Origin of the sequence: Aliagarivorans taiwanensis DSM 22990 (assembly GCF_000429505.1) — a bacterium.
In the GTDB taxonomy this organism is placed as follows: domain Bacteria; phylum Pseudomonadota; class Gammaproteobacteria; order Enterobacterales; family Celerinatantimonadaceae; genus Aliagarivorans; species Aliagarivorans taiwanensis.
In genome coordinates this window covers 1-43,503 of the sequence record NZ_AUBZ01000037.1, presented here as the reverse complement: position 1 = coordinate 43,503, position 43,503 = coordinate 1, and the positions used below count along the sequence as shown (strand labels likewise).

Below are 43,503 nucleotides of genomic sequence, written 5' to 3'. Positions count from 1 at the left end.
AGTTTAGACACAGCGACTCCGGGTTGGCTGGCAAGTGAAGCAGCTAGCGATATAAGCCTTTGAGTACGTCTGGGGTCATTGAGCTCTGCCTGACTAAACTGCGCTTGTGCCCACTCCATTGGGTTTGAACTGTCCATCGTAACCATCTCATTGAGAAATCTAAATGATCTGATCACAAGGTGAGGATTGAGTTCAAAAAAAATCCCCGAACGATGTTCGGGGATTTGTGTATAAGAGACAGGCCCGTGAGCCGCCTTTTTTGATCGCTATATTTGCCTCAGTTTTGGCTTGCTTGCTGTCGTTTGCTAAGCACATGATCGGCCGACAACGGTCCGGCTCCCCAAATCAAGGTGATCAGAATCATAAGGCCCCACAGCTGGTGGTCGTAAAAACCGCCGGGCCAAAGGGCTGGGTAAGACACCACCGCAATAATGTTAAAGAAGAACAGCACAAAGGCTGCCGGACGCGTCGCCAGACCCAGTAATAGGAACAGCGGAACAATCAGTTCGGTCGCGGTGCCCAAATATGCAGCCAGTTGCCAGGGAAGCAGCGGCACCTGATATTCCAGTTCGAACAAGAACAGGGTGGAGTCCCAGCTGTTGTATTTGAGCCAGCCTGAGCGGAAGAATACCCACGCCACCCATAAGCGGCAAACCGTGAGCAGTAATGGGATCAGTGCCGCCTGCATTGCTGACACTAAGCGTTGATAGTGGGTCACTAAAGTCATTGTTTTTCCTTATTTAGGCTTTAGCAGCGGCGTTAAAGCCGCTGAGTAACTGTTGCTGGAGGGCCATACCAAGCAGTGCTTGGAGCTGCTCAAGACACTCTTCATCGAGCTCGGCCAATGGCCGTTGGCGCTCACAATGTTGCAGGAACCGGTGCTCGCTTGCCGATAAGGGCAATACCCGCACACTAAAATCAGGCTGCTTGATAAGCGCAGCGTACTCCGAGGTGTTCAATTCAATCGCCTCAACCTGTTGTTCGCTCACCATCTGATGGATGGTGACGATAGGGTGGGCGCTGGTAAATAGTGCAAGCTGAGAGCGCAAGTTAAATACCAAGTCTATAAACTGCGCCTCGCTGACCGAGCTGAGGGCAGCCACATCAAACGGTGTGTCGCTAAGTGGCGCTGCACTTACCTGTTCCATCAGCCAGTCAAAGCGGGCGACATCGCATAGGTAGTCGAGTGAGCGTAGCTCTGGTAGCGATGCCGTGAACTCCGCAAAGTGCTCGCCAAAACGGTTAAGGTCACCGCTGTTATGACCAAACTTGGCCAAGTAAGCACGGGCGATGCTATCGAAGCTCTCTTCACCAACTAACTGCAGTACCGTGGGGTAGCTGGCTTGCAACGCTTCACTGAGGCTCGCCACATAGTTGTTGCGGTAGATCTGCATTGCTTGTTGGGCACTAACGCTGGTGGGTGCCAGCTGCTCAAAGACTTGCTCGTCCTGCCTGCGCAGATAGGCGGAGAAATCGCGCTGTAGTTGCTCAAGCATGGCTTAGCTCCCGTGCGTCCTTTGCGCTATCGGCATGAGTGCGCAGCAGCGATAGTTGCTGCTCAAGTACCTCAAACTCTGGGAAGTCGCTGTCCCACTCCAATAACACCATCATCGGCGCTTGACTAAGGCTAAGGTAGTGGCGATACAACTCCCATACCTCATCACGAACCAGTTGGTTGTGGGTATCGATCAATATGCAAGCATCACCGATCTGCTTCTCGGTATGGCCGGCCATATGCAGCTGCTTTACTCGATGGCTGTCGATTTGCTCCAGATAGCGTTTGCCCGCATCAATGACGCCCTCGCTGTTTTGGTTGAATGCGCTGACAAACACGTTATTGATATCAAGCAGCAAGCCGCAGCCGGTTTCGGCGCTGAGCTGATTGAGAAAATCGGCTTCAGCGATTTTACTGTCGGCATACTGCAGATAGGCCGAGGGGTTTTCGATAAGTATCTGGCGTTGCAGGGTGTCTTGAAATTGCTTGATGTTGTCGGCAAAGACCTTAAAGCTCTCCTCGGTATAGGGTACAGGCAGAAGATCGTTAAAGTGTTGGCCGTCAATTTGGCTCCAACTTAGGTGTTCACTGACGAGCGCAGGTTGATAGCGTTCAACGCACTGTTTCACCTTGAGTAAGTGTTGCTTATCCAAGCCTTGCGCTGAGCCTAAAGATAGTCCAACCCCGTGCAGTGTGACCGGATAGTGCTGTGCAGCCTGAGATAGCTGGTGGCTGCTTAGTGAGTGGGGATTAAAGTAGTTTTCGGTGTGGGCTTCAACAAAATCGATAGCAGGGTGCTTTTGTTGGGTAAGCGAGTTGGCAATCTGACTGCGGATCCCTAAACCAAACTGTAGGTGCTGCATAGTTACTCCCGTAAGGTAAACCTAACTGGTGGGGGAATCGGGAGCAGCGGCGAGGGCTGCTCCCGGATAATCTTGCCCGTTAGCTAGATTGGGTGCTGCCGCCAATCAGTTTTTCACACAGGCCCTTAGGAACTACCACGAAGGCATCTTTCTGGCCGTCTTCTTTCGCGGTGCCAGCGCAAGAGCTGGTTTTGGTTGCACAGTCGTTTTGACCCGCTTTAGAAACGCCGTAACATTTCTCTTTGCCAGCCGCTTCTGCGACAGGGGTGGTTGCCAAAGTACCCAGAGCCAGTGCACCGGTAACAGCTGTTGCGATCATTAGATGTTTACTTTTCATAGTATTTCCCTTTGTGTTTGCTAGTAGGTCAACACCCGTATGGCGTTGTCAGCTAGATAAACCGCAGAACGAATAAAAAAATTTCACTGAATCTAAAAAATAGCTGAAGATAGTAAAAAGGCGATCAGTTAGTAAGGTAAAAAAAATGCGTAGCTTCAGCTTGTTAGTGCTAGTAGGTCTGGCCATTGCCAACATCGGATGTAGCCAAGTGGAAGAATTACCAGCGCCTGCCGAGAAGCGCAGTGCAATGGTGGTATCGGCGGCGCCGGGGTTTGAGCTGGCCAATGGTGATGCACTGTGTGTGCACCCTTTAATAGGGGAGAGTCTGCGCGATCCCCGGCTCGCCAACCTGGCCGCGCTCGAGCAAGTGGAGCCGGTTATTCTTAATCAATTGCAAGGCATGCAGTTGCAGGTCGTCGATAGCGACACGACGTGCCAGTACTGGATGGTCTATACGGTAGTTACGTCGCAGCAGCTCAGCGATAGCCAGTTGATTGCCTTGTTTGATATCAGCCCCGGGCTCAATGAGCAGGCGGCCAATGTTGATGGGCGCTTGGCAACCTTGATGTTTAGCGTGGTGGCGCCAGATAGTGGCCGGGTGTTGTTTAGCTCCAGCTTGCAGGGGCTAGCAAATACCGCCCAAGATCAGCATGGGCGAGAGTACCTAGATATGGATGATGAGCGCTTGGCCCAAGCTGTGACGGCCCTGCTTCGGCACCTGCCAATGCAGGGGTAAAGTAGGCGTGGAGAAAATGAGGATAAAAAAAACCCGGCTAAGATAACCGGGTATCACAAATAGTGTTTAATTGCAGTGGCATAGATTAGGACCGGCGCTTTTCCAGTTAGTTGCATTTAATTTAAGTTTATTTTTACGGAATGAGCGCCAAAGCTCGATATAGTGATCTGCCTCACGCAACGCGATTGACTTCCACAGGACTTAAACGTAATTTTTAAACAGTTGTTTGAAAATTGTGAGCGTGCTGTGAGACAGGGAACAAAACACAAGATTATGGATTCTGCAGAGCGGCTGTTTGCTGAACGTGGCTTCAGCGACACCTCTTTGCGACTGATTACCTCCCATGCCGAGGTTAACTTGGCATCGGTGAACTACCACTTTGGCTCTAAGAAAGAACTGATTCAAGCGGTGCTGATGCGCTACTTGGAAGCCTTCATGCCCCAGCTTGATCGCGCCATGCAAGCCCACCTTGATAGCGAGCAAGCGCCCAGTCTGGACGATATCTTCAACGCCTTTGTCGAACCCTTACTCTCGATGAATGAGCAGCGAAAACACGGCACGTCGCTGTTTCTGCTGTTACTCGGTCGTGGCTATACCGACAGCCAAGGCCACCTGCGTAAGTTTATCACCCATCATTTCGGTGAAGTGCTGGATCGCTTTCAGGCCGCGGTAAGGCGTGCGTACCCACAGCTGACGGAAGCCGAGATGTTTTGGCGACTGCACTTTACCTTGGGTACGGTGGTATTCACCATGGCCTCGAGCGCTGCTCTTCGCGACATCGCAAATGCCGATTTTAATGAACAAGTCAACGTTGAGACGCTGATCAGAAAGGTGATCCCTTATCTGGCGGCCGGCGTTGGTGCACCAATACAACAACAATAAAAAACACGACGGAATGAGGAACCAACCATGACCCTACTATTAATGTTGCTGACGGCTTTGGTCGTTGTGCTATGTATCGCGGAAACGCGTAAACGATTCTTCACCCGACATGTGTTTAAGGTGTTCAAGAAGATCCTGCCACCGCTCTCGCAGACCGAGCAAGAAGCGATGGAGGCAGGCTCAGTATGGTGGGACGGCGAACTGTTCGGCGGCAAGCCAAACTGGAATACCCTGCATGATTACCCGCAAGCGCGCCTCAGCGAAGAGGAGCAAGCGTTTCTCGACAACCAGGTCGCCACCTTGATGGGCATGCTCGACGACTTCGACATCGTGCAAAACCAGCGCGACCTGCCAAAACCGGGTTTGGGATTACCTCAAGCAAGAAGGTTTCTTCGCGCTGATCATCCCGAAAAGCTATGGCGGGCGAGAGTTTTCGGCCTTTGCTAACTCCACCATCGTGAGCACGATTGCGACCCGCAGCTTGTCAGCGGCGGTGACCGTGATGGTGCCCAACTCGCTCGGTCCGGGGGAGCTGCTGATGCACTACGGTACCGAGGAGCAAAAACAACAGTGGTTGCCGGGCCTGGCCGATGGCACTCATGTACCTTGTTTCGCGCTCACCGGGCCAGAAGCTGGCTCCGATGCAGGTGCGATTCCTGATAAAGGCATTATCTGCAAGGGAGAATTCAACGGTGAAGAGGTGGTCGGTATTCGCCTCAACTGGAACAAGCGTTATATCACCTTAGCGCCTGTGGCAACCGTGCTTGGTCTGGCCTTCAAGCTCTACGACCCAGAAGGTTTGCTGGGTGATGAGCAAGACTTGGGCATTACCTGTGCGTTGATCCCCACCGATCATCCGGGGGTTCGTACCGGCGATCGTCACTTCCCACTTGGCTTGGCCTTTATGAATGGACCTACCTTCGGTGAAGACGTGTTCATTCCGCTGGATTGGATCATCGGCGGTAAAGAGTACGCCGGTAAGGGTTGGCGTATGCTGGTGGAGTGCTTGTCTGCCGGCCGTGGTATTTCTCTGCCTGCCTTGGGCACTGCAGTGGGCCATTTGTGCTCGCGCAGCACCAGTGCTTATGCCTACGTGCGTAAGCAGTTTGGCCTGTCGATTGGTCGCTTTGAAGGGGTTGAAGAGGCGCTGTCTCGCATTGGCGGTTTGACCTACCAGCTTGAAGCCGCACGCAGAATGACCGCGGGTGCGTTGGATCTAAAACAGAGCCCGGCGATTGTTACCGCCATCGCGAAATACCATATGACCGAGATGGCGCGCACCGTTCTCAATGATGCGATGGACATCCACGCTGGCCGCGCGATTCAGCTCGGCGAGATGAACTATCTGGGTCACGCCTATGCGGCTATCCCGGTTGCCATCACTGTAGAAGGCGCGAATATCCTTACCCGTAACCTGATGATCTTCGGTCAGGGCGCGACACGCTGCCATCCTTATGTACTCAAAGAGCTGCAAGCAGCGGCCAATCCGGACGAGCAAGCAGGCTTGGATCAGTTCGACAAGCTGCTGGTGAAGCATATCGGCTTTGGCGCGAGCAACTTCTTTGGTGCGCTAGGGCAGGGGCTTACAGCTGCGCGTTGGGCCAAAGCGCCAGTCTCTGGCCCCACTGCCAAGTACTATCAGCAGCTTGGTCGAATGAGCAAAGCCCTAGCCTTGTGTGCGGATGTGTCGATGCTGGTGATGGGCGGCGACTTGAAGCGTAAGGAACGTATTTCGGCGCGCCTTGGCGATGTGCTTAGTCACCTTTATTTGGCAACCGCCACTTTGAAGCACTACGAAGATCAGGGGCGTATGGCCGAAGAGTTGCCCTTCGTTCAGTGGGCGGTTGAGAACAACCTGTATCAGATTGGTCAGGCTTTGGAGGGCTACTTCCAGAACTTCCCAAGCGGCGCGGTTGCGGCCGTTCTTAAGCGAGTAGTGTTCCCGTGGGGTAACCCTTACAAGCTGGTGGATGATGGTGTTTCTCACCGCATTTGCGAGACCATGATGACACCGGGCGCGATGCGCGAGCGCTTGAGCCACTTATGTGTGCTTACCGGCGGCAAAGAGGATCCGGTTTCGCTGATTGAAGATGCCTTCCAGGCCATGTACAAGGTGCAACCACTGGAGCGCAAGATTGCCAAGGGGCAAAAAGCGGGGCTACTGCCACGTAAGGTGGCCTTGGAAGAGATCGCTGAGCAGGCGCTGGCCCATGAGTTGCTGACAGAGGACGAAGTCGCCCAACTGCTAGCGGCCGATAAACTTCGCTATAAAGCCATTCAGGTGGACCACTTCGAGCCGGGTATGCTAGATGCTGATCAGGCGATTGCGTCGGTGCAGTCCGATGTAGCGTAACTCCGATGCAGCCCACGTGGCTGCAATAGATAAAAGCCCGGTTTACATACCGGGCTTTTTTATGCGCGCTCGTCATTGCTATTAATGAGTTAGTTCGTAGTTTCTTCAGTCCGGTTTGTACATACTGTGTGCGCTAGCTAAATTAGATACAGGCATATGATGTTGGTTAGAAACTGGAGGGTGAGTGCGTGTTGTTGTGTTAGTGATTGCAACATTGGTGTTTAGTACGCCAATTTTCGCGCAGGAGCACTATAAGATATACAGCGTCGAAGCGCCCCCGTTGAGCATGCAACATCCCGAAACGGATTATGGGCGAGGCATCGTGCTTGATGCAGTACTTGAAGCGTTTCGTCGCCTTGATATAAGCGCTCGCGTCGAGTTCATCCCTTGGAAGCGAGCCCAGCGTGAAGTAAGTATGGGCCGCGATGCATTCATTCTTCCCCTCGCCCGAATACCGGAGCGTGAGCAGCGTTTTACTTGGGTTGCACCCGTGATGGACTTGGAGAGAAGTTTTGCCTCGTTACGCAGTCGGGTGGATAGCTATAAGCAAGCGCGCGCAGAGCTAAGGAGCATCGGCGTAGGTTTTGGCACCGCCCAATACCATTTGCTATTGGCGAATGGCTTCTCAGAGCAGCAGTTAGTCGAGATCCTACCCGGTAAAGGGCCGTCGATGCTGGCGCTGGGGCGAATCGATGCCTGGTTTAATGGTACCGACGAGACCTTATGGTATTGGAAGCGAGACCAGCAAATAGAGCCACTATTGGTGGGGGATGCAGTTGCCAGCAATCAACTCTATCTGGCCGCATCACTGGATGTAGACGAAGCGTTGTTGGAGAGCTTGAATCGGAAGATTGTAGAGCTACAACGAGAAGGTTACATCGAAATGCTTAAAACGCGTTACCTGGGCGGGGAAGTCGCCAGCCCCGAATAATCAAAGGCCGGCTAGATGAACACGCTGGAGGTGTTACTTTTCGATACGAGAGTCTTTTAAGCTCTGTTTTACTTTACGCAGGTTTTCACGGAACTTCTCGCCGCGACGCAGGGTAAAGCCAGTTGCCAACACGTCAATTAGTGACATCTGAGCAATGCGCGAGGCCATTGGCATGTAAACATCAGTGTCTTCTGGCACGTCCATCGACAGGACCAGGCTACACTCGGCAGCCAGTGGCGATTCTTTTTTGGTGATACCAATTACGGTTGAGTCATTTTGGCGCGCCAAATTGGCGATATCGACCATCGCCTTGGTGCGGCCTGTGTGGGAAATCAACACGATAACGTCGTCTTCGGTGGACACGATGCAGCTCATGCGCATCATTACCACGTCATTGAAGCTGCTGACGGGAACGTTGAAACGGAAGAATTTGTTAAGCGCATCTTGGGCGACGGATGCGCTCGCTCCGAGGCCAAAGAAGGAGATCTTCTTTGCTTGGGTGAGGATATCTACCGCACGATTGACCGCATGTGGATCGAGGCTGTTTTTAGCCGCTTCCAGACAGGCCATGGAGGATTCAAAGATCTTTGAGGTATAGGCCTCTGGGCCATCATCCTCATCAACATGGCGATTCACATAAGGCGTGCCATTTGCGAGGCTTTGTGCCAAATGTAGTTTAAAGTCGGGGAAACCTTTCGTATCCAGACGACGGCAGAAGCGGTTAACCGTTGGCTCGCTCACATCCGCCAATTTGGCTAATGCAGCGATGCTAGAGTGGATAGCGGTTTGAGGGGACGCGATGATTACTTCTGCAACCTTACGCTCCGACTTACTAAAGGTGTCGAGGTTTTTCGTGATTTTTTCTAATGTATTCATAATTTTCGTAATTTTAGCGCGGTCATCCTTAAACACGCGTCAAATGTAATTATTTTTCAAGGTGGCGGCTGACGCGCTGAAAAACCCGCTCCTCTAGTCGATTGCCCTCTAATCATAGACTAGTGACTTTCTCGATTGTATGAGCCAGCTCTAATTATTGAAACAGAGTATCAGGAATTGGTAGTTTTCTAACGAAACTTACAAACAAAAGCGATAGAATTTACTTACAACGATAATGGACTTCCTGCCTGCGAGAGGCAGAGAAACCAGCTTAATTGCATCTAAATATAGAAGGAAAATCTCATGTCTGAGTACGGCTTGGTCGCCGATGTTGGTGGTACAAATATTCGTCTTGCGTTGGTCAATCTGTCTGATGGCAACATCGATAACATTCAGAAGTTCTTATGCGCCGGCTATCCAACCATCACTGACGTTATTCGAACCTATCTTTCTTCTCAAGAAACCCAAGTTACCCAAGCGTGTATCGCTATTGCATGCCCAACGGACAAAGATTGGATTGAGATGACCAATCACAGCTGGGCGTTCTCACAAAAGCAGGTAAAAGCGGATCTAGAGCTAGATAACCTTCACTTAATCAACGACTTTACTGGCATTGCCATGTCTATCCCAACACTGGGCGAAGACCAAAAGGTTCAAGTAAAGGGTGGTGAAGTTAACCCAGATGCGCCTATCGCGGTTTACGGACCAGGTACTGGTTTGGGCGTGGCGCACTTGGTGAAACACCAAGGCGAGTTTATCTGTTTGCCGGGTGAGGGCGGTCACGTTGAGTTCGCACCGAGCGACGACAAAGAGATGCACATTCTGAAGTTCCTGCAAAACCGCTTGGGCCATGTTTCTGCTGAGCGTCTGATGTCAGGTCCGGGCTTGGTGAACATCTACCAAGGTTTGGCGGATTTTTACCAGAAAACCCCTGAGAACTTTGTACCTGCTGATATCACCGAGCGCGGTTTAGACGGAAGTTGCGAGCTGTGTCGCGAGACGATGGAAGTGTTCTGTCGCGTACTGGGTAGCTTTGGTGGCAACCTTGCGCTGAACCTGTCTACGTTTGGCGGTATCTATATCGCTGGTGGCATTATCGGTCGCTTTATGGACTTCTTTAAAGCTAGCGACTTTATCAAACGCTTCGAAGACAAAGGTCGCTTTAAGGCCTTTGTGAACAAGGTGCCAGTGTTTGTTATCACTGAGTCACAGCCAGGTCTGCAGGGCGCAGCCGCCTACTTGCGTCAAGCCAACGGCTATCGAATCTAAGCGCTTATCGCGCGAGCCAAGGCCCCATTTGGGGCCTTTTTGCTAAATAATCATCTACTTGGTGAAAAGCTCGGCAGTCGGTTGAGTTTTATAGAAAAAGTGGTTGACCGAGTAAGTGAGAATCCGTAATCTAGCGCCTCGTTGATGAGGCATGAACGTGCTTTTGAAACAAATTGGTGACGTGTCCGAGTGGCTGAAGGAGCACGCCTGGAAAGTGTGTATACGGCAACGTATCGAGAGTTCGAATCTCTCCGTCACCGCCATGTTTAGCAACTTGAGTCTGCAATGAGCAGAGTTGAGTTAGCGCCGGTGAGGTGGCCGAGTGGCTGAAGGCGCTCCCCTGCTAAGGGAGTATAGGGTTTGTAGCCCTATCGAGGGTTCGAATCCCTCCTTCACCGCCATATTAGAAAACCCGTTGCTTGCAACGGGTTTTTTTATGTCTATTGCATGTCACAGTTTTCAGACGATAAGTAAGTAGGTTATACCAATCTACATAAGTAACTGATCATTCTTGCTGGTTAAAATCATTGATGACAGCGTCAGCGCTTTTGTAATTAGTCCACTAGTTACGGCAAGCGCCTCCTCGTCCTCAATGATTTTCCCTGCGCAATATCTGACCATTAACTTATCTAGATTGGTATTAAGCGTTGTCAGTCTGATAAAACGCAGGCAAAAAAATAACCGCCGAAGCGGTTACTTTTTGCAATTGGAATGTGTGAGCGTTGATCTAGCGGATCTTGAACAGGCGAACGGGGTCGCGTAGACCTAATAGTTTGGCGGCGTTCTCGAAACCTTGCTGAAGACGATCAATGCTTAAGTTGGAAGTGAACTCAACACAGAGAAGATCTTTCTCTTGCTCGATATTCCAAAGGGTTCCTTCATCTGATGTTGCGTGTTGCACTAGCGGTAAGGCGTGATTAATTGGCGCATTCGCCTTGGCTTTATATCTCATTATTCACCTTTGCGGGTCCTTGCTGACTCCTAACTAGCAAGCCCTAACAATTTTAGTTGTTGAACGACGCACTGGTACGTATCAACATCCTAAGCTTCTAACCAAAATCCTTTTCAGCGACATCCCTCTATAATAAGCATTCAGCGCCATAAGGCCATCATTAAATTTATAAAAGTTAACTACAATCAATAGTTTACATAATCTATATGGAAGGGTGATGTGGTATTGAGGGTGTCAAGCTTGTGTGATCGCAGCAGCCAATTGTTCTGCAAGGTGCTCCAGCACGACCGGGTTGTCTTCAGAGAGGATGTGAGCGCGTGCTTCGTTGCTAAAAGGGAGCAACTCGAGCCAGCGGCAGATACACCAACCGGGTGAATCTAAGTGCCTGGCTTCTGGGTGATCGGCGTAACAAGGATGTTGTGCCAGCAGGTTTTCGAGCTGACGGGATAGCTGTTCGGAGGCAGTTTGTTGTTGCCACTGCCAGTCGGGGGCGATTTCGCACTCAGCGAAGTTGAGCCCATCATCGTCGCGGTAGACGTTGTTGATGTTTACCCGTTGCTCTGCGCAGATATCAATGCCGAGTAGTCCGTCTTCGAGCTGTTCAAAGTCATTGATATAGCAGCGTACGCCTAACTCGTAATCTTCGGTGGCTGGCGTAAGGATAAAGCCTTGCCCTGAGGAGGTCGCCAAGCTGACCAGCCGCTGATAGCGTGGCTCAAATATCCGAAGCTTAGAGAGTCCCCCGGGCAGTAACAGCATGGACAGTGGGAACAAAGGTAGCTGCATGTACGCGCCTATCTGGTTGGCAGTGAATCACTCTTAATAGTGTATGTGAGTATAGCGCTGTTCGATCACTGTTCGCTGCCTGCAGAGTCGGCTGTCGATTGCTGCTCATTCGAAGGTGTCGCGATATCCTTTTGTGTTTCTTCCGGCACAGGGGCTGGAGGAGTGTCGGGCACTATTTGTTGGCTAGCCTCTTGTTGAGTTGCCGAGAGCTGTGATGATTCTGGCGGTTTACTCACTGTCGCTGACTGGTCATCTTCAACCGCTGTTGCTTGTGTTGGCACAGGCTCAGTGGGCGTGAGTAGCATGACCGGCGGTTCCGGCGCGACGGGATCGGGCTTTGGCTCGATGGCTTGGGCGCTTAGGTAGCGTTGATGTTCACCGCTTAAGGCATCGTGTTGAGAGCGAAGGATGACAGAGCGAATGATGTCCTGGTTTTGCTCCAACTCGCTATAGACTTCCGCCAGCTGCGCTTGTAGTAAGCGGCTGCGTTGGCGAGACTGCCACAACTGTGCGCTAAGGACTTCATGCTGATCGCGCTGAAGATCCGCTTTGTCGAACAGGTGGGTAATGGTGTCTTGGCCTTCAGCCAGTCGCAGCTTTAACTGGGCGATCTTAGTTTCATGGAGCTTATTGGCCTCTTGCTGGGCGTTGTGTTGCAAAACGACGAACAACAGCAGCAGCAGCCCTGCTGCTGCAGCGCTCAGCGCAAGCAACTTAACACCACGGATCTGGCGTTTAAACTTGCTGTTGGATTGGCGTACGTGTTCAAGCAGGCGTTGCACTTTTTGCAGCTTGGCTGCATCAAGGTGGGTGGGGGCCCCTTGGGTGGAAACAAGGGGTGAAAAGGCGATCTCCTGGCCTTTTCCCTGCTGGATCTGCTCGTAGCTATGGTTAATTAACGCCATTAAGGCATCGCTGCCGCCCTTGTCGGGGTGGCACTGTCTACTGAGCTGTTTGTAGCGTTTTTTGAGTGCCTCGGCACTCGCTTGCTCGGTCAGGCCGAACATATCCCAATGGCTTGCCAACGTACCGCTGTGTCCTTACAGATTACTGATAGATATAAAAAAGGGCACGCAATGCGTGCCCTTACTAGTATGCAGAATCTACAGCTTGTCGACCAGCTCTACGGCTTTACCGATGTAGTTTGCAGGCGTCATCGCTTTAAGCTCATCCTTGGCTGACTCAGGCAGCTCAAGGGAGTCGATAAAGTTGCGCATGGCTTCTGCGTCTACACGCTTACCACGGGTTAGCTCTTTGAGCTTCTCGTAAGGCTTCTCGATACCGTAACGGCGCATAACGGTTTGCACTGGCTCTGCCAATACTTCCCAGTTGCCATCCAGATCGGCCAATAGGTTGTCTTCGTTTACTTGAAGCTTGCTGATGCCTTTCAAGGTCGCTTGGTAGGCAATCAGTGAGTAACCCACAGCCACACCCAGGTTACGCAGAACGGTAGAGTCGGTCAGATCGCGCTGCCAGCGAGAAACTGGAAGCTTGGCTGCCAAGTGGCCGAATACTGCGTTAGCAATGCCCAAGTTACCTTCAGAGTTTTCGAAGTCGATTGGGTTAACTTTGTGCGGCATGGTGGAAGAGCCAATCTCGCCAGCAATGGTTTTTTGCTTGAAGTGGCCCAGGCAGATGTAACCCCAGATGTCGCGATCGAAGTCGAGCAAGATGGTGTTAAAGCGAGCAATCGCATCAAACAGCTCTGCGATGTAATCGTGTGGCTCGATTTGAGTGGTGTATGGGTTCCAGGTAACGTTCAGTGAAGTAACGAACTCTTCTGAGAACTGGTGCCAGTCAACTTCAGGGTAGGCAGATACGTGAGCGTTGTAGTTACCTACTGCGCCATTGATCTTACCCAGCATTTCAACCGCTTCGATTTGCTTAACTTGACGACGCAGACGTGCAACCACGTTGGCCATCTCTTTACCCATGGTAGAAGGTGACGCAGGCTGACCGTGAGTACGCGAAAGCAGCGGAGTCGTACGATACTCTTGCGCCAGGCCAGCAATGGCATCAACCAGCTTGTTCAGGTAAGGCAGAATCACGTTTTCACGCGCTTCGCTTAGCATCAATGCGTGCGACAGATTGTTGATGTCTTCTGAAGTACAAGCAAAGTGGATGAACTCGCTTACCGCGTCTAGCTCAGTTTGCTCAGCTACTTTCTCTTTCAGGAAGTATTCAACGGCTTTCACATCGTGGTTAGTGGTGCGCTCGATCTCTTTAACGCGGGCTGCGTCAGCTTCGGAGAATTGGGCAACGATGTTGTCTAGGAAGGCGTTAGCGGCGTCAGAAAGGGCTGGAACTTCAGCGATTTGTGGGTGTTTAGCCAGTTTTTGTAACCAACGTACTTCAACGGTTACACGGTACTTAATAAGGCCAAATTCACTAAAGATACTACGAAGTTCAGCGGTTTTATCGCCGTAGCGACCGTCGATAGGTGAAATGGCTGTCAGCGCAGACAGTTCCATGTTGTTCTCCTGATAATGTTTAACTTACACGATTGAGAAAGTCGTTTGCTTGGTTCACATACTTGATCCGGGAAAAGACCAATTGACGACGTTGACCACCAAGCTGTCGCCATAGCACGGCGGCACGAATACCTGCTAGCAGGAGTGCCCGTACTTTATGTTGGACGATGGGTTGCTGCAGAAACGAGACGTTTCCGGCAACTTGAATTCGTGGCCCCAGCGGGCTGATTACGTCGCTGTAGATAGTGGCGATACTGGCCAGCACTTGCTCATCGAGCAGATCGAAATGCTGCAGTTGACGTTCAAGGCGACCAATGCGCTCGCCAAGAATCGACATGATATCGGGGCGTTTAGCCAGCTTGCGCTCTAGCGCTAAGATGCTGACCACATAGCGCGTTAGCTCTGGGCTGCGGGGGTGTTTGCCGCCGCCGAGTTGCGCGTTAATTGAAGACAGGCCCAGTTTGAGGCTATCGACAGAACCAAAGATATCGATGGTCTGTTCAGCGTCGGTCACGGCGATGCTGTTTAAGCTAGCGCGCATCGACTCTTCATCGCAGCGGCTGGTACGTGCTACATCCTGAACCAGTTTCGCAGCCTGACATAAGGCTGCGAAAGCGATAACCCGCTCTTCTAGCGGTTTTTGCTGGCCGCCTGAGCTCATTCAGTGATCCCGTGTTTCTCTTCGATAATACCGCCACCAAGGCAGACGTCATCGAGATAGAATACCGCCGATTGGCCCGGGGTGACCGCAATCTGAGGCTCGTCGAAGATGACCTTGATGGTGTCGTCATCGATGGGCTGAATGGTGCAGGCAACATCGGTTTGGCGGTAGCGGATCTTCACGCTACAGCGTAGCTCTTCAGTGATCGGCTCGCGGCTTACCCAGTGAAGCTGGGCGGCAATCAGCGATTGCGACTTAAGGCGAGGGTGGTCGTGGCCTTGGCCTACGATGAGTACGTTGCGCTCAACGTCTTTGTCGACCACATACCAGGCTTCACCGTCACCGCTTTTGGTGCCGCCGATACCCAAGCCTTTACGTTGACCTAAGGTGTGGTACATCAAGCCCTGATGTTGGCCCATCACGTTGCCGTCGGTGTCTTCAATGTTGCCAGGTTGCGCTGGCAGGTACTTGCCCAAGAAATCGGTGAACTTGCGCTCGCCAATGAAGCAAATACCGGTAGAGTCTTTTTTGTCGGCGGTCACTAAGCCTTGCTCTTCGGCGATGCGACGCACTTCTGGCTTTTCGATTCCGCCAACCGGGAACAGGGTTTGCGCAACGTGCTTTTCTGCCAAGGTGTAGAGGAAGTAGCTTTGGTCTTTGTTGTTATCCAGACCGCGTAGCATCTCCCAGCGACCGTTGACTTCGCGGCGTTGCACGTAGTGACCGGTAGCGATGTAGTCGGCTTGCAGCTCTTCAGCGGCAAACTCAAGGAAGGCTTTGAACTTGATTTCCTTGTTGCACATGATGTCTGGGTTCGGGGTGCGACCCGCTTTGTACTCTTCTAAGAAGTGCTCAAAGACGTTGTCCCAGTACTCTGCTGCAAAGTTGATGGTATGCAGGTGGATCCCGAGTTTGTCACAGACGGCTTGCGCATCGGCCAAATCTTCCGCCGCAGCACAGTACTCGTCATTGTCGTCTTCTTCCCAGTTTTTCATGAATAGACCTTCAACTTGATAGCCCTGTTGAAGGAGTAGATATGCAGATACTGAAGAGTCTACGCCGCCGGACATACCGACGATGACTTTTTTGGTGCTGTTGGCGTTCATTGGATACCTAGGTTGAAATTTCGCGGCATTCTAACAGAAAGAATTGCGCTTAAACAGCGCCTGAGCAAGGGAAATTCCACCTTACAGCTTGGCTGGATGTAACGCCTGATATTTCCCTGTTTCGATACCGTCTAAGGTGTAGCTGCCGATGCGATAGCGCACTAGTCGCAGGGTGGGAAAACCGATGGCGGCGGTCATCCGTCGTACCTGTCGGTTACGGCCCTCACTAATTACGATCTTCAGCCAAGTGGTAGGAATGTTCGCCCGAAAACGCACCGGTGGATTGCGTGGCCATAGCGTAGGCTCGGGAATGATGTCGACCTTGGCCGGAAGGGTGGGGCCGTCTTTAAGCTCAACGCCCTTGCGAAGCTTATCTAGGTCACTGTCGTTGGGGGCGCCATCGACCTGAACCCAGTACTCTTTGCTGGTCTTTTTCTTGGGGTTCGCCATGCGATGTTGTAGCTGACCGTCGTTAGTTAACAGCAGTAAGCCTTCGCTGTCGCGATCCAGGCGCCCGGCGGCATAGACATTCGGTATGTCGATGAAATCTTTAAGGGTGCGGCGGCCTTCTTGATCGGTAAACTGGCACAACACATCAAAAGGTTTATTAAACAAAATAACTTTGCGCTCAGCGGGAGAAACGCGTGGCTTGCTAGAGCGTTGAGGGCGGCGTCCTCGGGCGGGACGAGGCTTAGGTGATAAGGTGTTTTTCATCGCGCTATGATAGCAAATCTACTTGCCCAGGCCAGCATAGAAGCGATGAAGATGGACGTTTATTCAAGCGCCTAGCTCGACTATTGATGCTTGAGTCTGCAATTGGTCTGCCCAGTCTAAAAGCATGTTAATACTTTATTAAATGGTTTATTATCGTTGCGCATTTGAACAATAACAGGACGTAGGAGAACGCTGTGGAAAGCAAACTTGTTGTTCCCAATGGTGGCGCTAAGATCACCGTCAATGACCAAGGCAAGTTGGTCGTGCCAAACAACCCAATCATCCCTTACATCGAAGGCGATGGCATCGGTGCTGATGTGTCACCAGCCATGCTTGAAGTGGTCGATGCCGCAGTAGAAAAAGCCTATGGCGCTGAGCGTAAGATCCACTGGATGGAGATCTATGCGGGTGAGAAATCGACCCAAGTATATGGCGAAGACACTTGGCTGCCAGAAGAGACGCTGCAAGCCGTAAAAGACTACTGTGTATCCATTAAAGGCCCACTGACTACCCCAGTTGGCGGTGGTATTCGCTCGCTAAACGTTGCGCTGCGTCAAGAGCTTGATCTTTACACCTGCCTGCGCCCAGTTCGCTACTTCAATGGTGTACCAAGCCCACTGAAGCAGCCAGAGCTGACTGACATGGTGATCTTCCGTGAGAATTCTGAAGACATCTACGCCGGTATCGAGTGGCAAGCCGGTACCCCAGAAGCTGATAAAGTGATCGACTTCCTGCAAAGTGAGATGGGCGTGAACAAAATCCGCTTCCCACAAGAGTGTGGTATTGGCGTGAAGCCCGTTTCGAAAGCCGGTACCGAACGCTTGGTACGTGCCGCTATTGAGTATGCGATTGCCAACGACCGTGATTCAGTGACCTTGGTGCACAAAGGCAACATCATGAAGTTCACCGAAGGTTCATTCAAAGACTGGGGCTACGAGCTGGCTCAACAAGAGTTCGGTGCCGAGCTGCTGGACGGCGGCCCATGGTGCAAGCTGACTAACCCCAACACCGGCAAAGAGATCATCATCAAAGACTCGATTGCCGATGCGTTCTTGCAGCAAATCCTGTTGCGCCCAGCTGAGTACGACGTCATCGCCACCTTGAACCTAAACGGTGACTACGTATCAGATGCGCTGGCAGCTCAAGTAGGCGGTATTGGTATCGCACCGGGCGCCAACATAGGCGATGGTGTAGCGCTGTTTGAAGCCACACACGGTACTGCGCCTAAGTACGCTGGCCAAGATAAGGTGAACCCAGGCTCGGTCATCCTGTCAGCTCAAATGATGCTAGTACACATGGGTTGGACTGAAGCGGCTCAGTTGATTGAAAAAGGCATGGAAGGCGCTATCGAAGCGAAGACCGTGACCTATGACTTTGAACGTTTGATGGATGGTGCCACTTTGCGTAGCTGTTCAGAGTTCGCTGGCGACATTATCAGCAACATGTAATTGTTCTGGAATCGCTCAATACTTAGCGTTGAGCGATAAGCCCTTGGGGCAGATACAAAAAAAGCAGGCTCAGGCCTGCTTTTTTACTGTGTGATTTGCCACTATTTCTGTTGATCGTCGAACACGATACTGACGGCGTGACTGCCTTTGGGACCTTGTTGCATCTCGAACTGGACCGGTTGGCCTGCTTTTAGCGTGCGATAACCTTCCATTTGAATTGTCGAGTAGTGGGCGAAAATATCTTCTCCGCCATTATCTGGACAAATAAAACCAAATCCCTTTGCATTGTTAAACCACTTCACTGTTCCGGTTGGCATACGACATATCCCTATCTGTATTTAACTTACACACCGACCAAGTTTCATCCCTGAGGTGTTAGCAGTTAACAATTTAGTAAAATAATTCTCACAGTCAAGTGGTAGAGGGAAATTTGTGAGGCTCGCTCAAACTAATCCTAGCCATGGGGTACTAAAGGCGGTATTTTGGAAGTGTTAAAGTCATTTTCTACTATATTTTTCTATGAGCATGTTGTCCGATTGGCTCGATGTTGAAGAGTTAACCCGCACCGCTAAAGTCAAGGTTGAGCCGCCAAAGTTGTTCAAGGTTGTGCTGAACAACGACGATTACACACCGATGGATTTTGTTGTCGAGGTATTGCAGCAATTTTTTAACATGGAGTTAGACAAAGCTACGCAGGTAATGTTAACCATTCATTACAGCGGTAAGGGTATTTGTGGCATTTTTACCGCTGATATTGCAGAGACCAAGGCCGCGCAAGTGAATAGTTATGCCAGAGAGAACGAGCACCCGTTAATGTGCACGATGGAGCCGGCATAACAGGAAGTAAACAGAGCGTTTTAGGGGGCTATTTATGCTGAACAAAGAGTTGGAAAACACCTTAAACATTGCATTCAAGGAGGCGCGCCAGCAGCAACACGAATTTATGACAGTCGAGCACTTACTCCTCGCTCTACTTGAAAACTCGTCTGCCAAAGAAGCATTACTTGCTTGCGGCGCCAATCTTAAACAGCTCAGCGAAGAGCTGAGTAGTTTCATCCAACAAACCACGCCTGTTATCCCTGAAGGTGAATCCGAACGAGAAACCCAGCCAACGCTTGGCTTCCAGCGCGTATTGCAACGTGCGGTATTCCATGTGCAGTCGTCTGGGAATAGCGAAGTTAGCGGTGCCAATGTTCTGGTGGCTATCTTCTCTGAACAAGAAAGCCAAGCCGTATACTTCCTCAAGAAAGCAGATATTAGCCGCTTGGATGTGGTGAACTTTATCTCCCACGGTATTCGTAAGGATGAGTCGGAGAAAGAAGACTCCCCTGCGCCTGAAGCCGAAGCCTCTCCCGAAGATACTAAGCAGCTAGAGAACTTTGCCACCAATCTCAACCAGTTGGTGCTTAAGGGCAAAATCGACCCGCTTATTGGCCGTGACAAAGAGTTGGGCCGCACCATACAGGTACTTTGCCGCCGCCGCAAGAACAACCCATTGTTAGTCGGCGAAGCCGGGGTGGGTAAGACCGCCATCGCAGAAGGCCTGGCCTATCGCATCGTCCATGATGATGTCCCTGAAGTGATTAAAGATGCGACCATCTACTCACTGGATATTGGCTCGTTGCTTGCCGGTACCAAGTACCGCGGGGACTTTGAAAAACGCTTTAAAGCCTTGCTAAAACAGCTGGAAAGCGCCGAAAACGCCATCCTGTTTATCGATGAGATCCACACCATTATCGGCGCGGGGGCTGCTTCGGGTGGGCAACTTGATGCCGCTAACCTGATCAAGCCACTACTAAGTAACGGCCTGCTGCGCTGCATCGGTTCGACTACCTACCAAGAGTACAACCAGATCTTCGAGAAAGACCGTGCGTTGGCTCGCCGCTTCCAGAAAGTGGACATCGTAGAGCCAACTGTCGATGACACCACCAAGATCTTGCTTGGCCTCAAGAGCCGCTACGAAGCGCACCACGATGTTCGTTATACCAAGCAGGCGATGCGCAGTGCTGCTGAGCTGTCGGCTAAGTACATTAATGAGCGCCACCTGCCTGACAAAGCTATCGACGTGATCGATGAAGCTGGCGCCAGCATGCGCATGTTACCAACCAGCAAGCGCAAGAAAACGATTGGTGTTGCCGATATCGAAGCAATTGTTGCCAAGATCGCGCGCATCCCTGAGGCTAAGGTTTCGTCCTCTGACCGGGAAGTACTTCGTGGCCTTAATGAAACCCTCAAGATGGTGGTGTTCGGACAAGATCCCGCTATCGATGTACTGGTTGATGCGATCCGCCTGAACCGCTCTGGCTTGGGTGTTGAGAACAAGCCGGTCGGCTCGTTCTTGTTTGCAGGCCCAACCGGGGTAGGTAAAACTGAGGTAACCCAGCAGCTAGCCAAAGCAATGGGCGTTGAGCTGATACGTTTGATATGTCTGAGTACATGGAGCGTCATGCGGTCAGCCGCTTGATTGGCGCACCTCCGGGCTATGTGGGTTATGACCAAGGTGGCCTGCTCACCGATGCGGTACTTAAGCATCCTCATTGTGTGGTATTGCTCGATGAGATCGAGAAGGCGCATGAAGACGTGTTTAACCTGCTGTTGCAGGTGATGGACCACGGCACCCTGACCGACAATAATGGCCGTCAAGCTGATTTCCGCAACGTCATCCTGGTGATGACCAGTAATGCGGGCGTGAAGGAAACACAGCGTAGCTCGATTGGCTTTAAAGAGCAGGACCTGAGCTTTGATGCGATGGACGAGATCAACCGGATCTTCGCACCAGAGTTCCGTAACCGTCTGGATAATATCATCTGGGTCAATCACCTTGACCAGACCATTATCGAGCAGGTGGTGGATAAGTTTATCGTTGAGCTACAAGCACAGCTGGACTCGAACGGCGTGTCGATGGAGGTCGAAGACGCGGCAAGACAATGGCTATGCGAGAAGGGTTACGATAGGGCAATGGGGGCTCGTCCAATGGCGCGGGTAATCCGAGAGCAATTACGTAAGCCGCTGGCCAACGAGATCTTGTTTGGCAAGCTCAATGCGGGCGGGCACGTTGATGTGCGTCTAAGTGGTGATGAGTTGGAGTTTGTCTACGAAGACGAAACCGCCGAAGCGTAAACTGAAAAGCGCCAACTAAGGTTGGCGTTTAGCAGACGCAAAAAAGCCAGGTTTAACCTGGCTTTTTTCATGCTGATGATCGATGAGTTGGCGTTAAGCCAAACGGCGTCTATCGAGCGCGGAAGACAATGCGGCCTTTTGACAAGTCATAAGGAGTCAACTGCACGGTTACTTTGTCACCGGTTAGAATGCGGATGTAGTTTTTACGCATTTTGCCAGAGATGTGTGCAGTTACCACGTGGCCGTTTTCAAGCTCTACGCGGAACATAGTGTTAGGCAGAGTCTCTAGGATCGTGCCCTGCATTTCGATATTGTCTTCTTTCGCCATTGAATCCTCTAAGGGTGAGCCACTATAAAAAACGCAGGGAGAATGCCAGATTTAGCGGCTTGTGTAAAGTTTATCCGCAACAATCAACGCCATTTATGGCCATCAAATCGCAGGTGAGGGCGAAACTGGCTTTTATAGTTCATTTTTGCGCACTCATCGACCTGTAATCCGAGATAAAGCCATGCTTGCTCTAGCTGCTTAACTCGCTCGATCTGCTGAAGAATCATAACCTTGCCTAACGATGGGTAAATCGACTCAGGCTCAAAGAAGGTGTACACCGCACTGAGGCCATCAGGGAGTACATCGCATATCGCGACGGCAACTAACTGCTGATCATCGAAGGCGCGCAGTATAGCGGTTTCAACGCCATTGCCTGCAAGCAGTTGTTGGTAGCTAGACAGTGTCGCTGGATACATGCCGCCATCGCGATGGCGCTCGGCGATATAGCGCTCATATAAGTCATACTCTTGGGCTGAGCTAGCGCCATTCCACTTGAAGCGCAGTCCCTTGGTTTTAGCGGATACCCGCTTTTGCGAGCGTGAGGGAATGAACTTGCTACAGTCGACTTTAAGCGACTCACACGCCTGACACTCGGCGCAATGTGGGCGGTAGATATAGTCACCACTGCGACGAAAGCCGTGTTCAATCAGGCTTGGGTAGACTTGGCGGTTCTCTTCGGGGCTTTGTGTAATGGCTACCAACAAGCGCTCAGACTGCCCCTCGAGATAGGGACAGGGCGTCTCACCGGTTAAGCCAAACTGGATATTGCTCATAGGGGTAAGGCTAGCGTTTGCGGTCGCCAGCAGTCCAGCGAAATAGGTCGCTCGCGGTGCGAGTGCAGCAGCGTGCCAAAGTCCTCGCGGCTGATAGGCTGCATACCCAAGCTGATGAGGTGAGGGTTCTCTATCTGTCCATCAATGTAACAACCGCCATGGAGGCTGAAATGCTGGGAGAAGCTGTAGAATGCAAGCTTCGAAGCGTTACTGGTGCGATGGAACATCGATTCGCCACAAAATACCGCGCCTACCGCTATGCCATACAAGCCTCCGACCAAGGTATCCTCGTCCCACACCTCTACAGAGTGAGCATAGCCGAGTTGATGCAGGTGGCCATAGGCTTCGCACATAACCGGCAAAATCCAGGTGTTACCGGCTCGCTCATTGGCGCAGGCCTGGATGACCTTATTGAAGGCATGGTTGATGGTGACCTTAAGTGATGTATTACGGCAGAACTTGCGCATCGAGCGCTGGCTAACCGGATGCGGCAGCGAACAACCGATGCGTGGGTCGGGGCTCCACCACAGCACTGGCTGGTCTTCCTCAAACCAAGGGAAGATCCCTTGTTGATAAGCAGCGACCAACAGCTCAGGCGACAACACGTTGCCCAGTGCTAGCAGACCGTTGGGGTCATCCAGCGCCTCGGCGGGTGAGGGAAAATCTTCGGGGGTGGCTACGTAGGGTAGTTGCATAAGAAAAAGGCCGACTGGGTCGGCCTTACATTGTTAATCGTTTAGGCTATCGAGGTAGCGCTCTGCATCAAGTGCGGCCATGCAACCCGCGCCTGCTGAGGTGATCGCTTGACGATAGATATGGTCGGCCACATCACCCGCTGCAAACACGCCAGGTACCGAGGTTGCGGTAGCATTACCGTTGCTGCCGGAGTTAATTGAGAGATAACCGTCGTTCATCTCCAGCTGACCTTCGAAGATTTGGGTATTTGGCTGGTGACCAATGGCGATAAACACACCCATCACCTCTAATTCACGGGTTTCACCGGTTTTTACGTTTTGAGTACGCAGTCCGGTTACGCCCATCTCGTCGCCGAGCACTTCATCTAGCGTTTGATCAAGGTGCAAAACGATGTTGCCGTTTTCAACCTTATCCATCAAACGCTTGGTGAGGATCTTCTCTGAGCGGAAGCTGTCACGGCGGTGAATCAGATGCACCTCTGAGGCGATATTTGATAGATACAGCGCCTCTTCAACAGCGGTGTTGCCGCCACCAACTACTGCAACTTTCTGGTTGCGATAGAAGAACCCGTCACAGGTCGCACAGGCTGATACGCCTTTACCTTTAAATGCCTCTTCAGATTCCAGGCCGAGGTATTTCGCTGATGCGCCAGTGGCAATGATCAGCGCATCACAGGTGTACTCAGCGCTGTCGCCTTTCAGTTTGTAAGGCTTGGTGTTGAAATCAACTTCGTTGATGTGGTCGAAAACCACTTGGGTTTCGAAGCGCTCAGCGTGGGCGAGCATACGCTCCATCAACGCAGGGCCGGTTAAGCCTTCAGCGTCGCCCGGCCAGTTCTCAACCTCGGTGGTGGTGGTGAGCTGGCCGCCTTGCTGCATACCGGTAATCAATACCGGGCTGAGGTTGGCACGAGCGGCGTAGACCGCAGCGGTGTAACCGGCAGGGCCTGAGCCGAGGATAATCAATGGGTGGTGTACTGACTGACTCATGGTGATGAAATATATCCTTGTTTGCGATGTAAACAATATGCGGTCAAAAGTTGCAAACTCAAGCTAAAAAGTGAAGAAAAGAATCGCAACAGCCAATTTTGCAACAGCTTGGTCACAGCATAATCTTCAGCTTTGTTCCCGACAAATGAAAAAACAATATATGGATATAGCGATTGTTCTAGCTAAAAATTTTGCATTGGGCTTGATAGTACTCGCTTTTTGTGAAATAAATAAACAAGAAAGCGGCGGCGTTTGTCCGGACTCTGTTCTGTAGCCCGATATTTCGGCCCGTTATCGTCACTTGCTCCCTATTTTATGTACAGCTTCGGCAAGTCCAGGGTAGGTAAACTGTGGTTGTAACGCAGTAGGAGGGGAGGGTTATTACACACTCGTTAATATGGAAGCTAAAGGTCGACCAATGAAGGAACTGGATCGAATTGATCGCAATATCTTGAATGAATTGCAAAAAGATGGACGAATTTCTAACGTAGAGCTGTCGAAACGTGTAGGCTTAAGCCCCACGCCTTGCTTGGAGCGAGTACGACGGTTAGAGCGCCAAGGGTATATCTCCGGTTATACCGCAATCCTAAATCCCCAATATCTTGACGCCTCATTGCTGGTTTTTGTCGAAATCACCCTTAATCGCGGTGCCCCGGATGTGTTTGAGCAGTTTAACCACGCTGTTCAGCAACTCGAAGAGATCCAAGAGTGTCATCTTGTATCCGGTGACTTTGATTACCTGTTGAAAACGCGCGTAGCTGATATGTCAGCCTACCGTCGTTTGCTGGGTGAAACGCTGTTGCGCCTACCGGGTGTTAACGACACGCGTACCTATGTAGTAATGGAAGAAGTTAAACAAAGCAATCGCCTGGTAATCAAAGGCTAACGCGTTTTAACTAGTTGAAAATTCTGTTACATTGAAACGAGCGGCTTAAGCCGCTTGTTTTGTTTTTATTATGCAGTTTTTCACAGTTTGACCTGTAAAGCTGTTATCTCAGGAACGTGTACGTCATGGGTGACCCGTTTTATCAGGCTGATCATCGGCTATCCGGCCTAGGCCGCCTCGCAGAAGCAGGGGCGATATGCTTGGGTGCGTTAGGCATCTACCTGATGATCGCTCTGGTGAGCTTTAATCCTGCTGATCCAAGCTGGTCTCAGACCGCCTGGCAGGGGGATATTCACAATGCGGCAGGCACCTTTGGCGCCTATACCGCAGATATCTTATTGTTTGCTTTCGGCTTCATCGGCTATTCTGCCCCCTTTATCTGTGCGCTGTTGGCGTGGGCGTTGTTCTGGCGACCCTGTCCCGTTGCACAGCTTAATTTCTTCACACTTGGCCTGCGGGTGCTCGGGTTCACCTTAACCCTGCTATCTAGCACTGCGCTTGCCAGTATTAACGTTGACGATTTCTTCTATTTCACGTCTGGAGGTGTAGTGGGGGACATCCTTGCTTTGCTGATGGTACCGGTGTTCGGTTTGTTGGGTACCACCATTATTCTGTTGGCGCTACTTGCCTGTGGCGTCACCCTGTTTACTGGTATGTCTTGGGTGCACATTGTTGAGCGCATCGGCGGTGGGTTGATTAGTGGCGTTGGACGAGTCAAGCAAATGCCAGAGTCGCGCCGCCAGAAAAAGCTGCAAGAGCAACACGATGATGTGCTGATGCGCGATTTTAACAAGGCGCCAAGCTCAGATTCCGCCGAGCCCGTTCAGGTAGATGAGCCCAGCTTTGACACGCAGCCTACTGCTGATGCGAGTAGTGATGAAAGCTACAATTGGCTAACTGACTCGGCACCAGAGCTTCCAGAGGATGCAATCCACGATTGGCATGCCGCCGACGAGCAAGAAGGTGAGCCTCAAGAGCCTATCTTGCTTGAGCGTGAGCATGTCGGGATGGATGAGTTGATGGGGTCCGATGCGCCTGTTGCCAAGCCCAAAGTGAAAGCGGCGGCATCTGCTACTACCGCGCCCGTTAAAGCCCAACCAAAGTTGCCGGCACTACCTGAGATGACGCTGCTCGATCGCCCCGACAAGCAGCAAAACCCGATCTCGCAAGAAGATTTGGACAATATCTCACGCTTAGTCGAAGCCAAGTTGGCTGACTTTGCAGTGAAGGCAAAAGTGGTGGCGGTGCATCCCGGTCCGGTGATTACCCGCTTCGAGCTAGATCTCGCACCGGGTGTCAAGGTTAGCAAGATTTCTAACTTGTCTAAGGATTTGGCGCGAGCGTTGTCAGCGATTAGCGTGCGGGTGGTGGAAGTAATTCCTGGTAAATCGGTGATTGGTTTGGAGCTGCCAAACCGCTACCGCGAGGTGGTGTACTTAAGCGAAGTGATCGACAACCCGGTATTCCACAACAGCAAGTCTGCGCTGACCATGGTGCTGGGTAAAGATATCGCCGGCCAGCCGGTGGTGGTCGATTTGGCCAAGATGCCGCACTTGCTGGTAGCGGGTACTACCGGCTCGGGTAAGTCGGTTGGGGTGAACGTGATGATCCTCAGCTTGCTGTATAAATCGACTCCCGACGATGTGCGCCTGATTATGATCGACCCCAAAATGTTGGAGCTGTCGGTCTACGAGGGGATCCCGCATCTATTGGCAGAAGTAGTCACCGATATGAAAGAGGCCGCTAACGCCCTGCGCTGGTGTGTCGGTGAGATGGAGCGTCGCTACAAGCTGATGTCGGCGCTTGGCGTGCGTAACCTCAAAGGCTACAACCAGAAAGTGTTGGACGCCGCCGCCAACGGCACTCCGATTGCTGATCCGCTCTGGAAGCCCGGCGATAGCATGGATGAGATGCCTCCGCATCTAGAGAAGCTGCCTAGCATCGTCGTGGTGATCGACGAATTCGCCGATATGATGATGATCGTCGGCAAGAAGGTGGAAGAGCTGATTGCCCGTATTGCGCAAAAGGCCCGCGCCGCAGGTATCCATTTGGTGCTGGCAACCCAGCGCCCATCGGTGGATGTGATCACCGGTCTGATTAAGGCCAACATCCCAACTCGTATCGCCTTCCAGGTATCGAGTAAGATTGACTCGCGTACCATCCTTGACCAGCAAGGCGCTGAAACACTACTGGGTATGGGCGATATGTTGTACTTGCCTGCAGGAACCGGCGTACCCACCCGTGTTCACGGGGCCTTTGTCGATGACCACGAAGTGCATGCGGTGGTTGCTGCCTGGAAAGAGCGCGGCGAGCCCAACTATATTGATGAAATCCTCTCCGGCGAAGCGGGCCCCGATGCCTTGCTGCCCGGTGAGCAGGCCGAAGGCGATGAAGAGCTGGATGAGCTCTACGATCAAGCGGTCGCCTTTGTGACAGAATCTCGCCGGGGCTCGGTCTCCGGTGTGCAACGTCAGTTCCGGATTGGTTACAACCGGGCTGCACGTATCGTCGAGCAGATGGAGATGCAAGGCGTGGTTAGCTCTCCCGGGCACAACGGCAACCGCGAAGTTCTCGCGCCGCCCCCGGTTAAACTCGATTAGGTAACGATATGAAGAAGATTGTTTCTGCATTGGTGCTGGCAGCATGCAGCGCCGGTGCCATGGCCGCCGATGTCACCGCTGAGTTAAAGCAAGCGCTAGGGCGCTTTGACGCGTTCTCTGCCAACTTTGAGCAGCGGGTGATTGATATCGATGGCAACTTGGTACACCAAGCTGAAGGCGAGTTGCTTCTGGCCAAGCCGGCCAAGCTGCGCTGGCAACAGACCTTTCCTGAAGATGACTTAATTGTCTCTGATGGCGCAACGCTGTGGTACTACAGTCCGTTTATCGAGCAGGTGAGCATTATGGATGCCACCAGTGCGGTGGAGCATTCGCCGATTGTGTTGCTCTCTGATCAACGCGACAGCACCTGGCAGCAATATGCCATCGAGCGAGAAGGCGAGGGCTATATGCTCACCAGCAAAGAAGATGCACTGCAAGCGCGCTTCTGGGTGAAGCTCGATGGCCAAGAGCAGGTGGAGCGCTTCGATATCATCGAGCAAAACGGCCAACGCAGTGAGTTCGTGCTGTCTGGTCTAAATACCAGCCCCGACTATCAAATTAGCGATTTTCAGTTCGTTATCCCCGACGGAACCGCTGTGGACGACCAACGTTAATGAGCCTGTCGCTAGACTTCTCTGAGGATTTTCGCCCACTGGCTGCCCGTATGCGGCCCACCCGTATCGAGGATTATGTAGGTCAGCAGCATATCCTCGGTGCCGACACGCCGCTGCACCGGGCCATCTCCAAAGGCCAGTTGCACTCGATGATCCTGTGGGGCCCGCCAGGTACCGGAAAAACCACCATCGCAGAGATTGCCGCCAAGAACGCCAATGCAGAGGTGGAAAAGATCTCTGCGGTCACCGGCGGCATCAAAGAGGTGCGCGAGGCCATCGCCAATGCCAAGCAGAACCAGCAAGTTGGCCGGCGCACGGTATTGTTCGTCGACGAGGTGCACCGCTTCAATAAAAGCCAGCAGGATGCCTTTCTACCGTATGTGGAAGACGGCACCGTGGTGTTTATCGGCGCCACCACCGAGAACCCATCCTTTGAGCTCAACAACGCACTGTTGTCTCGTGCCAAGGTCTATGTGCTCAAGCAGCTCGGCGATGAGGATATCCTAAGCCTTCTGGAACGCGCGGTGCAGCACGATCCGGTATTGGCTGAGCAGGCGATCGTTGTCGACGATGAATGCCTGAGTCTGCTCGCTAAGATCGCCTCTGGCGATGCCCGCCGTGCATTGAACCTGCTGGAGATGATGTGCGACTTGGCGGTAGTACAAGCCGGGCATAAGCATCTTAATAAGCAGCTACTGGCCGAGGTAGCGGGTGAGCGTTATAGCCATATCGATAAGGGCGGCGATCAGTACTACGATCTGCTCTCTGCACTACACAAATCGATCCGCGGCTCATCGCCCGATGCTGCGCTGTTTTGGTATTGCCGTATTCTTGAAGCCGGTGGTGACCCGCTGGTGGTAGCGCGCCGCTGTTTGGCTATTGCCTCAGAAGATGTTGGTAACGCTGACCCGCGCGCCATGCAATTGGCAATCAATGCCTGGGACTGCTTTACCCGGGTCGGACCTGCCGAAGGCGAGCGGGCGATTGCGCAAACAGTGGTGTACTTGGCCTGCGCGGCCAAAAGTAATGCGGTGTATACCGCGTTTAAAGCCGCTCGCAATGCCGCCAAAGAATATGGCGATATTGGCGTGCCGGTGCACTTGCGTAACGCGCCCACCAAGCTAATGGCCGAGCTGGGCTTTGGGCAAGAGTATCGCTATGCCCATGATGAGCCGAATGCTTACGCCGCCGGGGAGTGTTACTTCCCTGAGCAGCTGCAAGATCTGCGTTTCTACCAACCCAACGAGCGGGGACTCGAGAAGCAGATCAAAGAGAAACTGGATTATTTGGAGCAGGTTAACCGCAATAGCTCGGTTAAACGCTACAAAAAATAGCCAGTTCGCCCCACAACCGACGAAATATCATTGGTTTGTACCCAGCTCGCTTGCATCGTGCCCGCGAGTTGATAAAATTTTTCGCCTTGGCCCTATGAACGGGCAAATGTGATAACTACCCATACTTGGCACGACGCCAAAAGATACGAAGGTTTCTGATGCTTGACGCTAAATTTCTAAGAAGCGAAATTGAGACTGCCGCAGCTCTGCTTAAAAAGCGCGGTTATGATTTGGATGTGGCGCAACTAACTGCGCTGGAAGAACAACGCAAAGAGTTACAGGTACGCACCGAGCGCCTGCAAAACGAGCGTAATGTACGATCCAAGTCCATCGGTCAAGCTAAGGCACGTGGCGAAGATATCCAACCTCTGTTGGCTGAAGTTGGCCAACTGGGCAGCGACCTAGACGCAGCCAAGGCCGAGCTGGCTGAACTGCAAGGCCAACTGCAGGCGCTGTCTTTGGAAGTGCCAAACCTGCCGCACGAGTCCGTGCCAGAAGGTAAAGACGAAGACGAAAACGTAGAACTGCACACCTGGGGCGAGATCCCAAGCTTCGACTTTGAAGTGAAAGATCACGTCGACCTAGGGGAAGGCGCACAAGGTCTGGACTTTAAAAACGCGGTTAAGATCAGTGGCTCGCGCTTTATCGTGATGAAGGGCCAGATTGCCCGCCTGCACCGCGCATTGGCGCAGTTCATGCTGGATACCCACACCCAAGAGCACGGTTATCAAGAGCTGTACGTGCCGTATCTGGTGAATGCAGACTCACTGTACGGTACCGGTCAGCTGCCTAAATTCGGCGAAGACCTGTTCCACACTCAGCCAGCGACCGAAGAAGGCGTGGGCATGAGCCTGATCCCAACCGCAGAAGTGCCAGTGACCAACATGCTGCGCGACACCATCGTCGACGAAGCCGAGTTGCCAATTCGCATGACCGCTCATACGCCATGTTTCCGCAGTGAAGCGGGCTCTTATGGTCGTGATACCCGTGGCCTGATCCGCCAACACCAGTTCGACAAGGTTGAGATGGTGCAAGTGGTACACCCAGAGAAATCCTACGATGCGCTGGAAGAGATGCGCCAGCACGCCGAAAACATTCTGCAAAAGCTTGGCCTGCCTTACCGTGTGGTAACGCTGTGTACTGGCGATATGGGTTTTGGCGCAACCAAGACCTACGATCTGGAAGTGTGGCTGCCAGCACAAGACACCTACCGCGAGATCTCGTCTGTGTCTAACTGCGAAGCCTTCCAAGCGCGCCGTATGCAGGCTCGTTTCCGCGCCGCGGGTGCGAAGAAGCCTGAGCTGCTGCACACCCTGAATGGTTCAGGTCTGGCAGTAGGCCGCACCTTGGTAGCTATCTTAGAGAACTACCAGCAGGAAGATGGCAGCGTGGTAATTCCTGAAGCGCTTCGTCCATACATGGGCGGTGTTGAAAAGATTGGCTAAGCCGTCGCTGCAATAACAGCCAATAAAAAAGCAACAACCAATAAAAAAGCCACCTGATGAGGGTGGCTTTTTAGCATCCAGCGTTTGGGCCATCACAGCGCATAGCGATGGCTCTGTTGATGGAGCTGATACTTGCTTTGGCAGGCCTTGCAGCGCTGCTCGCAGGGATCGGCTTCGAGCAAGGACTCTTCGATGGGCTCCTCGCAATCGCAGCACATGCCAAATAGCCCCAGCTCGATTTGGCATAACGCAGCGTCAACCCGCTTTAAGTCGCCAAGCAGGCGATAGATCGCCAGTACCGGTTGTTGACTGGCAAGCTCAATCAACTCGGTGGTTTCCATGGCATACAGCGCCTGCTCGTTTTGCTGAGCGAGTCTGGGCAGCGACGCCACAAGCACCGGGATAATTTGATTTTTTAGCTCAACTAGCTGCTGGTCTAGTCGTTGCTGATAGTTAGCGATATTCACGGCATATCACCATTGCATCTACATTTGATCAGGAGTATAAACAGCGCCCTGAAACCCCGGCTATGACTTGAATCAAAACGAGATCAACTAAGCTTTGCAACCAAATAACAATAGAAGTCAATTGGATATGAATAATACCTCACCAAACACCGTCACACTGGCGCCAATGGAAGGGGTACTCGATCCGCTGATGCGCCAGCTACTTACTGAGATAAACGACTACGATCTGTGTGTTACAGAGTTTGTCCGCGTGGTTGATTGCCTGCTGCCCGAGCATATCTTCTACAAGCTATCGCCGGAGTTAAAACAAGGTGGTGTGACCAGTGCTGGCACGCCAGTACGCATCCAATTGTTAGGTCAAGACCCACAAGCCTTGGCCGAAAATGCGCTGCGCGCCATCGAATTGGGCTCGCCCGGTATTGATCTCAACTTTGGTTGTCCGGCCAAGTTGGTTAACAAAAGCCGTGGCGGGGCTGCGCTTTTGAAAACCCCCAACCTTATCCGCGATATTATCGAAGCCGTGCGTCGCGTAGTGCCAAGCGAGCTACCGGTATCAGCCAAGATCCGCTTAGGCTGGGAGTCGGCCGAGGAGAGCTTCGATATCGCCGCTGCGGTTGAGCAAGCCGGAGCCAGCTCTTTGGCGGTACACGGGCGCACCAAAATGTGTGGCTACAAGGCTGAACGCATCAACTGGCCGGCCATTGCGGCGGTGCGCGAGCAGGTGAACATCCCGGTGGTTGCTAACGGCGAGATCTGGAGCCATCAGGACGCCCTTGAGTGCGTCAAGGTGACCGGCTGCCGCGACATCATGCTAGGGCGTGGGGCCTTGAATACGCCCAACCTGGGCAACGTGGTCAAGTACAATGCACCGGCGATGACTTGGCAGGAAGTGATGGCGCTGCTGCTGCGTTACACCCAGCTAGAGTGTCGTGGCGACAAGGGCAAGTACTTTCCGAATCGCATTAAACAGTGGTTTGCTTATCTCAATAAGGTTTATCCAGAGGCGAAGGCGCTGTGGCCAGAGCTGCGGGTGCTGCGCGAGAGTGCCCAGATTGTCGATCTGTTGAACGCCCAAGGCGGGTAATACCCCTAGTTTTGTTCGGTGTTTCTACGGGCGCGGGTTAGTTAGACTGGCGCCCCAGAAAAGGAACACTATTATGAAAACGGATTTTAAAGAAAACTATCATCTCGGCCACTTCTTAGGCTTCATCGCTGTACTGTTATTGCCCACTTTGCCGCTTAGCCTGACTTTACTTGGGATAATGTCATAGCTTGAGTGCCTTGGGCTTTGCATTAGCCCCGGATCTTGCGATAATTCTTGTTTAACCAACGCCAAAGCCCATCCGTCCTATATGGGCTTTTTTGTGAATAATTGGAATTTTGCATGAGTAGCGACTCTTTGGACTATATCGCTAAGTCGATTAAAGCCATCCCAGACTATCCTAAGCCCGGTATCATGTTTCGTGATATCACCTCCTTGATTGAAGACCCAAAAGCTTTTGCGCTAGTGATCTCCCAATGGGAAGAGCATTACCGCAACGCGGGTATTACTAAAATTGTCGGTACCGAAGCGCGCGGTTTTATCTTTGGTGCGCCATTGGCTCTGGCCTTAGGTATCGGCTTTGTGCCCGTTCGCAAACCGGGTAAGTTGCCGCGTCAGACTCTGGCTGAAAGCTATGAGCTGGAATACGGCATGGATACGCTTGAGATCCACCAAGATGCGCTTACCAGCGATGACAAGGTACTGTTAATCGATGACCTGATCGCCACCGGCGGTACCGCAGAAGCCACCGTGAAACTGGTTCGCCGCTTGGGCGCCACCATCGAAGATGCCGCATTTGTGATTAACCTGGTAGACCTGCCCGGTGAAGCAAAGCTACGCTCGTTGGATGTGAATCCAACCCATCTGGTTGCCTTCGAAGGCGAATAAGCGGTAATTGAATGAGTCACCAAGCCCTCGCCAGAAAATGGCGTCCTCAGCGTTTTGAGCAAGTCGTTGGCCAGCAGCATGTACTAGCTGGATTAGTAAACGCCCTTGATCAGCAACGCCTGCATCACGCCTATCTGTTTTCTGGTACCCGCGGGGTGGGCAAAACCACCATCGCGCGGATCTTCGCTAAAAGCCTTAACTGTGAGCAAGGGGTGAGTAGTCAGCCCTGTGGCGTGTGTGGCAACTGTGTCTCTATCGACCAAGGCAACTTTGTAGATTTGCTCGAGATTGATGCGGCCTCGCGTACCAAGGTTGAGGACACCCGCGAGTTGCTCGACAACGTGCAGTACAGCCCGGCCCGAGGGCGCTACAAGGTCTACCTGATCGACGAAGTGCATATGCTGTCTCGCCACAGCTTTAACGCACTGTTGAAAACCCTCGAAGAGCCGCCTGAGCACGTGAAGTTCTTGCTGGCGACCACCGATCCGCAAAAACTGCCGATTACCGTGCTGTCGCGCTGTCTGCAGTTCCAGCTAAAAGCGCTCAGCCAAGACGATATCGCCAACCAGCTCAATCACGTGTTGACCCAAGAAGGCTTGGGTTTCGAGGCCGAGGCATTGCCGCTGCTGGCCAAAGCCGCCGACGGCAGCATGCGTGACGCGCTAAGCCTGTGTGACCAAGCCTTGGTGCAAAGCGGTAGCGAGTTGAGTCGTGATAACTGCTTGGCGCTGTTGGGGCAGCAAGATCCCATCTTGCTCACCGAATTGTTGATAGCTGTGGTTGAAGGCGATGCTAGCGCCGCGCTGGCCCAAGTCGACCAGCTATCTGAACTCGCCCCGGATTTTGACAGCCTACACCAGCAGCTCGCCGAGCAGCTCCATCAATTGGCGCTGGCCAAGGTGTTGCCCGAGCGCTGCGATGACAGCCTAGTGGCCTTGGCGCAAGTGGTGGATGCTCAGCTGGTTCAGCTGCTCTATCAGATTGCTACCACCGGCCGTCGCGACCTCGCGTACGCCCCTTCGCAACGCTCCGGCTTTGAGATGACGGTATTGCGGATGCTGGCCTTCGAGCCTGCGCTAAGCGAGCAGGGGCAAAGCGATGCCCAGTCATCGGGGCAGCAGCCGGTAACTGGTTCTTCTGTTGCTGGAGTGATGAACGAAAGCGGCTCAGCTGAGAGCCCGCATCAACATCTGCAGGCGCTTAAGCAAAAGCTTGCCGGTGCCAAGAATGTGAAACCTGCTGATCAGGCAAAGCCTGTAGAGCGCCCCGCGGTTAATAGCAGCGCTCAACAAGCGCCAACACCTCAAGCCGAGTCTGCTAACGCCACTGCCTCGCAAGCAAAGGCTGCAGCAAATGAAGCAGCTCCTGCTGTAAGCGAGTCCGTTCAAGGTGCCAGCCCTGTGCAAACTAACAGCTCGGAGCAAGCGGCATTGGTCGCCAGCGCCGTGAAAGAGCAGCAAGAGATTGTTGAGCAGGCCCAGCAGCAAGGCTTTGTTGAAACGCCCGTTACTGCGGCTAAGCCTGCAACAGCGAGCCAAGTATCGGCTGAGTCTGCAGCCGTGAGTCAAACATCGGCCGATACCCCGTCGGTAGCCGCGCCGCAAACGGCAGACAGCCAGCCAGCGCAAATACCATCGGAGCCTGTAGAGCCTGCTGCTGACAGCAGCGACGATTACTACAGTGCTATGGCCCAGCAAGCTGCAGCAATGGAGCAGGAGGCTGAAGCGGAGCACTATGAGCCGCAGGGTGCCAGTCCTTCACTGGACGCCTCGCACACCCAGTCTTTGATTAAGCTGCGCAGCCAACTTCGAGCTAAGGAAGGTGGCGAAAAAAAGCCTGAAGACGCAGCAGTAGATGCTGCGGATCTGGCTCAGCGCGCGGCGCGTGCTGCTACCTTAGAGGTCAGTGGGCCGCCTGAAGGGGATGAACCTGCCAGCGCGAAGGCTACTGAGAGTGTTGCTCCGCAACTACCCGTTAGTGCGGTGGAGCAGAGCAGTGCTGCGTTGGATACCCAGCAGCTGACTCCGGCTCAGCAGTTTGTGGCCCAGCGCAACAAACCCGCACAAGCAGCGCATGATGTGCAAGCGCAGCGGCCGGTTGAGCAGGTCAGCGAAGATCTGGACCAGTGGGCAGTTTGGGTGGAGCAGATGCATTTGGGGCCGATTGCTCGGCAAATCGCCCGGCACAGCCTGTCGCGGGTAGAAGGCAGCGTGGTGCAACTCTTGTTGAAACCGGACTGTGCGCACCTGCAAAAGCCTAGCTCGCTATCTGAGCTTACCCAGCAGCTATCGCAGTTGCATGGCAAGGCGATGGAGCTGGCCATCACCATCGGTGAAGATACCAGTCAACGCACCCCGGCTGAGCAGCGCCATGCCTTGCACTTAAAGCGTCTGGATCATGCTAAGCAGCGTTTGTTGGACGATCCTAATATTCAGTTTATGCAGCAACGCATGGGCGCTGAGCTAAATGGCGACAGCGTCAACTATACAACTTGATTTATTGCGGCAACCTCGGTGTAATTGCCGCATTACAAACCTAAACGAAGTGAGATAACCATGTTTAAAGGTGGAATGGGCAATATCATGAAGCAGGCGCAGCAGATGCAAGACCGCATGCAGAAGGCCCAAGAAGAAATCGCCAAGATGGAAGTAACCGGTGAAGCCGGTGCTGGCCTGGTTAAAGTAGTGATGAACGGTAGTCACAATATTCGTCGCGTAGAGCTGGATGACAGCTTGATGGAAGACGACAAAGACATGATCGAAGATCTGTTGGCGGCAGCTGTTAACGACGCAGTACGTCGCGTGGAAGAGCAAAGCAAAGACAAGATGGCGGAAGTCACCGGCGGTATGCAGTTGCCACCGGGCATGAAGATGCCATTCTAAGCGCGTTCGTTAGCTACAAAAAAGGCCGCTTCTGCGGCCTTTTTGCTATCTACAGTATTGCGACTACTTCTTACGACAGTACTCAGCAATGATGTACATCGACTGGCCATTGGCCTTGCCCGATACGTGGGTCGGATCGTTGTCGTTTACGCCAATACCGCGCACCACGGTGCCTCGTTTGATTACTTGGCTAGAACCTTTGATAGGCAGGTCTTTGATGATAGTGACATCGTCGCCTTTTTGCAGGATAACGCCGTTCACATCGCGCGGCTTATCTGCGCCTGCTACATGGGCGCCACTTTCGGCCCACTTCAGCATATCTTCTTCCAGATACAGCATATCTAGCAGGTCTTGCGCCCAAGGCTCAGCGTTAAGGCGGCTCAGCATACGCCAGGCCATCACTTGTACCGCTGGGGTTTGGCTCCACATGGAATCATTCAGGCAGCGCCAGTGGTTTTGATCCAAGGCATCATTCTCGCCTTCAATCTGTGCCAGGCAAGTGCCGCAGACGTGGATGGCTTTATCTGAGTGCTGCTCTTGCTCGGGGGGCAGGGCGTAAACACTCAGGTTGTCGGTGCTGCTGCACAGCTCACATTGGCCGCCGCTGCGCTCGCTCAGGGTTTGCTCAATACTCATAATTTTCTTCCGGGATTTCAATTGGCGCTATTATGCCCAAGCCCTTGCCGTTAGTCAGGACTTTGGCGAAGTTTAGTCTAAGAAATTCGCCGGTTTGCTGTAAGTTTCGCCAGTGGCGAGCAGTTAACGACGCAAACACTGGAGCTGACAGGGATTTTTGGTAAAATTCGCCAGCATCGAATCCGCCACGTTTTGTGGCCACCACCTTGAAGGATAACAACATGAGCCTTGCCGATAAGGTACTAGCTGTTAATGATGACCTGCCGATCCGTACCGACAAACCGGTACACAGTGGAAAAGTGCGTTCTGTTTACTGGTTAACTGAGCAGGATAGCCGCCGCCTGATCGAAGAGAAGGGCTATCCGGTATCGCCTGATACGCCACTGGCCATCATGGTAATCAGTGACCGCATCTCGGCCTTTGATTGCATCTGGCATGGCGAGCAAGGTCTTAAAGGTGTTCCCGGCAAAGGCGCTGCGCTGAATGCGATCAGCAACCACTGGTTTAAGCTGTTTAAAGAGCAAGGCCTGGCCGACAGCCATATCTTGGATATCCCACATCCTTTCGTTTGGATTGTGCAAAAAGCCCGTCCCGCCAAGATTGAGGCGATTGCCCGCCAGTACATCACTGGTTCTATGTGGCGAGCCTACGAGAAGGGCGAGCGCGAGTTCTGCGGCATTACCCTGCCAGAAGGACTTAAGCGCGACCAAAAACTGGATGAGATCCTGATTACCCCGTCTACCAAAGGCATTCTGCGCGGCATTCCCGGCGTGCCTGAAGCCGATGACGTGAACATCACCCGCCAAAACATTGAGCAGAACGTGGAAGCCTTCGGCTTTATGCAAGGCGCTGATATCGACCTCTACGAAAAACTGCTCAAAGAGGGCTTTGCGGTTATTAGCAAAGCGCTGGCTGAGGTGGATCAGGTGTTTGTTGATACCAAGTTTGAGTTTGGCTACGTGACCGATGAGCAGGGCCAAGACAAGCTGATCTACATGGATGAAGTGGGCACCCCGGACTCATCGCGTATTTGGGATGGCGCCGAGTACCGCGCTGGTAAAGTGGTAGAGAACTCGAAAGAGGGCTTCCGCCAGTTACTGCTTTCGCACTTCCCAGACCCAGACATCCTGCTGAACAAAGAGCGTATGGACGAGCGTGAAGCATTGGCCCGCGATAATGCGTTGCCAGTGTCGGTTCTTGAAGAAGTCTCTCGTACCTACATCGGTATTGCTGAAAAGATCACCGGCCAGCCAATCGTGGTTAGCGATAACCCGAAAGCTGAGATTATTGCGGTGCTCAAAGAGCACTACGATCTTATCGCCGACTAAACCGCCCTAAACGGCACTGGTAGTCTGCTGCCAGTGCTGTAACTCCTTCACTACCGCATCTACGACTTCTTCATCACCTCTGGCCAATGCCGGGCCTAACTGCTGGAACTTGTCCGTTAACGGCGTGTTCGCAAATTTCTCATGGGCAACACACAGCTGGGTTAAGCGCGTATTAGCGTCTGCACCGCCGTCGCTGTCAAGATGGCTAAGGGTTAGCTGCAGTTCGTCACAAAACAGCTGCCACAGGCATTGATCCAGTCCGTTCATGTTGACTATCGAGTCACCTTGCTCGCTTATATCAGCTGGCTTTATTGGCGCGAGGGTATCGGCAAGCGCCTGTTCCAATAGTGCATTGCTGTGCTCGACGTTGAGCGACTCGATAAGCTCGGGGAGCAAGGCATCCTGCGAGCTATCATCGTTATCATCATTCACCGCTATCAGTTGCTGCGCCAAGTCTTGAATATCGTCATCCTCGGACGACACAACATGCAGCAGCGCTAGGCTAATGGTGACCGCCTGCTTGCTGAAATCAGCCTGCCAACCTTGCTGTTTGCAGATTTGCCGATAGAGCTCGCGACTGGCAATGTCGATGTGACTGGCGCGCAAGGCAAAGCGGATGGTAAGCATTTTTTGGTCCTCGTCTTGTTCAAGGCTGAAGCGTGGCACCTCAGCCTGCTCGCGGCGCTGTATACCAAGGGCTTGCAGGCAAAGGGCTTGTAGCAAGTAGAGCAGGGCCTTAGGGTTGCCTTTAGCGTGCGCATTTGGCGCGACAGGGTTGTTGGGAAGTGCCGTGATACCGAGCTGAGCGAGGCTACTGAGTAGCTGGTCCAACGCTTGCTCCACATTAAAGGCCTGATTCTTGTCGCCCATACCTTGGGCGTACCACTGCAGTTGCAAAAGCACGCTTAGCTCGCCGCTGGCGCGCAGCACCTCACGGTACTGCTCACTGACCTGCGGATCGCTTTGCAGGCCCCTGCGAATCCGCCCTAACTGTTTTTGCCCAAGCTGATGAATCAAGGTGACGCTCTGGGCCAGCTGTTGCTGCCAGCTGTTTTGCTTGAGCTTGCTACTGCGTCGTAGCGGTTGCTCGGGCAGTAACTGAAGCAGGCTGACTTCGCCAAGCACTGGATGATTAAAGGTGTTAGAGCTGACACTACGATAGCCCTGAGCGCCCTTATCTTGCCCTTTGACGTGAACACCTTGCTGCTTATCGAGCATAAATAGCTGGTCAAGCGGTGTATTTTCTATCTCAGTGGCACGGTCGAGTAGAGCGCTAAAGGCTTGGTTATAAGCCATCACTCGGCGCTCAGAGTCAACAAAGGCCTGCGGCAGCGGTAGGTCTAATAGGTCTAGCGTCAACTGGCTAAGGTCGTCGTTGTTATCGGGTGTTGGATCTACGCTCTCTAGCGGCCGCTTAATAGTGATTAGTCGCAGGTGTGCTTGTTGGGTGTCGATAGGCTCTATCGCTGCCGGGTACACCTGCCCAGCAATGCTTAATTCAAATGGGTCGTTGTCCTGTTGGGGCGTGTCAGCGCTTTGCTCTGCGCTGGTAAGGGCGGTTAACAGGGCCTCAATGTGCAGGTCGGGGAACGCCGCGTTCGCCGCATCGTTGATGTAGTGCGCTTGTCGCTGGTCGTCGAGCAGCACCGCGGGGTAGGTAAACGCATCCAGCAGTGGCTGATAGCGCGACAGCGAGTCCTCATCTTCGACGGGGTCGCGCGCGACTTTGCGCAGCGCCAGCGCCTTATCCGCCAGGCCAAGTCGGAGTTCGTTAATCTCGTCGGTATAACCCTGTACTTCGGCATCCAGTTTTTCGATATCCAGCCCATCGAGGGCTTGTAGGCCCTCACTTGGGTTGGATTGGCCCGCTGAACTGCTTGCGCCGCGATGGTAGTGCTGCCAGCTGGCGAGCAGCAGCGAGAAGGCCAATCCGCCGCTGGCGAGCAGGGCCAGCAGTTGCTGGGCCGCGGGTTGATCTAGCTTGACCAACAGCCACTGATCGAAGCTGAGGCGGTTTAAGTTTACCGCCAGGCTGACGATTTGCTGATCTTCGGGCACCCGTGAATAGTCGGGCAGGTAGGGTTCAGTGGTATCAGGATTGTCGGCCAGTGGACGCAGACTCAGCTCGACCAGTGCGATATCGGGCGATGCTTCAAGCTGCTGGATCAGGTCGATCAATTGCTGGCGCTTACCTTGTTGCGCCAAGGATTCTGCTAGCGGGCTGATTAGGCTGAGCTGGTGATTGGCGCGGATCGCCACATCGCGCTGTTCTTGGTGGTAATCCCAGTAGAGCAGCGGCAGGCAGCCCAGCGAGACAGCAATAGCGAGCAGCAAGTAGTTACGGATGGTGGTGGCTAGCATAATTCCCTATGCGATAAGTTGTGGGGTATGGCGATCCTTCACGTTCATTATTGCCCGTAGTTTGTGCACTTGTCATGCCTCGCGGCGATTGAAGCTGAAATTATTGGCCGAGGCTGATATCGTTAGCGCAGATTTAGCTATCACTCGACACCATGAAATACACGCCGAAAATTGACCAACTGATTAAAGCCCTACAGGCGCTGCCAGGGGTTGGCCCGCGCGGTGCCCAGCGCATGACCTTTAATTTACTGGAGCGCCAACGCGATAAGGCGCTCAGCCTGTCGCAAGCCCTTGCAGATGCGGTGGCGGATGTGGGCCACTGCGAGCAATGCAATAACTTCGCTGAAGAGACCTTGTGCCCCATTTGTCAGTCGGGCAAGCGGCAAAACTCGGGTCAGGTGTGTGTTGTTGAAACACCCGCCGATGTGGCTGCCATCGAGCAAACCGCCCAGTACTCAGGGCTGTATTTTGTATTGATGGGCCATCTTAGTCCGCTCGATGGCATTGGTCCTGAGCAGCTGCATCTGGACAAACTGGAAGCGCGCTTGGCCTCCCAAGAGATCGATGAGTTGATCCTGGCTACCAATCCTACGGTAGAAGGCGAGGCGACAGCCTACTATATTGCCGAGATGGCCAAGGCCAAACAGGTGAAGGTGACCCGCATCGCCCACGGTGTGCCATTAGGTGGTGAGCTAGATAGCGTTGATGGCACCACGCTGTCCCACTCACTGATTGGCCGACAGAGCGTGAGTTAAGCTCCACTGCAGCAGTTAAGGCTGTGCAGCGTTGATTAATTGTGCAACTAAACTGCTTTCGGGCAGTTTTTTCGTTTTTGGCCGTTGAAAAGCGCTAACTCATCCCCATTTCGAAAGTAACAGTAAAAGTGCCGTCGACAGGTACTTATCCATGGTCACAGTTACAGAGGAAAAAGGGACCCATGACTGAGCAGAAACACGTAGAAAAACACGGGTTTACTACCGAAGTATCACAACTTCTTCAGTTGATGATTCACTCTCTCTATTCAAACAAAGAAATCTTCTTGCGCGAGCTTATCTCCAATGCCGCCGACGCCGCCGACAAGCTGCGTTTTAAGGCACTGGAAAACAACGCCTTGTACGAGGGTGATGGTGAGCTGCGTGTGCGTGTTAGCCACGACAAAGAGGCGCGCACCCTAACGTTGTCTGATAACGGCATCGGTATGACCCGCGACGAGGTTATCGAGCATTTGGGTACCATCGCAAAATCGGGCACTAAAGAGTTCTTCGGTAACCTGAGCGGCGACCAAGCGAAAGACTCGCAGCTAATCGGTCAGTTCGGTGTGGGCTTCTACTCGGCCTTTATCGTAGCCGACAAGGTTACCGTTGAGACCCGCGCGGCAGGTGCTGAGCTCAGCCAAGGCGTACGCTGGGAAAGCGCCGGAGAAGGCGATTACACCGTTGCCGATATCGAAAAAGCCGGCCGCGGTACCGACATCATCTTGCACCTGCGTGAGGGTGAGGACGAGTTCCTTGATGACTGGAAACTGCGCAGCATCATCACCAAGTACTCTGATCATATCTCTATTCCGGTAGAGATGTTCCGCGACGAGCAGCCTGAGAGCGAAGGCCCAGATGGCGAGAAGATTGAAGCGGTACCAGGCGAGTGGGAAGCAATCAACAAAGCTACTGCGCTGTGGACCCGCGGTAAGAACGAGATCTCTGAAGAAGAGTATCAAGAGTTCTACAAGCACATCTCCCACGATTTTGCCGATCCATTGGCATGGGCGCACAACAAGGTAGAAGGTAAGCAGGAATACACCAGCTTGCTGTATATCCCGAGCAAAGCGCCGTTCGATCTGTGGAACCGCGAGCGTCAACATGGCCTGAAACTGTATGTTCAACGCGTGTTCATCATGGATGACGCCGATGAGTTTATGCCAAGCTACCTGCGCTTTGTGAAAGGTGTGCTGGACTCAAACGACCTGCCACTGAACGTGAGCCGCGAAATTCTGCAAGACACCAAGGTGACTGCTAATCTGCGCAGTGCCTGTACCAAGCGTGTGCTGACCATGCTGGAGCGCATGGCTAAGAACGACGCTGAGAAGTACCAAAACTTCTGGAACGAGTTTGGTCAGGTGCTCAAAGAAGGTCCAGCCGAAGACTTCGCCAACAAAGAGCAGATCGCTAAGCTGCTGCGTTTTGCCTCGACCCAAGGCGAAGGTGCGGACCAAACCGTGGCACTGGCCGATTACATCGAGCGTATGAAGGAAGGTCAAGACAAGATCTACTACGTCACCGCCGACAGCCATGCCGCTGCTGCTAACAGCGCCCACCTGGAGATCTTCAACAAGAAGGGCATCGAGGTGCTGCTGCTATCGGATCGTATCGACGAGTGGTTACTGAGCCACCTCAACGAGTTCGACGGTAAGTCGCTGGTATCGATCACCAAAGGCGATCTGGACCTGGGCGAGCTGGACGATGAAGAGTCTAAGCAGCAAAAAGAGCAGGCCGAGACCGAGTACGCCAGCTTTGTTGAGCGTGCTAAAGAGAGCTTGGGCGACAAGGTGAAAGATGTGCGTCTGACTCATCGTCTGACCGATACGCCGTCGTGTATCGTGGTGGATGAGCACGACATGACCACCCAAATGCAGAAGCTGATGGAAGCGGTGGGTCAACAGATCCCTGAGCAAAAATACATCTTCGAGCTGAACCCGCAACACCCATTGGTGAAAAAGGTGGCCGACGAGCAAGACGACGGTGCCTTCAGCGAGTGGTTGGAGCTGTTGTTCGAACAGGCCTGTCTGTCCGAGCGTGGCAGCCTGGAAAACCCGGCCGACTTCATCAAACGCATTAACCGCTTGTTAGGTTAAGCGACTGATCACAAAAGGGCAGCATTGAGCTGCCCTTTTTGTTATCAGTATTAAACCACCTCCTATGGAGGTGGTGATCGTTCTTGTGGGCTTTGCCCGAAGAGCGCTCATGTTAGAAGGTTCAACCTGTTTGTAACCAGCAAATAGGAGAACAACTAACATGAGCAGATATGAATCCGCTTCACACGTATTCTATCGTTGTCAGTATCACATCGTCTGGACGCCAAAGTACAGATTCAAGCTCCTGAAGGGGAACTTAGGCAAAGAGTTGCATAGAGGGATCTACATCTACAGCTCAATGAAGAAATGCAAAATCGTTGAGTTAAATGTTCAAATTGACCATGTCCATTTGGTTGTCAGGATGCCCCCGAGCCTGAGTGTTTCAG

At 52.7% G+C, this 43,503-nt stretch carries 43 protein-coding genes, 2 tRNA genes and 1 pseudogene; 25 read left to right on the top strand and 21 right to left on the bottom strand.

The genetic code is table 11. The features are described from left to right. The 5 genes from G462_RS24350 to G462_RS0116665 all read right to left on the bottom strand — a co-directional run. On the bottom strand, positions 1-137 hold a 137-nt coding region (locus G462_RS24350), incomplete at its 3' end, for an IS4/Tn5 family transposase DNA-binding protein (protein WP_211234234.1). Positions 138-277: 140 nt separating this feature from the next. Beyond that, on the bottom strand, positions 278-727 hold the full coding sequence (locus G462_RS0116680) for a DoxX family protein (protein ID WP_026960005.1): 450 nt from the start codon (positions 725-727) through the stop codon (positions 278-280). A 13-nt stretch (positions 728-740) separates the two neighbouring features. Then, positions 741-1,496, bottom strand: a complete 756-nt coding sequence (locus G462_RS0116675; protein ID WP_026960004.1) for an HvfC/BufC N-terminal domain-containing protein — start codon at positions 1,494-1,496, stop codon at positions 741-743. Beyond that, positions 1,489-2,358, bottom strand: a complete 870-nt coding sequence (bufB, locus tag G462_RS0116670; RefSeq protein WP_026960003.1) for an MNIO family bufferin maturase — start codon at positions 2,356-2,358, stop codon at positions 1,489-1,491. The genes G462_RS0116675 and bufB overlap by 8 nt, the downstream gene beginning before the upstream one ends. Before the next feature lie 79 nt (positions 2,359-2,437). Then, positions 2,438-2,695 carry a BufA1 family periplasmic bufferin-type metallophore gene (locus G462_RS0116665; RefSeq protein ID WP_026960002.1) on the bottom strand — a complete coding sequence of 86 codons (258 nt, stop codon included), beginning with the start codon at positions 2,693-2,695 and terminating at the stop codon, positions 2,438-2,440. Positions 2,696-2,840: 145 nt separating this feature from the next. Here G462_RS0116665 and G462_RS0116660 point away from each other — a divergent pair, with 145 nt between their 5' ends. The 4 genes and pseudogenes from G462_RS0116660 (at position 2,841) to G462_RS0116645 (ending at position 7,597) form a co-directional block, all read left to right on the top strand. Further along, on the top strand, positions 2,841-3,431 hold the full coding sequence (locus G462_RS0116660; protein WP_026960001.1) for a hypothetical protein: 591 nt from the start codon (positions 2,841-2,843) through the stop codon (positions 3,429-3,431). A 246-nt stretch (positions 3,432-3,677) separates the two neighbouring features. Beyond that, positions 3,678-4,313, top strand: coding sequence for a TetR family transcriptional repressor PsrA (gene psrA / locus G462_RS0116655; RefSeq protein ID WP_026960000.1), 636 nt, complete (start codon positions 3,678-3,680; stop codon positions 4,311-4,313). A 27-nt stretch (positions 4,314-4,340) separates the two neighbouring features. Continuing rightward, a pseudogene (locus G462_RS23130) lies at positions 4,341-6,666 on the top strand (acyl-CoA dehydrogenase). Between the two features lie 184 nt (positions 6,667-6,850). After that, positions 6,851-7,597, top strand: a complete 747-nt coding sequence (locus G462_RS0116645) for a substrate-binding periplasmic protein (RefSeq protein WP_051326811.1) — start codon at positions 6,851-6,853, stop codon at positions 7,595-7,597. Positions 7,598-7,630: 33 nt separating this feature from the next. On the opposite strand, the gene G462_RS0116640 is transcribed toward G462_RS0116645, so the two are convergent. After that, positions 7,631-8,473, bottom strand: coding sequence for a MurR/RpiR family transcriptional regulator (locus G462_RS0116640; RefSeq protein ID WP_026959998.1), 843 nt, complete (start codon positions 8,471-8,473; stop codon positions 7,631-7,633). A gap of 303 nt (positions 8,474-8,776) precedes the next feature. Between G462_RS0116640 and G462_RS0116635 the strand changes: the two genes are divergently transcribed. The 3 genes from G462_RS0116635 to G462_RS0116625 all read left to right on the top strand — a co-directional run bounded on the left by G462_RS0116635 (position 8,777) and on the right by G462_RS0116625 (position 10,143). Then, entirely contained in the window at positions 8,777-9,742 is a 966-nt protein-coding gene (locus G462_RS0116635; RefSeq protein WP_026959997.1) for a glucokinase, read from the top strand. Between the two features lie 175 nt (positions 9,743-9,917). Further along, a tRNA-Ser gene (locus G462_RS0116630) sits at positions 9,918-10,005 on the top strand. 45 nt (positions 10,006-10,050) lie between these two features. After that, a tRNA-Ser gene (locus G462_RS0116625) sits at positions 10,051-10,143 on the top strand. Between the two features lie 326 nt (positions 10,144-10,469). Here G462_RS0116625 and G462_RS0116620 read toward each other — a convergent pair. From G462_RS0116620 to G462_RS23120, 7 genes are all read right to left on the bottom strand, one after another. After that, on the bottom strand, positions 10,470-10,694 hold the full coding sequence (locus G462_RS0116620) for a hypothetical protein (RefSeq protein ID WP_026959996.1): 225 nt from the start codon (positions 10,692-10,694) through the stop codon (positions 10,470-10,472). A gap of 234 nt (positions 10,695-10,928) precedes the next feature. Beyond that, complete coding sequence (locus G462_RS23125) at positions 10,929-11,480, bottom strand: LON peptidase substrate-binding domain-containing protein (protein ID WP_051326810.1); 552 nt, start codon at positions 11,478-11,480, stop codon at positions 10,929-10,931. A 65-nt stretch (positions 11,481-11,545) separates the two neighbouring features. Then, complete coding sequence (locus G462_RS0116610; RefSeq protein WP_157378655.1) at positions 11,546-12,505, bottom strand: J domain-containing protein; 960 nt, start codon at positions 12,503-12,505, stop codon at positions 11,546-11,548. Positions 12,506-12,583: 78 nt separating this feature from the next. Then, on the bottom strand, positions 12,584-13,951 hold the full coding sequence (purB, locus tag G462_RS0116605; protein ID WP_026959994.1) for an adenylosuccinate lyase: 1,368 nt from the start codon (positions 13,949-13,951) through the stop codon (positions 12,584-12,586). A 19-nt stretch (positions 13,952-13,970) separates the two neighbouring features. Further along, positions 13,971-14,612 carry a high frequency lysogenization protein HflD gene (gene hflD, locus G462_RS0116600; RefSeq protein WP_035478095.1) on the bottom strand — a complete coding sequence of 214 codons (642 nt, stop codon included), beginning with the start codon at positions 14,610-14,612 and terminating at the stop codon, positions 13,971-13,973. Then, positions 14,609-15,718 carry a tRNA 2-thiouridine(34) synthase MnmA gene (gene mnmA, locus G462_RS0116595; RefSeq protein WP_026959992.1) on the bottom strand — a complete coding sequence of 370 codons (1,110 nt, stop codon included), beginning with the start codon at positions 15,716-15,718 and terminating at the stop codon, positions 14,609-14,611. Before mnmA ends, hflD begins: the two co-directional genes overlap by 4 nt. Positions 15,719-15,799: 81 nt before the next feature. Next, a complete protein-coding gene (locus G462_RS23120; protein ID WP_035478092.1) occupies positions 15,800-16,432 on the bottom strand; it encodes a pseudouridine synthase in 633 nt (210 codons plus the stop codon). A gap of 194 nt (positions 16,433-16,626) precedes the next feature. Between G462_RS23120 and icd the strand changes: the two genes are divergently transcribed. Then, positions 16,627-17,880 carry an NADP-dependent isocitrate dehydrogenase gene (gene icd, locus G462_RS0116585; RefSeq protein ID WP_026959991.1) on the top strand — a complete coding sequence of 418 codons (1,254 nt, stop codon included), beginning with the start codon at positions 16,627-16,629 and terminating at the stop codon, positions 17,878-17,880. Positions 17,881-17,981: 101 nt separating this feature from the next. Here icd and cspD read toward each other — a convergent pair whose 3' ends face one another. Beyond that, entirely contained in the window at positions 17,982-18,197 is a 216-nt protein-coding gene (gene cspD, locus G462_RS0116580) for a cold shock domain-containing protein CspD (RefSeq protein ID WP_026959990.1), read from the bottom strand. 208 nt (positions 18,198-18,405) lie between these two features. Here cspD and clpS point away from each other — a divergent pair, with 208 nt between their 5' ends. From clpS to G462_RS25140, 3 genes are read left to right on the top strand one after another with little or no spacing between them, the layout of a single operon-like run. Next, positions 18,406-18,717 (top strand): ATP-dependent Clp protease adapter ClpS, encoded by a 312-nt coding sequence (clpS, locus tag G462_RS0116575; RefSeq protein WP_425393737.1) that lies wholly within the window; start codon positions 18,406-18,408, stop codon positions 18,715-18,717. A 34-nt stretch (positions 18,718-18,751) separates the two neighbouring features. Further along, positions 18,752-20,344 carry a Clp protease N-terminal domain-containing protein gene (locus G462_RS23115; RefSeq protein WP_425393736.1) on the top strand — a complete coding sequence of 531 codons (1,593 nt, stop codon included), beginning with the start codon at positions 18,752-18,754 and terminating at the stop codon, positions 20,342-20,344. Then, complete coding sequence (locus tag G462_RS25140) at positions 20,305-21,000, top strand: AAA family ATPase (protein ID WP_425393735.1); 696 nt, start codon at positions 20,305-20,307, stop codon at positions 20,998-21,000. Before G462_RS23115 ends, G462_RS25140 begins: the two co-directional genes overlap by 40 nt. 109 nt (positions 21,001-21,109) lie before the next feature. Here G462_RS25140 and infA read toward each other — a convergent pair whose 3' ends face one another. The 4 genes from infA to trxB form a co-directional block, all read right to left on the bottom strand. After that, complete coding sequence (gene infA, locus G462_RS0116565) at positions 21,110-21,328, bottom strand: translation initiation factor IF-1 (protein ID WP_026959988.1); 219 nt, start codon at positions 21,326-21,328, stop codon at positions 21,110-21,112. A gap of 83 nt (positions 21,329-21,411) precedes the next feature. Continuing rightward, positions 21,412-22,101, bottom strand: a complete 690-nt coding sequence (locus G462_RS0116560; protein ID WP_026959987.1) for an arginyltransferase — start codon at positions 22,099-22,101, stop codon at positions 21,412-21,414. Further along, the gene (gene aat / locus G462_RS0116555; RefSeq protein WP_026959986.1) at positions 22,098-22,796 is read right to left on the bottom strand and encodes a leucyl/phenylalanyl-tRNA--protein transferase; all 699 of its coding nucleotides are present in this window, start codon (positions 22,794-22,796) and stop codon (positions 22,098-22,100) included. The genes G462_RS0116560 and aat overlap by 4 nt, the downstream gene beginning before the upstream one ends. 33 nt (positions 22,797-22,829) lie before the next feature. Further along, positions 22,830-23,786: a thioredoxin-disulfide reductase gene (gene trxB / locus G462_RS0116550; RefSeq protein WP_026959985.1), complete on the bottom strand. Its 957-nt coding sequence runs from the start codon at positions 23,784-23,786 to the stop codon at positions 22,830-22,832. A 70-nt stretch (positions 23,787-23,856) separates the two neighbouring features. Between trxB and G462_RS24545 the strand changes: the two genes are divergently transcribed. The 6 genes from G462_RS24545 to serS all read left to right on the top strand — a co-directional run bounded on the left by G462_RS24545 (position 23,857) and on the right by serS (position 30,665). Next, a complete protein-coding gene (locus G462_RS24545) occupies positions 23,857-24,060 on the top strand; it encodes a hypothetical protein (RefSeq protein ID WP_157360338.1) in 204 nt (67 codons plus the stop codon). A 123-nt stretch (positions 24,061-24,183) separates the two neighbouring features. Further along, complete coding sequence (lrp, locus tag G462_RS0116545) at positions 24,184-24,672, top strand: leucine-responsive transcriptional regulator Lrp (RefSeq protein WP_035478089.1); 489 nt, start codon at positions 24,184-24,186, stop codon at positions 24,670-24,672. A gap of 125 nt (positions 24,673-24,797) precedes the next feature. After that, positions 24,798-27,272, top strand: a complete 2,475-nt coding sequence (locus G462_RS0116540; protein WP_026959983.1) for a DNA translocase FtsK — start codon at positions 24,798-24,800, stop codon at positions 27,270-27,272. Positions 27,273-27,280: 8 nt separating this feature from the next. After that, the gene (gene lolA / locus G462_RS0116535; protein ID WP_026959982.1) at positions 27,281-27,886 is read left to right on the top strand and encodes an outer membrane lipoprotein periplasmic chaperone LolA; all 606 of its coding nucleotides are present in this window, start codon (positions 27,281-27,283) and stop codon (positions 27,884-27,886) included. Next, positions 27,886-29,220 carry a replication-associated recombination protein A gene (locus G462_RS0116530; protein WP_035478086.1) on the top strand — a complete coding sequence of 445 codons (1,335 nt, stop codon included), beginning with the start codon at positions 27,886-27,888 and terminating at the stop codon, positions 29,218-29,220. The genes lolA and G462_RS0116530 overlap by 1 nt, the downstream gene beginning before the upstream one ends. Before the next feature lie 158 nt (positions 29,221-29,378). Further along, on the top strand, positions 29,379-30,665 hold the full coding sequence (gene serS, locus G462_RS0116525; RefSeq protein WP_026959980.1) for a serine--tRNA ligase: 1,287 nt from the start codon (positions 29,379-29,381) through the stop codon (positions 30,663-30,665). Between the two features lie 92 nt (positions 30,666-30,757). Here the strand turns inward: serS and G462_RS0116520 are convergent, their stop codons facing one another. Beyond that, positions 30,758-31,132: a TraR/DksA C4-type zinc finger protein gene (locus G462_RS0116520; RefSeq protein WP_026959979.1), complete on the bottom strand. Its 375-nt coding sequence runs from the start codon at positions 31,130-31,132 to the stop codon at positions 30,758-30,760. Positions 31,133-31,259: 127 nt separating this feature from the next. On the opposite strand from G462_RS0116520, the gene dusC reads away from it, so the two are divergent. From dusC to G462_RS0116495, 4 genes are all read left to right on the top strand, one after another. Next, entirely contained in the window at positions 31,260-32,216 is a 957-nt protein-coding gene (dusC, locus tag G462_RS0116515; protein ID WP_035478084.1) for a tRNA dihydrouridine(16) synthase DusC, read from the top strand. 300 nt (positions 32,217-32,516) lie between these two features. Continuing rightward, the gene (gene apt, locus G462_RS0116505; protein WP_026959976.1) at positions 32,517-33,062 is read left to right on the top strand and encodes an adenine phosphoribosyltransferase; all 546 of its coding nucleotides are present in this window, start codon (positions 32,517-32,519) and stop codon (positions 33,060-33,062) included. 11 nt (positions 33,063-33,073) lie between these two features. Continuing rightward, positions 33,074-35,557: a DNA polymerase III subunit gamma/tau gene (gene dnaX / locus G462_RS0116500; RefSeq protein WP_026959975.1), complete on the top strand. Its 2,484-nt coding sequence runs from the start codon at positions 33,074-33,076 to the stop codon at positions 35,555-35,557. A gap of 60 nt (positions 35,558-35,617) precedes the next feature. Beyond that, entirely contained in the window at positions 35,618-35,944 is a 327-nt protein-coding gene (locus G462_RS0116495; RefSeq protein ID WP_026959974.1) for a YbaB/EbfC family nucleoid-associated protein, read from the top strand. Between the two features lie 63 nt (positions 35,945-36,007). Here the strand turns inward: G462_RS0116495 and G462_RS0116490 are convergent, their stop codons facing one another. Then, positions 36,008-36,580 (bottom strand): PhnA domain-containing protein, encoded by a 573-nt coding sequence (locus G462_RS0116490; RefSeq protein WP_026959973.1) that lies wholly within the window; start codon positions 36,578-36,580, stop codon positions 36,008-36,010. A 221-nt stretch (positions 36,581-36,801) separates the two neighbouring features. On the opposite strand from G462_RS0116490, the gene G462_RS0116480 reads away from it, so the two are divergent. Then, positions 36,802-37,908 (top strand): phosphoribosylaminoimidazolesuccinocarboxamide synthase, encoded by a 1,107-nt coding sequence (locus G462_RS0116480; RefSeq protein WP_026959971.1) that lies wholly within the window; start codon positions 36,802-36,804, stop codon positions 37,906-37,908. Positions 37,909-37,914: 6 nt separating this feature from the next. On the opposite strand, the gene G462_RS0116475 is transcribed toward G462_RS0116480, so the two are convergent. Then, a complete protein-coding gene (locus tag G462_RS0116475) occupies positions 37,915-40,269 on the bottom strand; it encodes a hypothetical protein (protein ID WP_026959970.1) in 2,355 nt (784 codons plus the stop codon). A 152-nt stretch (positions 40,270-40,421) separates the two neighbouring features. On the opposite strand from G462_RS0116475, the gene recR reads away from it, so the two are divergent. From recR to tnpA, 3 genes are all read left to right on the top strand, one after another. Continuing rightward, positions 40,422-41,024: a recombination mediator RecR gene (gene recR, locus G462_RS0116470; protein WP_026959969.1), complete on the top strand. Its 603-nt coding sequence runs from the start codon at positions 40,422-40,424 to the stop codon at positions 41,022-41,024. 182 nt (positions 41,025-41,206) lie between these two features. Continuing rightward, positions 41,207-43,117, top strand: coding sequence for a molecular chaperone HtpG (gene htpG / locus G462_RS0116465; RefSeq protein WP_026959968.1), 1,911 nt, complete (start codon positions 41,207-41,209; stop codon positions 43,115-43,117). A gap of 160 nt (positions 43,118-43,277) precedes the next feature. After that, a partial coding sequence (gene tnpA, locus G462_RS0116460; RefSeq protein ID WP_026959967.1) for an IS200/IS605 family transposase occupies positions 43,278-43,503 on the top strand: 226 nt, incomplete at its 3' end.

Bases quoted from the DNA above. Each gene is read 5' to 3' on its own strand.
- G462_RS0116680 (WP_026960005.1), bottom strand. From the start codon at position 727: ATGACTTTAGTGACCCACTATCAACGCTTAGTGTCAGCAATGCAGGCG.
- G462_RS0116675 (WP_026960004.1), bottom strand. From the start codon at position 1,496: ATGCTTGAGCAACTACAGCGCGATTTCTCCGCCTATCTGCGCAGGCAG.
- bufB (WP_026960003.1), bottom strand. From the start codon at position 2,358: ATGCAGCACCTACAGTTTGGTTTAGGGATCCGCAGTCAGATTGCCAAC.
- G462_RS0116665 (WP_026960002.1), bottom strand. From the start codon at position 2,695: ATGAAAAGTAAACATCTAATGATCGCAACAGCTGTTACCGGTGCACTG.
- G462_RS0116660 (WP_026960001.1), top strand. From the start codon at position 2,841: ATGCGTAGCTTCAGCTTGTTAGTGCTAGTAGGTCTGGCCATTGCCAAC.
- G462_RS0116640 (WP_026959998.1), bottom strand. From the start codon at position 8,473: ATGAATACATTAGAAAAAATCACGAAAAACCTCGACACCTTTAGTAAG.
- G462_RS0116635 (WP_026959997.1), top strand. From the start codon at position 8,777: ATGTCTGAGTACGGCTTGGTCGCCGATGTTGGTGGTACAAATATTCGT.
- G462_RS0116620 (WP_026959996.1), bottom strand. From the start codon at position 10,694: ATGAGATATAAAGCCAAGGCGAATGCGCCAATTAATCACGCCTTACCG.
- G462_RS23125 (WP_051326810.1), bottom strand. From the start codon at position 11,480: ATGCAGCTACCTTTGTTCCCACTGTCCATGCTGTTACTGCCCGGGGGA.
- purB (WP_026959994.1), bottom strand. From the start codon at position 13,951: ATGGAACTGTCTGCGCTGACAGCCATTTCACCTATCGACGGTCGCTAC.
- hflD (WP_035478095.1), bottom strand. From the start codon at position 14,612: ATGAGCTCAGGCGGCCAGCAAAAACCGCTAGAAGAGCGGGTTATCGCT.
- mnmA (WP_026959992.1), bottom strand. From the start codon at position 15,718: ATGAACGCCAACAGCACCAAAAAAGTCATCGTCGGTATGTCCGGCGGC.
- G462_RS23120 (WP_035478092.1), bottom strand. From the start codon at position 16,432: ATGAAAAACACCTTATCACCTAAGCCTCGTCCCGCCCGAGGACGCCGC.
- cspD (WP_026959990.1), bottom strand. From the start codon at position 18,197: ATGCCAACCGGAACAGTGAAGTGGTTTAACAATGCAAAGGGATTTGGT.
- clpS (WP_425393737.1), top strand. From the start codon at position 18,406: ATGTTGTCCGATTGGCTCGATGTTGAAGAGTTAACCCGCACCGCTAAA.
- G462_RS23115 (WP_425393736.1), top strand. From the start codon at position 18,752: ATGCTGAACAAAGAGTTGGAAAACACCTTAAACATTGCATTCAAGGAG.
- G462_RS25140 (WP_425393735.1), top strand. From the start codon at position 20,305: ATGTCTGAGTACATGGAGCGTCATGCGGTCAGCCGCTTGATTGGCGCA.
- infA (WP_026959988.1), bottom strand. From the start codon at position 21,328: ATGGCGAAAGAAGACAATATCGAAATGCAGGGCACGATCCTAGAGACT.
- G462_RS0116560 (WP_026959987.1), bottom strand. From the start codon at position 22,101: ATGAGCAATATCCAGTTTGGCTTAACCGGTGAGACGCCCTGTCCCTAT.
- aat (WP_026959986.1), bottom strand. From the start codon at position 22,796: ATGCAACTACCCTACGTAGCCACCCCCGAAGATTTTCCCTCACCCGCC.
- trxB (WP_026959985.1), bottom strand. From the start codon at position 23,786: ATGAGTCAGTCAGTACACCACCCATTGATTATCCTCGGCTCAGGCCCT.
- lrp (WP_035478089.1), top strand. From the start codon at position 24,184: ATGGAAGCTAAAGGTCGACCAATGAAGGAACTGGATCGAATTGATCGC.
- G462_RS0116540 (WP_026959983.1), top strand. From the start codon at position 24,798: ATGGGTGACCCGTTTTATCAGGCTGATCATCGGCTATCCGGCCTAGGC.
- lolA (WP_026959982.1), top strand. From the start codon at position 27,281: ATGAAGAAGATTGTTTCTGCATTGGTGCTGGCAGCATGCAGCGCCGGT.
- G462_RS0116530 (WP_035478086.1), top strand. From the start codon at position 27,886: ATGAGCCTGTCGCTAGACTTCTCTGAGGATTTTCGCCCACTGGCTGCC.
- serS (WP_026959980.1), top strand. From the start codon at position 29,379: ATGCTTGACGCTAAATTTCTAAGAAGCGAAATTGAGACTGCCGCAGCT.
- dusC (WP_035478084.1), top strand. From the start codon at position 31,260: ATGAATAATACCTCACCAAACACCGTCACACTGGCGCCAATGGAAGGG.
- apt (WP_026959976.1), top strand. From the start codon at position 32,517: ATGAGTAGCGACTCTTTGGACTATATCGCTAAGTCGATTAAAGCCATC.
- dnaX (WP_026959975.1), top strand. From the start codon at position 33,074: ATGAGTCACCAAGCCCTCGCCAGAAAATGGCGTCCTCAGCGTTTTGAG.
- G462_RS0116495 (WP_026959974.1), top strand. From the start codon at position 35,618: ATGTTTAAAGGTGGAATGGGCAATATCATGAAGCAGGCGCAGCAGATG.
- G462_RS0116490 (WP_026959973.1), bottom strand. From the start codon at position 36,580: ATGAGTATTGAGCAAACCCTGAGCGAGCGCAGCGGCGGCCAATGTGAG.
- G462_RS0116480 (WP_026959971.1), top strand. From the start codon at position 36,802: ATGAGCCTTGCCGATAAGGTACTAGCTGTTAATGATGACCTGCCGATC.
- G462_RS0116475 (WP_026959970.1), bottom strand. From the start codon at position 40,269: ATGCTAGCCACCACCATCCGTAACTACTTGCTGCTCGCTATTGCTGTC.
- recR (WP_026959969.1), top strand. From the start codon at position 40,422: ATGAAATACACGCCGAAAATTGACCAACTGATTAAAGCCCTACAGGCG.
- htpG (WP_026959968.1), top strand. From the start codon at position 41,207: ATGACTGAGCAGAAACACGTAGAAAAACACGGGTTTACTACCGAAGTA.